General features: G+C 31.5%; 57 protein-coding genes, 2 other RNA genes, 1 riboswitch and 1 other annotated feature (2 of these 61 only partly in view). Of the genes, 10 read left to right on the forward strand and 49 right to left on the reverse strand.

Going from position 1 to position 57671, the window contains the following annotated elements:
- From ACL_RS03825 to trpB, 7 genes are all read right to left on the reverse strand, one after another.
- On the reverse strand, window positions 1-827 hold the 5' end (the start) of the coding sequence (locus tag ACL_RS03825; protein WP_012242717.1) for a leucine-rich repeat domain-containing protein. It extends 862 nt beyond the left edge of the window; 827 of the gene's 1689 nt are visible here — the first part of the coding sequence; it begins with the start codon at window positions 825-827; the stop codon falls past the left edge of the window.
- A 329-nt stretch (window positions 828-1156) separates the two neighbouring features.
- Entirely contained in the window at window positions 1157-1528 is a 372-nt protein-coding gene (locus tag ACL_RS03830; RefSeq protein ID WP_012242718.1) for a hypothetical protein, read from the reverse strand.
- A gap of 585 nt (window positions 1529-2113) precedes the next feature.
- A complete protein-coding gene (locus ACL_RS03840; protein WP_012242719.1) occupies window positions 2114-2827 on the reverse strand; it encodes a hypothetical protein in 714 nt (237 codons plus the stop codon).
- Window positions 2827-3561 carry an ABC transporter permease gene (locus ACL_RS03845; protein WP_012242720.1) on the reverse strand — a complete coding sequence of 245 codons (735 nt, stop codon included), beginning with the start codon at window positions 3559-3561 and terminating at the stop codon, window positions 2827-2829. Before ACL_RS03845 ends, ACL_RS03840 begins: the two co-directional genes overlap by 1 nt.
- A complete protein-coding gene (locus ACL_RS03850) occupies window positions 3554-4411 on the reverse strand; it encodes an ABC transporter ATP-binding protein (protein ID WP_012242721.1) in 858 nt (285 codons plus the stop codon). The genes ACL_RS03845 and ACL_RS03850 overlap by 8 nt, the downstream gene beginning before the upstream one ends.
- Window positions 4404-4967, reverse strand: coding sequence for a TetR/AcrR family transcriptional regulator (locus ACL_RS03855; RefSeq protein WP_041634036.1), 564 nt, complete (start codon window positions 4965-4967; stop codon window positions 4404-4406). The genes ACL_RS03850 and ACL_RS03855 overlap by 8 nt, the downstream gene beginning before the upstream one ends.
- Window positions 4968-5855: 888 nt before the next feature.
- On the reverse strand, window positions 5856-7031 hold the full coding sequence (trpB, locus tag ACL_RS03860) for a tryptophan synthase subunit beta (protein WP_012242723.1): 1176 nt from the start codon (window positions 7029-7031) through the stop codon (window positions 5856-5858).
- 63 nt (window positions 7032-7094) lie between these two features.
- Window positions 7095-7359 (reverse strand) — a binding site (T-box leader).
- Window positions 7360-7684: 325 nt separating this feature from the next.
- Here trpB and ACL_RS03865 point away from each other — a divergent pair.
- On the forward strand, window positions 7685-8098 hold the full coding sequence (locus ACL_RS03865) for an IS1182 family transposase (RefSeq protein ID WP_012242724.1): 414 nt from the start codon (window positions 7685-7687) through the stop codon (window positions 8096-8098).
- Between the two features lie 635 nt (window positions 8099-8733).
- Here the strand turns inward: ACL_RS03865 and merA are convergent.
- From merA to ACL_RS03940, 16 genes are all read right to left on the reverse strand, one after another.
- Window positions 8734-10368 carry a mercury(II) reductase gene (merA, locus tag ACL_RS03870; RefSeq protein ID WP_012242726.1) on the reverse strand — a complete coding sequence of 545 codons (1635 nt, stop codon included), beginning with the start codon at window positions 10366-10368 and terminating at the stop codon, window positions 8734-8736.
- 89 nt (window positions 10369-10457) lie between these two features.
- Window positions 10458-10727 carry a copper ion binding protein gene (locus ACL_RS03875; RefSeq protein ID WP_012242727.1) on the reverse strand — a complete coding sequence of 90 codons (270 nt, stop codon included), beginning with the start codon at window positions 10725-10727 and terminating at the stop codon, window positions 10458-10460.
- 181 nt (window positions 10728-10908) lie between these two features.
- Window positions 10909-12072, reverse strand: a complete 1164-nt coding sequence (locus tag ACL_RS03880; RefSeq protein WP_049751953.1) for an IS3 family transposase — start codon at window positions 12070-12072, stop codon at window positions 10909-10911.
- A gap of 278 nt (window positions 12073-12350) precedes the next feature.
- Window positions 12351-12705, reverse strand: a transfer-messenger RNA (tmRNA) gene (gene ssrA / locus ACL_RS07410).
- A gap of 26 nt (window positions 12706-12731) precedes the next feature.
- Window positions 12732-13505, reverse strand: a complete 774-nt coding sequence (locus tag ACL_RS03885; protein WP_012242729.1) for an ECF transporter S component — start codon at window positions 13503-13505, stop codon at window positions 12732-12734.
- Window positions 13506-13626: 121 nt separating this feature from the next.
- Window positions 13627-14133: a GNAT family N-acetyltransferase gene (locus ACL_RS03890; RefSeq protein ID WP_012242730.1), complete on the reverse strand. Its 507-nt coding sequence runs from the start codon at window positions 14131-14133 to the stop codon at window positions 13627-13629.
- Window positions 14130-14567 (reverse strand): putative immunity protein, encoded by a 438-nt coding sequence (locus tag ACL_RS03895; RefSeq protein ID WP_012242731.1) that lies wholly within the window; start codon window positions 14565-14567, stop codon window positions 14130-14132. The genes ACL_RS03890 and ACL_RS03895 overlap by 4 nt, the downstream gene beginning before the upstream one ends.
- A 47-nt stretch (window positions 14568-14614) precedes the next feature.
- Window positions 14615-15337, reverse strand: a complete 723-nt coding sequence (gene dapB, locus ACL_RS03900; protein WP_012242732.1) for a 4-hydroxy-tetrahydrodipicolinate reductase — start codon at window positions 15335-15337, stop codon at window positions 14615-14617.
- Complete coding sequence (gene dapA, locus ACL_RS03905; RefSeq protein WP_012242733.1) at window positions 15330-16211, reverse strand: 4-hydroxy-tetrahydrodipicolinate synthase; 882 nt, start codon at window positions 16209-16211, stop codon at window positions 15330-15332. The genes dapB and dapA overlap by 8 nt, the downstream gene beginning before the upstream one ends.
- Window positions 16208-17194, reverse strand: a complete 987-nt coding sequence (locus ACL_RS03910; RefSeq protein ID WP_012242734.1) for an aspartate-semialdehyde dehydrogenase — start codon at window positions 17192-17194, stop codon at window positions 16208-16210. Before ACL_RS03910 ends, dapA begins: the two co-directional genes overlap by 4 nt.
- Window positions 17195-17210: 16 nt before the next feature.
- Window positions 17211-18413: an aspartate kinase gene (locus ACL_RS03915; RefSeq protein ID WP_012242735.1), complete on the reverse strand. Its 1203-nt coding sequence runs from the start codon at window positions 18411-18413 to the stop codon at window positions 17211-17213.
- Between the two features lies 1 nt (window position 18414).
- A complete protein-coding gene (gene lysA, locus ACL_RS03920; RefSeq protein ID WP_012242736.1) occupies window positions 18415-19677 on the reverse strand; it encodes a diaminopimelate decarboxylase in 1263 nt (420 codons plus the stop codon).
- An 83-nt stretch (window positions 19678-19760) separates the two neighbouring features.
- Window positions 19761-19909, reverse strand: a riboswitch (Lysine riboswitch).
- 51 nt (window positions 19910-19960) lie between these two features.
- Complete coding sequence (locus ACL_RS03925; protein WP_012242737.1) at window positions 19961-21685, reverse strand: bifunctional metallophosphatase/5'-nucleotidase; 1725 nt, start codon at window positions 21683-21685, stop codon at window positions 19961-19963.
- 119 nt (window positions 21686-21804) lie between these two features.
- On the reverse strand, window positions 21805-23301 hold the full coding sequence (locus ACL_RS03930) for a sensor domain-containing diguanylate cyclase (RefSeq protein WP_041634045.1): 1497 nt from the start codon (window positions 23299-23301) through the stop codon (window positions 21805-21807).
- A 128-nt stretch (window positions 23302-23429) separates the two neighbouring features.
- Window positions 23430-24407, reverse strand: coding sequence for a GMP reductase (locus ACL_RS03935; protein WP_012242739.1), 978 nt, complete (start codon window positions 24405-24407; stop codon window positions 23430-23432).
- Window positions 24408-24474: 67 nt separating this feature from the next.
- On the reverse strand, window positions 24475-25182 hold the full coding sequence (locus ACL_RS03940; RefSeq protein WP_012242740.1) for an acyl-[acyl-carrier-protein] thioesterase: 708 nt from the start codon (window positions 25180-25182) through the stop codon (window positions 24475-24477).
- A gap of 105 nt (window positions 25183-25287) precedes the next feature.
- Between ACL_RS03940 and ACL_RS03945 the strand changes: the two genes are divergently transcribed.
- Both ACL_RS03945 and ACL_RS03950 read left to right on the forward strand, forming a co-directional pair.
- Window positions 25288-25662 carry a hypothetical protein gene (locus tag ACL_RS03945; protein ID WP_012242741.1) on the forward strand — a complete coding sequence of 125 codons (375 nt, stop codon included), beginning with the start codon at window positions 25288-25290 and terminating at the stop codon, window positions 25660-25662.
- Between the two features lie 104 nt (window positions 25663-25766).
- The gene (locus ACL_RS03950) at window positions 25767-26471 is read left to right on the forward strand and encodes a hypothetical protein (RefSeq protein ID WP_012242742.1); all 705 of its coding nucleotides are present in this window, start codon (window positions 25767-25769) and stop codon (window positions 26469-26471) included.
- A gap of 53 nt (window positions 26472-26524) precedes the next feature.
- On the opposite strand, the gene fni is transcribed toward ACL_RS03950, so the two are convergent.
- The 4 genes from fni to mvk are packed head-to-tail and all read right to left on the reverse strand — an operon-like array spanning window position 26525 to window position 30426.
- Entirely contained in the window at window positions 26525-27496 is a 972-nt protein-coding gene (fni, locus tag ACL_RS03955; protein WP_012242743.1) for a type 2 isopentenyl-diphosphate Delta-isomerase, read from the reverse strand.
- Window positions 27489-28529 (reverse strand): phosphomevalonate kinase, encoded by a 1041-nt coding sequence (locus tag ACL_RS03960; RefSeq protein ID WP_012242744.1) that lies wholly within the window; start codon window positions 28527-28529, stop codon window positions 27489-27491. Before ACL_RS03960 ends, fni begins: the two co-directional genes overlap by 8 nt.
- The gene (gene mvaD, locus ACL_RS03965; RefSeq protein WP_012242745.1) at window positions 28526-29473 is read right to left on the reverse strand and encodes a diphosphomevalonate decarboxylase; all 948 of its coding nucleotides are present in this window, start codon (window positions 29471-29473) and stop codon (window positions 28526-28528) included. Before mvaD ends, ACL_RS03960 begins: the two co-directional genes overlap by 4 nt.
- Window positions 29470-30426, reverse strand: a complete 957-nt coding sequence (gene mvk, locus ACL_RS03970) for a mevalonate kinase (protein WP_197711668.1) — start codon at window positions 30424-30426, stop codon at window positions 29470-29472. Before mvk ends, mvaD begins: the two co-directional genes overlap by 4 nt.
- Before the next feature lie 67 nt (window positions 30427-30493).
- Between mvk and ACL_RS03975 the strand changes: the two genes are divergently transcribed.
- The 5 genes from ACL_RS03975 to ACL_RS03990 all read left to right on the forward strand — a co-directional run bounded on the left by ACL_RS03975 (window position 30494) and on the right by ACL_RS03990 (window position 35622).
- On the forward strand, window positions 30494-31000 hold the full coding sequence (locus ACL_RS03975) for a peptidylprolyl isomerase (RefSeq protein WP_012242747.1): 507 nt from the start codon (window positions 30494-30496) through the stop codon (window positions 30998-31000).
- A 13-nt stretch (window positions 31001-31013) separates the two neighbouring features.
- The gene (locus ACL_RS03980; RefSeq protein WP_012242748.1) at window positions 31014-31925 is read left to right on the forward strand and encodes a pseudouridine-5'-phosphate glycosidase; all 912 of its coding nucleotides are present in this window, start codon (window positions 31014-31016) and stop codon (window positions 31923-31925) included.
- 181 nt (window positions 31926-32106) lie between these two features.
- Window positions 32107-34848: a calcium-translocating P-type ATPase, PMCA-type gene (locus tag ACL_RS03985; RefSeq protein WP_041634055.1), complete on the forward strand. Its 2742-nt coding sequence runs from the start codon at window positions 32107-32109 to the stop codon at window positions 34846-34848.
- A gap of 80 nt (window positions 34849-34928) precedes the next feature.
- Entirely contained in the window at window positions 34929-35081 is a 153-nt protein-coding gene (locus ACL_RS07565) for a glycerophosphodiester phosphodiesterase family protein (protein WP_158298326.1), read from the forward strand.
- 49 nt (window positions 35082-35130) lie between these two features.
- Complete coding sequence (locus ACL_RS03990; RefSeq protein ID WP_337998345.1) at window positions 35131-35622, forward strand: glycerophosphodiester phosphodiesterase; 492 nt, start codon at window positions 35131-35133, stop codon at window positions 35620-35622.
- A 49-nt stretch (window positions 35623-35671) separates the two neighbouring features.
- Here the strand turns inward: ACL_RS03990 and rnpB are convergent.
- The 9 genes from rnpB to ACL_RS04030 form a co-directional block, all read right to left on the reverse strand.
- An RNA gene (gene rnpB / locus ACL_RS07415) (RNase P RNA component class B) lies at window positions 35672-36027 on the reverse strand.
- A 69-nt stretch (window positions 36028-36096) separates the two neighbouring features.
- Complete coding sequence (locus tag ACL_RS03995; RefSeq protein ID WP_012242752.1) at window positions 36097-36390, reverse strand: integral membrane protein; 294 nt, start codon at window positions 36388-36390, stop codon at window positions 36097-36099.
- A gap of 145 nt (window positions 36391-36535) precedes the next feature.
- Window positions 36536-38683 carry a polyribonucleotide nucleotidyltransferase gene (locus ACL_RS04000; protein ID WP_012242753.1) on the reverse strand — a complete coding sequence of 716 codons (2148 nt, stop codon included), beginning with the start codon at window positions 38681-38683 and terminating at the stop codon, window positions 36536-36538.
- 149 nt (window positions 38684-38832) lie between these two features.
- Entirely contained in the window at window positions 38833-39102 is a 270-nt protein-coding gene (gene rpsO, locus ACL_RS04005; protein ID WP_012242754.1) for a 30S ribosomal protein S15, read from the reverse strand.
- A gap of 154 nt (window positions 39103-39256) precedes the next feature.
- The gene (locus tag ACL_RS04010) at window positions 39257-39580 is read right to left on the reverse strand and encodes a cyclic-di-AMP receptor (protein ID WP_012242755.1); all 324 of its coding nucleotides are present in this window, start codon (window positions 39578-39580) and stop codon (window positions 39257-39259) included.
- A 39-nt stretch (window positions 39581-39619) separates the two neighbouring features.
- Window positions 39620-40513 carry a bifunctional riboflavin kinase/FAD synthetase gene (locus tag ACL_RS04015; RefSeq protein ID WP_012242756.1) on the reverse strand — a complete coding sequence of 298 codons (894 nt, stop codon included), beginning with the start codon at window positions 40511-40513 and terminating at the stop codon, window positions 39620-39622.
- A 15-nt stretch (window positions 40514-40528) separates the two neighbouring features.
- Window positions 40529-41368: a tRNA pseudouridine(55) synthase TruB gene (gene truB, locus ACL_RS04020; RefSeq protein ID WP_012242757.1), complete on the reverse strand. Its 840-nt coding sequence runs from the start codon at window positions 41366-41368 to the stop codon at window positions 40529-40531.
- A gap of 66 nt (window positions 41369-41434) precedes the next feature.
- A complete protein-coding gene (trxA, locus tag ACL_RS04025; protein ID WP_012242758.1) occupies window positions 41435-41743 on the reverse strand; it encodes a thioredoxin in 309 nt (102 codons plus the stop codon).
- Between the two features lie 77 nt (window positions 41744-41820).
- Window positions 41821-44121: an endonuclease MutS2 gene (locus ACL_RS04030; protein WP_012242759.1), complete on the reverse strand. Its 2301-nt coding sequence runs from the start codon at window positions 44119-44121 to the stop codon at window positions 41821-41823.
- Between the two features lie 59 nt (window positions 44122-44180).
- Here ACL_RS04030 and rnhC point away from each other — a divergent pair, with 59 nt between their 5' ends.
- Entirely contained in the window at window positions 44181-45038 is an 858-nt protein-coding gene (gene rnhC, locus ACL_RS04035) for a ribonuclease HIII (RefSeq protein WP_012242760.1), read from the forward strand.
- Here the strand turns inward: rnhC and ACL_RS04040 are convergent.
- The 13 genes from ACL_RS04040 to ACL_RS04100 form a co-directional block, all read right to left on the reverse strand.
- Window positions 45030-45923, reverse strand: a complete 894-nt coding sequence (locus ACL_RS04040; RefSeq protein WP_012242762.1) for an RluA family pseudouridine synthase — start codon at window positions 45921-45923, stop codon at window positions 45030-45032. The two genes, rnhC and ACL_RS04040, sit on opposite strands and share 9 nt — an antisense overlap.
- Window positions 45913-46410, reverse strand: coding sequence for a signal peptidase II (lspA, locus tag ACL_RS04045; RefSeq protein ID WP_012242763.1), 498 nt, complete (start codon window positions 46408-46410; stop codon window positions 45913-45915). Before lspA ends, ACL_RS04040 begins: the two co-directional genes overlap by 11 nt.
- A 2-nt stretch (window positions 46411-46412) precedes the next feature.
- Window positions 46413-46796: a hypothetical protein gene (locus ACL_RS04050; RefSeq protein WP_012242764.1), complete on the reverse strand. Its 384-nt coding sequence runs from the start codon at window positions 46794-46796 to the stop codon at window positions 46413-46415.
- Window positions 46780-47760: a S16 family serine protease gene (locus ACL_RS04055; protein WP_041634064.1), complete on the reverse strand. Its 981-nt coding sequence runs from the start codon at window positions 47758-47760 to the stop codon at window positions 46780-46782. The genes ACL_RS04050 and ACL_RS04055 overlap by 17 nt, the downstream gene beginning before the upstream one ends.
- Window positions 47744-48220 carry a deoxycytidylate deaminase gene (locus ACL_RS04060; protein WP_012242766.1) on the reverse strand — a complete coding sequence of 159 codons (477 nt, stop codon included), beginning with the start codon at window positions 48218-48220 and terminating at the stop codon, window positions 47744-47746. Before ACL_RS04060 ends, ACL_RS04055 begins: the two co-directional genes overlap by 17 nt.
- Window positions 48217-48714, reverse strand: a complete 498-nt coding sequence (msrA, locus tag ACL_RS04065) for a peptide-methionine (S)-S-oxide reductase MsrA (protein WP_012242767.1) — start codon at window positions 48712-48714, stop codon at window positions 48217-48219. The genes ACL_RS04060 and msrA overlap by 4 nt, the downstream gene beginning before the upstream one ends.
- Window positions 48711-50414: an aspartate--tRNA ligase gene (gene aspS / locus ACL_RS04070; protein ID WP_012242768.1), complete on the reverse strand. Its 1704-nt coding sequence runs from the start codon at window positions 50412-50414 to the stop codon at window positions 48711-48713. The genes msrA and aspS overlap by 4 nt, the downstream gene beginning before the upstream one ends.
- A 2-nt stretch (window positions 50415-50416) precedes the next feature.
- The gene (gene hisS / locus ACL_RS04075; RefSeq protein ID WP_012242769.1) at window positions 50417-51679 is read right to left on the reverse strand and encodes a histidine--tRNA ligase; all 1263 of its coding nucleotides are present in this window, start codon (window positions 51677-51679) and stop codon (window positions 50417-50419) included.
- On the reverse strand, window positions 51676-52224 hold the full coding sequence (locus ACL_RS04080; RefSeq protein WP_012242770.1) for a GNAT family N-acetyltransferase: 549 nt from the start codon (window positions 52222-52224) through the stop codon (window positions 51676-51678). Before ACL_RS04080 ends, hisS begins: the two co-directional genes overlap by 4 nt.
- Before the next feature lie 273 nt (window positions 52225-52497).
- Window positions 52498-53565, reverse strand: coding sequence for an AI-2E family transporter (locus ACL_RS04085; protein WP_012242771.1), 1068 nt, complete (start codon window positions 53563-53565; stop codon window positions 52498-52500).
- Between the two features lie 3 nt (window positions 53566-53568).
- Window positions 53569-54006, reverse strand: coding sequence for a D-aminoacyl-tRNA deacylase (gene dtd, locus ACL_RS04090; protein ID WP_202943274.1), 438 nt, complete (start codon window positions 54004-54006; stop codon window positions 53569-53571).
- A 2-nt stretch (window positions 54007-54008) separates the two neighbouring features.
- Window positions 54009-56183, reverse strand: a complete 2175-nt coding sequence (locus ACL_RS04095; RefSeq protein ID WP_012242773.1) for a RelA/SpoT family protein — start codon at window positions 56181-56183, stop codon at window positions 54009-54011.
- A gap of 19 nt (window positions 56184-56202) precedes the next feature.
- Window positions 56203-56715, reverse strand: coding sequence for an adenine phosphoribosyltransferase (locus tag ACL_RS04100; protein ID WP_012242774.1), 513 nt, complete (start codon window positions 56713-56715; stop codon window positions 56203-56205).
- 196 nt (window positions 56716-56911) lie between these two features.
- Between ACL_RS04100 and ACL_RS04105 the strand changes: the two genes are divergently transcribed.
- Window positions 56912-57671: the 5' portion of a replication-associated recombination protein A gene (locus ACL_RS04105; protein ID WP_012242775.1), read on the forward strand. Its footprint extends 479 nt past the window's final position; 760 of the gene's 1239 nt are visible here — the first part of the coding sequence; the start codon lies at window positions 56912-56914; the stop codon falls past the right edge of the window.

Raw genomic sequence — 57671 nt, forward strand, 5'->3', positions numbered from 1 at the left:
CGAACAGTGGTTAAATTACTATTTTCATAAAACGCTTTTTCTCCAATATCCACTGAATGATTAAAATCAAGAACTTCCAATCCGGAATCCCAAAATGCTGATGGACCAATACTTTCAAGGTTTATCGGAAAGTCAATATGTGTAAGTTTAGGCGTTAATCGAAAAGCTCCCTCTTTTATGGTTAATAAAGAATTTGGAAATTCTACAGATTTAAGTTCTAATGTTTTATAAAATAAATGTTCTGGTATTTCAGTCATACCTTCTTCAAAGATAACATCGGTAATTTTTGTCCCTGAAAATGCCCATGGTTCTATATAGATATTCTTAATATGAATAGAGCCTCTTAAACCTGTGTTACTAAATGCTGATGCACCAATATGGATTAACCCTGATGGTAAAGATACAATCGTCCCGTTTCCCATGAACGCTTCCATAGCTACATGTAAAAGACTTTCAGGTAAACTAATTTCATGAATACCATTGTCTTTAAATGCACTTTTTCCTATATGAGTGATGCCTTCTTCTATGATTAATGTTTCAATCGGTAAAAAGTTTCGTCCAAAAAAAGGTATGGATGGACTATTGATAAACGCATAATCTGATATTTTTGTAACAGGGTGTTCGTCATGCTCACCGGGTATGATAACATTTCTTATAAAATCTCCAGAAAACCCGGTAACCATATAAGTTTGATCTTCTTGCAAAACAAAAGTTAAATACTTATGAGGATCAGTTTCTTTACTATACTTTGGACTACAACCACTTAAAAATAGAACTATAGTTATAGTTAAAAATGAAATTAGAACATACTTAATTGATATTTTCATGTTATGATTTACCCCTTAATTTTAATCGGAACAAGAACATATTTATATATAAATGAATGTAACTTTTTGAATATTGATTTATATGTGATAAATGGTTTATGTAATTGTATTTTCTTATAATTCAGTTATAAAAATCGGTTATTTTCCTATATTATAACATACAAGATAAAAAGCCTTATTACATTTATATCGACATTAGTACTACTACAACTTTTAATTAATTGTTTAACTCAGTAAGTAAAGCGCTATAAAAAAGTCGTTAAATGATAACCAAACAGCTTAGCAACTGCATCTTTATAATTTGTCATTTTTTTACTATAGACTTTTTATTACGTTTTTATAAAATAGGTATGTGCTTCTTTTATGAGTGCGTCTTTAGCAGTATTCACAAACTGAACAATATTGCAAAACTCATAAGTTAAACCATTATTAAAAGTCATGATACCTTCGCACATAGCTCCTTTTCCATGACTTAATGCATTTTTAACTATTAACTCCAATATTTGTGGCTTAGTTGTTAAAGTTTGAGATAACTGTTCTAATTTAACAACATGATTTTCACCCACTATTTTCCATGTGAAATCTTCTCGAACATGAGTCTTAACAGTATCAATGTCTTTCTTTGATAGTGCAATCGTTAAGTCAATAACACGTTCCATTTTTGGTGCATTCCCACAATGATACATTACTTCTAGTTTCATCCTAACTCATCCTTTCTTTATTCAATTATATTCATTTTTTCAGTTAAACATCTAAATTTATATTACCATAGTTAATCCAACTTAAGAATCTACATAATTTGAAGTCTAATCCCTATCAATTTTTGAAACCTTATTAACAGATTTTTCATTAGGTTAATAATTATCTGATCTAAGATCTCCTTTATTTTGTATGGTTATTTATCTAATACCATTTGTATATATTAGTTTATGCTAAGTATATTTTACTTGATTTGGTATTTATAAAATACTATTTTATGCTTTCGTGTTTTTATGAGTAGTTTTTCCAAAATAATTGGAAACTCGTAACTCAAAACCATAAGATTTCAGTACTTTAATAAATAAAAAAGAGATTATCTCCCTACTTTCGTTTTTCATTATGTCGCTATTATTATATCTACACTGTTTTGTTAGTATGGCGGGAAAGAGGGATTTGAACCCACACGACGATCTCTTGTCTTACTAGTTTTCAAGGCTAGACGCTTCAGTACAACTTAGCTACTTCTCCAAAAAAATATTTTAGTACAAAAGAAAAAACATTCTATATATGACAATGTTTTATCTACTTTATAATCCGATTCTTTTTGTATATTTCTTATATAAGAGTGCAATGAATAACAAGTTTACTGAAATCCCTATTGCGAAATAATAGTAAGTATTTAATAAGTATTCACTAGGTATTAACGACATTGATATCATTCTGGCTACCCAAAACCCTGGGACAATTCCTAGTAATAGTTCGGTCCAATTAGTGATGAAAATTGATGCAACAGGGATTAATAATATTAGACCTGATACCTTCATAACAACAAAACCCTCCACTTTATTAGAAGCGAATGCATTAACAAGTAATGCAACAATCGGTGCTTGAAGACTTGATAGGATTGCGATCAAGAATACATCTAATATACTAGCATCAAGAAAGTTTGTAATAAAAATGACCAATAAGGTTGCCGATAGCCCAAATAAGTAACTGATGCCCAACTTAATTAAAATGTAATTGGATACTTTAATTGGTGTAATTCTCAATGAGTAAAGGACTTGGTCATCTTGATCATCTAACAAAGTGAATCCCGTCACTGCCCCATAAATGAAGGCAGTCATCATGATGAATACAAGTACGACGATGTTGGCTGCTAGTTCTGATGCATTATCTTTTATGAATGGAACTAACCAAAGAGAAACTAACACCAATATCAAAGGATATAGCATGAAAAACATATACATTTTATCTCTTAAAATACCTTTTAATTCATGTAATAATATACGTTTAAACATCATTACACCCCACTTTGTTTAACGGCATAGTGTTTGTATTTTGGATATATATAGAAGAAATAACCCAATAGTGTTAGTATAATCAATATTACAAATGATAGAATTGCTTCTAATTTTAAACTAGAAATTAATCCCGATTCAATCATAAATGTTGATGCTTGAGTTGGAGATATTAATAAGATATATTTCCAAAAGTCTGCCTTAAATAAAATACCAAATTGAAATAATGCGGATGGAATCATAAAGATAAAACTATATAACATCACCATCATTAACATGGAGGTAAAATCCTTTGCATGGTATGAAAATACAAATCCCAGTAAACTATGGCTAAAAATTGAAATTAGTAAGCCTAGTATTAGAAATATAACATTTACTTCTATACCTCTAACAAAGTAAAACACTAAAACCACCAAAAGAGATGAAAATAGCATATGAATGGTATTGGCAATCGCTTTGGATAAAATTTGTTCATGATAAGTCGTTGGTGTGACTAAAATTGTTGAGATTGTTTGTTCCGATTTCTCAAAAAACATGATTGAACCAATAAAAAGTACACTCATCATCGTCGCGTCTACCATTAAGATAAAAGGCAACATTTTATTTAAGATGGCGTCATCTTCAATGAAAAATAAAACTAGAAACCATATGAAAGCAACCAAAATACTGATGGTGGTTACTTTATACTTATTGAGTCTAATCAACTCACCTTTGGTTAGAAATAATAATCTACGCATGATTGAGTCCTACACCAGTGACCTTGATGAAAATTTCTTCCAGGGTGGTTTCACCTGTATGAATAGTCTCTATTTTCTTTTCTTTTAAAAGCTTGAAAAAAGTACCATTCTCATTTAATCCATCCATATCAAAGATTTGTGATGCGGTATGATTATTTTCATTATATTCAACTTTAATGGTTCTTTTACCATATTTTATTTTTAAGTTTCTTGGGCTATCTATTTCTTTTATTTGTCCATCCACAATAAACGCAACCCGATCACAGAGTTGATCGATATCAGCCATGATATGTGATGTGACAAAAACAGTCCCACCTTGTTTTTGATATGCTTTAATGAGATTCTTTAAAATCATAGCATTCGCCGGGTCTAAACCATTTGTCGGTTCATCTAGAAATAGCATTTTAGGATTATTTAACATCGCTCTGACGAAATTTAACCTAATTTTCATGCCTTTTGAAAATTCACCAACCATCTTGTTTCGATCTTCCCATAAACCAACACTTTTCATCAAGTCTTCAATATCAGCGTGGTTTTTATATAGTTTTAAGAAAAATTCGATGTTTTCCATTGCGGTTAGTTTTGAAAAGTGAATTGGCATTTCGAACGATACCCCAATATCTTCATAAAATGATTCATTTAATTCACTTAAACTTTTAGAATCATAATAAATACTACCTTGATAGCGATCTAAAAGTTTAATTAAGATCTTTTGTGTTGTGCTCTTCCCTGCGCCAGATGGTCCTAAAAACCCGAAAATTTCACCTTTTTTGATTTCAAAGCTGATACCTTTAATGGTTTCTACATGATTCTTTGGATATGTAAATCTTAAGTCTCTTACACTAAACATGATTTAATATTCCTTTCTTGAATATATCTAATACTGCTTTTATGCTTAGAACCCATTCAGTCTCATCTAATTTGTGGTAAATGAATGAATCAATGGTTACCTTGTTTAAAAAATCCATGATTATCTTAGCAAGGATTTTTGAGTTGATATCAGCCCTAATTAAGCCCTTTTCTTGGTCTTTTAGAATCCAAGACTCATAAATGCCTAAGATTTGCTCAAACCCCTGTTTGACGGCTTCGCTATCTTGATATAAAGGTGATGACATCATAAACTCACCTGCTTTGACAAATTTCGGATAGTCTCTTTTGAAATTAAGACCTGCTAAGTATAATGCTTCTACTCTTTCGATAAATGATTGTGTATGATTTGCGAAGATGTCTTTAAAATAAATCATCTTGATTTGTCCAATATACGTCATGAAATACTGATACATGTCGTCTTTATCCTTAAAATATTGATAAAAAGACCCTCTTGGAATTGAAGCATCTTTGATGATGTTTTGAATGTTGATGTTATCATAAGTTTGCTCTTGATAACTCATCAGTAATGGCTTCAATGTAGTTTCTCTTTTTTAGGTGTTTTGAGATTGTGAAATGTCTGAGTTGGCATAGTTCCTCCTGTTATGACAAGGTTGTCACATTTATAGAATACACTTAACCTTTTTCCTTGTCAAGCAAAAAAACTGATATGTAGTGATAAAAGTTGATGACTTATCTTTTTTCCAAAATATCAATTATACCTTTGTCATCCATAAACGTTTTTATAATCTCTGTTTTTAATTGATTTTGTTATTTTAATATATAAATCATTCATCTTTTAAAAATTCAGATAGTTTTTTAGAACAAATGCCTCCTGTATAAAAGGTTATAATCCGGCAAATACAGAATAAAAAAATCAATAGAACTAATAAAAGATTAATCAAGTTGCTATAGGAACATTACAATGGTTATGATTTATACAATCTATATCCTGAAGTGACTGACAATAAAAAACAAGTGGATTTAGAAGGCAGTAAAAATTTAGATTTCTTAGATAAGCTAATAGAGCAAATTGCAAAGGACACAAGAGATGAAATTTTGATCTTTGGAAGGACAAAGATAATACCATAAACATTTGAAAAATTTTGTTAAGAAATCCTAAATCAAATAGTATTAATAAGTATTTAAGGGTGCGATGTTTTTTACGGGCTACTAAATTCTAAAAATAGTTGACCTAACACATATTAACAAAACAGTGTTGATACAATTGTATCGACCTAATAGAATATGAAAGTAAGAAGAATTTGCCTCCATTCATTTCATTTTACAATGATTTGAATAGAAGCATTCTTTTTTTATTGTGTCCCACTATATTGGGTCAGTTCCATGCGACTAGTAATAGTCGTATTTTTTTATATCTAAAATAAATAAAAAAGAAGTCACCTTAAATGACTTCTTCATATATATCAATCAACGATTTCAAAACCTCTAAACCTAGCAATATGCTTAACATCTTTATCGCCACGACCAGATAAGTTAACAACAATAATCTGATCCTTTGGTAAAGTTTTTGCAAGCGATATTGCATAGGCTAGAGCATGAGAGGATTCTATTGCAGGTATGATACCTTCTATAAGTGTTAAATACTCAAATGCTTGTACAGCTTCTTCATCTGTTGCACCAAAGTAAGTAACACGTTTAATTTCATCTAAATATGCATGTTCTGGACCAACACCAGGGTAGTCAAGTCCGGCAGAAATCGAGTATACTGGTGAAATTTCACCTTTATCATCCAATAAAACTTTAGTCTTCATTCCATGAATAACCCCAGTTTGACCAAGTGTCATCGTAGCAGCATGTAAATTTGTATCTAAACCTTTACCTAACGCTTCAACGCCAATAAGTTTTACAGTAGGATCCGGAATAAAATCAAAGAATGCACCAATTGCATTAGACCCGCCACCAACACAAGCAATGACATAATCTGGTAGTCTATTTTCTAATTTTAGTATTTGTTCTTTAATCTCAATACCAATAACTTTTTGGAAATCACGAACCATCATCGGATATGGATGTGGTCCAACTGCTGAACCAATTAAGTAAAACATTGATTCATGTTCAGTACTCCATTTTATTAAAGCACTATCAACAGCTTCTTTAAGTGTTCTTAATCCTTCTTGAACACTAACTACAGTTGCACCTAAAAGTTGCATCTTATAAACATTAAGTGCTTGTTTTTCAACATCTACTGCACCCATATGAATTTCACATTCTAAACCAAGTAGTGCTGCTACAGTTGCAGTGGCTACACCATGTTGTCCAGCACCTGTTTCTGCAATCAACTTCTTTTTACCCATACGTTTAGCAAGTAACGCTTGCCCAATGACATTATTAATTTTGTGAGAACCTGTATGATTTAAGTCTTCACGTTTTAAATATACTTTTGCACCACCAAGACATTCTGTTAAGCGTTTAGCAAAATACAAATTAGAAGGTCTACCAGCATATGTATTGAGTAAGTCTTTAAATTCTTCAATAAATGCAGGATCATCCTTGAATTTATTATATGCATCCTCTACTTCTTTAATTGCGGTAAGTAAGTACGGTGGTAAGTATGCCCCACCAAATTGTCCAAATTCCATTTTCTTTCTCCTTTAGTATTATTAATATCTAGATAAAATAAAAACCCCTACATGGTTATCCATGTAAGGGACGAATATATCGTGGTGCCACCCTGATTTAGAAATCTAAAAAGATTTCCCTCTTTCACATACGCTAACATTGAAGTTATTAATATGTTAACCCCTATAACGTGGGGTATATCGTCATTCGCTACTTACTTTACGTCATTTCACAAATGCTTCTCAGCAATCCCATTCACAAGGTTTCATTTATACCTACCTTTCACCTTTGGTAAGCTCGCTTATCATAAAGAAATGACTTGTTACTATTTTGCATCTTCGAATTTATCTCATTATAAGACAAATAAATACTAATTGCAACCCTAAAGTTAAAAAAAGAACCAATAAGTATTTATTGATTCTCAGACCGTTGAAAAAGTATTTTACTCAGATGGTTATTGGGTAAAGTACTTTTTTTCTTTCTATTGTATAATATTTGTTTGAAGATTGAGTTTGGTCCTTGCGGCGTCGATTGCTAATAACGGTATGACATTGAGATCACTTAATAGACCTACATCTGTTTTGGAATCTTCCTTTTTAATTTTCCTTGATTAATATTCATAATTACTATATAAAATGTATATAGTAAAACTTATTTATAGGGGTATAAGTATATGTTTATGAATGAAGATAGATTAAAGGATGAATTTATTCTTTCAACTTTAAATGATTTTGTTCCTGAAGAACACTTAGTTAGAAATATAACTAAATGGGTCGATTTTTCTTTTATCTATGACTTAACCAAACCTTATTATTCAGATAAAGGTCGTCCTGCCATCGATCCTCTTGTCCTTTTTAAAATTCCTATTATTAAAAGTTTGTTTGGTATTTCATCTATTCAAAGAACTTGTGAGGAAATTCATGTCAATGTGGCTTATCGTTGGTTTATTAATTTGCCATTCTCTGAAAAAATACCTGACCATTCAACTTACTCTAAAAATTATACGCAGCGCTTTTATCAAACAGATATTTATCATCAAATTTTTACGAACGTTCTGAATCAAATTATCAAACTGCTCTGCTACTAAAAAAGGGATTATCTCCCTATTTTCCTATTCTTTAAAGTCGATACAATTGTATCAACACTGTTATGCTAATATGTGTGATGCTACCTATTTTAATACAAATTAGCACCCCATGAATTTTTTTAGCACCCTTTGCCTAATTTTAGCACCCCTACTGAAAAGTTGCGCACTCCCTATGAAGTATATTATTCAAGTTAAGACATTATTACTTAAAATGCCCACTATATTGATATGAAGCAGCCTTTACGATCATATTTGTAGAGTCTAGAAATTATCAAAGTTCATATTGTAGTAGTTGATTAACAGCACTTTCTACATGAAATCTGAAAATTTCCTTAATATCTTTACCTTCGACTAGCGTTTTTAAGATTTCTAATGTAAAATTATTCATGAGGGATCTCCTTTGTATATTGGTTTTAGACAACTCTATTATACTGAAGTGAGATTCCTTTTTTAATTATATTCAGATTTTCATTTACACAAAATATTTTACACTATGATTTCTAAACTGTACGTCTTTCAAAATAATGATTTTCAGCTATCTTTGCATAACTTAATTCCTTTAATTTAACATCCAGTTTAAAATTAAATTATTTATAAACACGTTATATTGCTTCCAATCCATATTACTTATTGTATCATCCTGCACAACAAGATAATTTTGAAACATCTTTATCAAACGCTAGTGCTGCTAATTTTAACCCCTCGGCCATTGTTAAATATGGAGCAAGACTATCTATAAGATTTTCAATAGTAAGTCCATGTTTTACCGCTAGTAATGCTGCATAAATAACATCTCCTGCATTTTCAGATACAATATGTGCACCTAGTATTCTATGTGTTCTTGTATCTGCAACCAACTTAAATATGCCGGTTGTTTCACGATTTACTATTGCTCTGGGGACTAAATTTAAATTGATTACAGAAGTTTTTACTTCATAGCCTATATTTTTAGCTTCTTTCTCTGTTAATCCAACGGTTGCAATTGCTGGGTTTGTAAAAGTAACTGCAGGTACAGTCGATAAATCGATTTTTTTATTTAATCCGCCTATAGCATTGTCTGCAACAATTCCACCTTCATATGCTGCCACATAGACAAATTGTGGTCCTAAAGTAACATCTCCAGCTGCATAGATTTTATTGTTACTCGTTCTTCCATAATCATCTATTATAATTTCATTGCTTTCTCCTACATTAACGTCTGCAGCACTTAAATTTAAAGTGTCTGTATTAGGTTTTCTTCCTGTTGCAATCAATAATTGTTCTGATTCAATAATCTCATTTTTACCATCAACTGTAATATAAACCTTTTTGATATCACCAATTTGTTCTATTCGTTCGTAAGCTACACCTTTAATAAGTTCTATACCTTGTTCAATCAATGATTTTTCGACAGTATCTGAAATTTCAGGATCATAGTCTTTCAGAAGTTGTTTTCCCCTTTGGATAATCGTGACTTTTGAACCTAAATTATGAAAAAGTTGCCCCAGTTCTAATCCAATATATCCTGATCCAATCACTGTTAATCGTCTTGGTGTTTCTTTTAAATCAAGTAATGTTGTGCTTGTTAAATAATCAACAAATTCAAGTCCATGAATTTTAGGTATATAAGACGATGCTCCAGTAGCAATTAAATAATTTTTTGCAATATATCTATTATCATTAACTTCAATTGTTGTTTTATTAATAAATCTCGCTTCACCTTTAACTAAATCAATACCGTATTCATCGATTAAATTTATATATTTCTGACTACGAAGCTCATTGACTAATTCATCTTTTTGTTTTACTAAAGTTGCTAAATCCACTTTTTGAGCATTTGTTTTTAAGCCAATGAATGGATTAGACTTTGCTGCTTGATTGATTTCTCCTGCTCTAAGAAGCGTTTTTGATGGAATGCAACCTACATTTACACAAGTCCCTCCAACTTCCCCACGTTCAACAATAGCAACTGTTGCACCGTATTCTATTGCTTTAATTGCCGCAGAAAAAGCAGCAGCCCCAGATCCAATTATAATAAGATCATAAATCTTATCCTCACTATCGTTTTTATTAAAGGATACTTCTTCTATCATTCCAGCTTGATACTTAATATTATTTATCGCAATTTTTGAAAGTTCGACATCAGTATCTTTTGGAAGTTCAAATATTGCTTCTCCATTGTGAAAACTTGCTTTAACATTTATTGCACCTATTTTTTCAAGTGCTTCCACTATGTGACCCTCGCAACCTTTACAAGTCATCCCTTGTATTTTCATCTTAAGTTTTTTCATAAGTATTTTTTCTCCATTCTAGGATTTACTCCATATCATATCCATTTAAATTTTAAATTTATTTATTACTTTTATTCTTGTTTAATATATCAAAAATATGTTATATTTTCTTGTTCTTTTCTCAGTTGATGCTCATCTGCCGTTTCTGTTTCTGTTAAAACTTCATAGCCAACAGCTTTTACAGCCTTTTTAACATCTTCGATAGAAACTTTATCCATATCATAATCAAAGGTTAACTTTTCGGTTGTTAAATTGACATTGACATTTGTTATACCATCTAGTTTAGCTGTTGCTTTTTCAACAGATGCTACACAGGATGCACATGTCATACCTTTAACACTTAAATTTTCATGTTTCATCTAATCACCTTATCTTTCTCATACCCCTATGTAGGGGGTATATATATCTTACAATAGTAACTACCAATTTGTCAAGGAGCTGGCATTATAAATATAAAAAAAAGACCTTTATCAGATCTCATCATTTGTAATGCTTTAGTTTTCTTTTCTTGGAGAAGATTCTAATGAACCCTCATATTTATTATATATTATTTAAAGAGCGATTTCTATAATCAATAGGATTCGTTTTTAATTTTAGAACGATTCTAGTGTTGTTATAGTATTCAATGTATTCATCAATACCTTTAATTAATTCATCAGCTGAATTAAATTCATCTTCATGTCCATACCACATTTCATCTTTGATTCTGCCAAAAAAGTTTTCGGTCGGACTATTATCTAAACAGTTTCCTTTTCTACTCATGGATTGAATCATCCCTAATTCAATTAGTCTCTCTTGATATCTCGAATTTTGATATTGTATGCCTTGATCTGATTGGATCATCATACCCTCAATTTGATTTCCATGCTTTTGCTTCAATTGAGTCAGCATATGCATCACTTTATCGACCTTGGCATCTTTGGCTGCTACATAAGACAGAACTTCTCTGGTATTAAAATCAATAACTGGAGATAAATAAACTGCTGCGTTTTTAACTCTAAACATTGTAATGTCTGTACCTGCTTTTTCAAAGGGTCTTGTTGTTATAAATGTTTGTTTCATATGATTAGGCTTTACATATCCTTTATCCCCTTCATATGATGAGTATTTAAGCCATTTCTTGCTTCTAAACTTAAGATATCCTTTGGCTCTCATAATCTCTAAAACTTTATTGTTTCCTATCTTATATCCTAAATTCTTTAATTCAATGTAAATCGCGTTGTAATGCTGTCTTTTTTTATGCTTCTTTAAATATAACTCATCAATTTTATCTTCAATTTCTTGATACTTATTTACCTTGTTTTTAATGACTGATAGATTGTAATCATAAACCGATGGTGCCATATCTATGATTGCTAGAAGATGTTCTAATTTGTGTTTCTTCCTTAACCCTGCAACAATTAAAACTTTATCCTTATTTGTTGCTCCTTCTAGCTTTTGGGTTAAGGACTGAGATTTTTTTAAGTATTTTATCTCTGCACGTAGTCGCTCGTTTTCTTCCTTTAATTTTTTATCTACGATATTTCTTGCTCGCTCATCTTTTAATACATAATTCTTTCTTGGATATGTATCTTGTACGCCTGCTTCACCTTTGTTTTTATAGTTCTTAATCCAGTCTTGTAAAATGGTCGGATCTGTTAATCCAAAATCAAGCGCGACACTTCTGATTGATTCATTACCTTCAAGCACTCTTTTTATCGCCAATAGTTTGGTATCTCAATAGTATATCTTGCCTTCTCGATTCAAAAATACCTCTGAACCGAATTTTTTGTACAAATTGACATTGTACTTAATATTACTGACATCGTAATTATCATATGCTTGTTATATATGTGATAATGATTTACCTTTCAGTAAATGTTCCTCTACCATTTTTAATTTCATTTCCTGCGTGATTCTCATAAAAAAAGTTCCCCTATCTTTAGATTGGTTATATTCATTATAACCTTTCTCCAAGATTTGGAAACTATTTCATTCTAGTATGGTGGAACCGATGGGAGTCGAACCCATGTACGAGACTTTTCTTCTATTATAATCTACATGTTTAGTCAATTTAATAATTTAATACCGCTTAGTAAATTAACAAAATTAGCAAGTACGAGGCTAGTTTCGAATTTTCATGCTATACACCTAGACATATGTATAACCATAACATGCTTTACTGAGGCAAGTCTAAAGTCACATGTAAACTATTAGAGTGCCAAGCAATTTGTCTTAATTAAGCAAATGCTAAAGTTTGTGTTTGGTTTCCGGTTATTATAACCTCGTGTTTTTAAGCGCACTACCGCTACATGCATATAATAGATTCCAGGCCCCGGCAAATCCATAAACGGCCCCATTCCATATCTATTTTACCTTTTTATTTAGAACTTAGCAAGTTTTTGTTGTACTAATGGTACACGTTGTAGTGCTAAATAAATTGGTGTACCAATAAGTGCAGCAATCACTGCTTCTGTTAAACCATTAAATCCTACAATAAATACGATAACATCCATTACTTGATCTGTTTGAAAGACTTCAAAGAATGCATCATATGAAAATAATGCTACTGAAGCCAATACTAAGAATGTATGGATTAAGGTGCCTATAATGAATATTGAAGGTACAACAAGTGATTTAAAATCATGTTTTAAATATAAATAAACATATAGCCCAACAAACACTAGTATGATAGCTCCAGCAATAATATAATTTGCATTATCACTTAAATTACTAAAAACAACAAATGTACCTTCAAAGATTGCAACACCTGTAATTGCGGCAACTAATGCAATAATAATGAAACTTCCAAATTTAGTATTTTTTAAGATTTTAAATAATCTAAATAAGAAGAATACAGCAAATACAAATAAAACTCTTGGTAGTATACTTACTAACGGATTAATAAATGCAATATTAAGCCCTACAGGGTTCATTGCTGCCTGTATTAAACTTACTACACCAAATGCTAATCCCGGTATCCAAAAGTACTTAAAAGATAGCAAAACAGCTGCAATTAAAACTGGGATATGTAGTATTGTGATTGGATTACCTGGAACAATTGTGATGAATCCAATTTGTGGTACCATACCCATTAAAAAAATTAGTGCAACAAAAATAGAAGTTAACACTAATTCGAATGTTTGATTTTTTCTCATATAATTTTCTCCTTTTTAGGCCACTTTGGGTCCCATAAGTTAAAAATATTATACCACACGTAAAATATATACTTCAAGTATATAACCTAGGTATTTAAAATATGTAAAAAAATTTTAAAATTTATAGATCTAGTCTCATTAAATTGTTATCAAAGTACTCATTATCTATATTAGTAGAACGTTTATCCACTGCATATGTGTAGAATCCAAACTTTTCATAAAGTCCGATTGCTTTATGATTATTAGATAATACTTCAAGGTAAATTGTTTCAGTAATACCGGTAGACTTCGCATAATCTATAAGTGTTTTTATTAACATAGAACCAACGCCTTGATTCCAGTAAGCTTTTAAAACAGATATTCCAATACTTGATTTATGCTTTGTTCTATCTTTTGTATGAAGTTGTATGTGAGCAGTAGCTATGATTTTTGAATCATCTTTAACGACATACATTTTTTTGTAAGGTGTCTTACTAAATGAATCTAACACGTTCATTTCTTCTTCTATGCTTAATCCAACACCTTCTGCACCAAATAATAAGAAATTGGTTTCGCTTCCAACTTCTTTTAAGTAGCTTAACATAGCTTGAGCATCTTCTTTTTGAACTAATTCTACTTTAAATGTCATATTGTATCCTCTTGTTGTCTATCAATGAGTGAAATTTGTCTTAACCTTTCACTTACAACTCGATCAGCATCTTTTGTTTGAAATTGTATCATCTTTATCAAATAATCACAACACTTAAGAGCATGTGTCTTAACATGGATTGTAGATACCATATGAGCAAGCGCTCTAATATAGAACTGTTTATCATTTTCTAGTGTTCTAGCTAATTCATGTAACTTAAAAGCATACGCCCTAGCCGTGGTTACATTTGGGATACCCAAAAGTGATTCATCAATTAATGAAAGTGCAGTTTTATTATATAAATCAAACTCATATTTAAAATGCGGTAACATGACATGCTTAATCCAGACTAAAGTAGAGGCTTTAGTCTGGAGGTTAAATTTATCCATAAAATTGTCATAAACATTAAGTTTATATTGATTGAATAATTTCATAATTTAAAATTGTTAATCACCTTGTTTAAATTGATTAAAAAGGTGCGTTAAGCACCTAGCAAATCATCCATACCAAATAATCCACTCTTCTTATCTTTAATGAATTTAGCTGCTTTAATAGCACCTTCAGCAAAAACACTCTTTTCATGAGCAATATGTGTAAATTCTAAAGTCTCACTTAGGTTAGAAAAAATGACAGTATGCTCTCCAACATAGTTTCCTAGTCGAAGGCTATGTACGTGAACTCCATTTTCACTGGATTCACCATGAATAAGTGCTCTTTTTTCAGGTAATGCATCATTGACTGCATCATATAGTTTAAACGCTGTGCCACTTGGACTATCTTTTTTAAAACGGTGATGTTTATCAATCATTTCTATATCATAACTACTATCTATTTGACTGCTTACAACTTTGAGTGCGTTTGTCAGTAAGTGTATACCAACAGAATAGTTTGCAGAATAAAAGATAGGTATATGTTGACTATATGATTTTATTAAAAGAAAATCATCTTCACTATAACCTGTGGTTGCAAGTACTAATGCTTTATGATGTTTTTTGGCAAAGTCTAAAAGTGCAGGTAATATAGTAGGTGTGGAAAAATCAATTAACACATCAAAGCTACCTAAGTCATCTAACTTATCTACTATTTGTTCTGACCTTTTACGATCATAACCACCAATGTATTCAAGTGTTTCATCTAATAATATTTGTTTTTTTAAGACCTGGCCCATTTTACCAAGTGCACCACTAATTGCTATTTTAATCATTATCCACCAACTTATAGTCTCTTAAAACTTTTAACAACATACGGTTATGTTTAGCACCAAGTTTCGTTAAAGGTAATCTTGGTTTACCTACTTCAAATCCTAAATGTTCTAGTGCTCTTTTAACAGGTATAGGATTGGATTCAACAAACATCATATCATGAAGTTTGTTGAATTTTATAAATGCTTCTTTATTATCTATACCAGCTCTAAAGTTTTGAATAAGTAGTGAAGTAGATAATGGAATAATATTTGCAGTAACAGATATGACACCATGACCACCTAAACTTAAAACATCATAGACTTGGTCATCATTGCCACTTAAGACAATAAAATCTTCATGTGTTTGGTCAATAATAGATTTAACTTGTTCTAAGTTACCACTTGCTTCTTTAATACCTATAATATTTTTGACTTTACTTAAGCGTTTAACTGTATCTACTTCTAGGTTCACACCGGTTCTAGATGGTACATTATAAAGCATAATAGGTAAATTAATTGATTTAGCTACAGCCTTATAGTGCGCTAATAACCCATTTTGAGTTGGTTTATTATAGTAAGGTGTAACAATTAATAAAGCATCAGCACCTAATCTTTGTGCAGTTCTTGAAAAAGATATCGTTTGTTTTGTATCATTACTTCCTGTACCTACCATAATAGGTATACGCTTATTAATGTAATTTACTACAAACGAAATAACTTCTTTTTTCTCACTTGAGGTAAGTGTTGGTGATTCAGCTGTAGTACCTAATATCACTAAAAAATCTGTTTCATTCTCAATATGAAAATCTAATAATTTTTGTAGTACTGGGTAGTTAATTTTAGACCCCTTAAATGGAGTAACTAGTGCAACCCCTGAACCTGTAAATTTTTTCATTTTATAAACTCCTTATAGATATACTCACCTATTTGTACTGCATTAAGTGCAGCACCTTTTCTAACATTATCAGCTACTGTCCATAATAGTACTTTGTTTGGATAGTTTAAGTCTGTTCTGATACGACCGATGTGAACTAAATTCGAGCCACTTGCATCTAAAGGTGTTGGATAATCATTGGATGGATATAACTTAACTTCGTCTATTTTTCCGTAAGCATTCTTTAGTTTATCCAAGTCAATATTTTCTTTTGTGGTAGCTTTAATTTGGACACTATGTCCTACTTTTACTGGGACTCTGACTGTTGTTGCAGTTATGTTTATCTTTGAAGCTAATATTTTTTGAGTTTCTAAAATCATCTTCATTTCTTCTTTAGTATAACCATTTTCAAGAAATTGATCTATCTGAGGTATAACATTATTATATATCGTTTTTGGATAAAAATTAGGTTCTAAGCCTTGTGATGTTCTCTCTAAATCCTCTATACCGTTAACCCCTGAACCACTGACTGCTTGATAGGTTGAATAGTCAACATCTACTAAATTAAATAATTGATGTACTGTATGAAGTGCTACAACACTTTGTATGGTAGAGCAATTTGGATTTGCAACTATATAGTCACTAGATTTTAGCACATGACTATTCACCTCAGGTACAACTAATGGGATATGTTCTATCATGCGGTGCGCTGAGGAGTTATCTACAACATATATCTTTTTAGAACTTGCGATTTTAGCGTATTTTAAAGCAAGGTCACTTTCTATTGCAAAAAACACGATATCTAAAGGATCATTAAAACTATCTTCGTTCAGTTCTTTGATAATGATAGTTTGACCTTTAAATGCAACTTCTTTACCCTTAGAACGACTGGATGCGTATACATAAAGCGTATCTACCGGTAAGGATGATTGTTCAAGTATTTCTAGTAGAGTTTGACCAACCAAACCTGTAATACCTACAATACCAACATTAACTTTTTTCATAGATTCCACCTTTTGACTAAACATTGAAGTGTTTAGCTAATACTTCAACGACTTTATTCTTATATTTATTATCAAATGTATAGGAAATAGATATTTCAGATGTTGTAACTAACTTCACTTCTAAATCATTTTCTGCAAATAATTCAAATACTTCTGCAGCAATACCAGATTGGGAGCGCATCGCACTACCTACAATAGATACCTTTACAACTTCATTTACTTTTAATACTTGAATGGTTGGGTTTTTAGCTTCAAATTTATCAAGTACTTCGTTGACTGCATCTAAATCATCAGCATGGGCCGTAAATGCAATATTAATGGTACCACCCACACTAGGGTTTTGGTTAATAACGTCAATATTAACTTCGTTTAGTGCTAAATCTTTAAACAGTTCTGCAGTAATCTTAGTTGAATAAGGTATACGGCGAATTGAAACCATAACTACTTTTTCTGTAACAGCAATACCAGTAATTTTTTTATCTTCCATGTTTTGTTTGTACTCCTTAATGTAAGTCCCTTCTAAAGGGTTTTTAAGTGATGTGACATAGACTGTTACACCATAGTTTTGAGCAATATCAATGCTTCTAGGTTCCATGATATTCGCACCTAAAAATGCCATTTCTTTCATTTCTTCATAATCTATTTGGGTTAATTTTTGAGCATCCGGATAAATCCTAGGATCCACACCATAAATGCCTGAAACATCTGTATAAATTTCACAAATAGCACCAAGTTTAGCTGCTAGAGCAATTGCTGTTGTATCTGATCCACCACGACCTAAAGTAGTGACTTCACCTGCTTCATTAAAACCTTGAAAACCTGCGACAATGACAATATTACCTGCCTGAATATGCGCTTCAACACGTCTTGTATCAATACTTGATATTTTATTTTTAGTATGAGTACCCTTGGTTAAAATCCCTGCTTTTTCTCCAGTTAAAGCAATCGATTTATAACCCATATCATTTAACATAATAGAAAGTAACGCGATTGATACAACCTCACCAGTTGATATGAGTAAATCCACATCACGCTTATTTGGATATTTTGTAATATCTTTGGCCATTTTAATTAAACTATTTGTAGTTTTTCCCATGGCTGATAATACAACAACGAGTTCATTATAGGTGTTTTTCTTTTCAATAATCGTTTGGGCAACTTCTTTCATTAAATCTAGGTTTTGAACACTAGAACCACCAAACTTTAAAACTGCTCTCATATTATACTAATGCCTCATCATGACTTAGAAGGTCCATGAAACTTTCTTTTCTTACAACCACTTTAGATTGACCATCTTTTACAAATATAACCGGTGGGATAGTTAATCTATTATAATGGGATGCCATAGAATAATGATATGCTCCTGTAGTTCTTACAACTAATAAATCATCTGGTTTTGCATCAGGTAGTAAAATATCTTCAATAATGATATCCCCACTTTCACAAGCTTTTCCTGCTACTGTGTAGGTTGTATCATGAACCATATCTTCCTTACCTACTATAAATGCGTCATATTTAGCCTGATAAAGTGCAGTACGCATATGATCATTCATTGCACCATCAATAAACAAGTATTTCTTTTTATTAATGGTTTCTTTAATTTGATTGACTGTATAAAGTGTATAGCCTGCTTCAGCAACAATACTCCTACCTGGTTCAATATAGACGTGTGGTACCGAAATCTCTAAACTGTTTGCTGTTTGATATACAATTTCCAATAGTTCTGGTAATACTTTATTTAAGTCTAATCTAGTGTCTGATTTAATGTATTTCACACCAAATCCACCACCTAAATTGACTGCCTTCAAGTCAATTTGGTAAAGCTCTTTAATTTCTTTATAAAATTTTAATATGGTAATTGCATGATCATAAAATGAATGTTCTTCTAGAATTTGAGAACCAATATGAGAGTGTGTACCTAAAAAATTAATATTTGGGTTGTCATTTAACGACTTAATTGTCTCTTTAGTTCTAGGATCTAATATCGACATACCAAATTTAGAATCTAAGGTTGAAGTTTTAATATATTTATGCGTATGTGCATCAATACCAGGATTAACTCTTAACATGACACTGACTTTATATTTATCATTAACAATCTCGTTTAAAATACTTGCTTCATAATCATTATCAACTATAATTGTACCCACTCTAAAATTAAGTGCCATAAGCAGTTCATCTTTGGTCTTATTATTACCGTGTAACACGATCTTTTCAACAGGAAACCCTGCTTTAAGCGCTGTATATAACTCACCTTGAGATACACAGTCTAAGTGAAGTCCTTCACTCATAATAAGTTGTGCCATAGCTATCGTTAAAAATGCTTTAGAAGCATAGATAACATTACTTGACACTTTAGGATGTCTAAACTTATTTATAAACACCTTACATTGTTTGCGAATAGCTGCTTCATCATAAATATAGAGTGGTGTTTGATACTTACTTTTTAAATCTTCGAAACTGATATGTTGAATTGTTGTCATATTAGGTCTTCCTTTCAATTAAAAATAAAAATCACTAGCAAAAGCTAGTGATTTAATAAATTAACTAAAACTTCTGCCTATTCCCTTAATAATGCGCAATTCTTTATAACTTTAGGCGAGTTATAAGAAACAGTTGTAAATTTATTCAATTTACACCCAGCAAATGTTTATGCTTCGGCGAATGACACCTTTCCGTGATGTACTATTTGTATTCGCAGCCTCATTATTCGAGATTGATTTAATTTTGTCTACATTATAACATGTAATAAAAATAAATGTTGAATTATATATGAATTTGTGAAGAATATGTAATTAAGTGAGCAAACAAACTTACATTTTGATTAAACATAATAGGCAGTGTAGATGTCCATGTTTCATATACGCTACTTTGATTTTCTACAGTTTCTACAAATAGATCAAGTACAGTCACACCAGTAAATACAGCTGGTTTATCACGTAAGAACCATTTTGAACCAAATATATAGTCATTTAATGCTAATTTATAAGTACTTTGCATTTGGATATCATTCATAGATAAACCCGTTCTAAAATATGCATTTTCACCACCGATTGCATCCCATAGTTCTTCACCTGTAACATCGATTAAAACAACTGTATTATCAAACGGTGATATGGCATGAAGTTTTGCATAACTTAGGCTTTCACCATTACTAATGCTATCTCTTGTGCCACCGGTATTATGAAGCCCAACATCTGCACCAAACTTTGATTGCATGAGTTTCCCAATATAATTTGATAATGAACTTCTTTCTATATTTTCACCAGAAATCATGATTGGGTCATATAGTCCTGAAATTTCATTATAGAAGTTATCAATTTTAAATTTAATACTTGACTGTTCCACATTTAGTCTTTCTTCAGTGAACTGAGTTAAGTTTGCTTGAGTGAAGTTATAAACTCCTTGTTTTGAGTCATAATTCAGTGTAACGTGTCCTACATGTGATCCGTTTGCACCGGATTGCATAACAGGTACGTTATTAATTGTTCTTGTATAGTATCTATGGGTATGACCATTAAAGATAGCATCTACTTTATAGTCACCTTTGAGATTTGCAATAGAATTATTAAATCCATCATCATCCGCATGATTAATTACAACGACAATATCTGCATCATCTTCTGTTCTTGCTTTATGAGCAAAATACATGACTCGTTCTACAGGATCAATAAACTTGTAGTCTTTAATTCTTGCATATGCAATAGAAGATTCTAAACCAAAGCCCACTGTACCAATCACTGCAACATTAATACCTGATTTTTCTATGATAGTATAAGGTTCGAAACCCTCTACCATCTCATTGGATGATTTTTCATAAACGTTTGCACCAAGTAATGGAAAATTAGCTTGTAAATCGTTTTGGCCATTAAAATACTGTGTTAATACATCAACACCCCAATCGAATTCATGGTTACCTGCAACAAATGCGTCTAACTCCATATCATTTAACAGTTCTATTGTTGAAGCACCATCATACCAATTGCTGATTAATTGTCCTTGTAAAATATCTCCACCCGCTAAAAATAAGGTGGTATCTGGATTGTTATTTTTTTCATCCATAATTAAATTACCGATGCGGCTTAACCCAATTTGTTCTTCATTATTTAAAACAGCCCCATGAAAATCGTTTATATAAAAAATGTTTAAATCTAAATTTACAGTTGTTGATGTTGAAACCACACGGACATCCACTGTAATTGCTTTATGATAATCTTCATAGTCTAGTTCGAATGTAACTTGGTATTCACCTTCAACTTCATAATTAACCAAACTGTCATCATAAGTCACAAAATGAATAAAAGTGATGTTATTTATGTCTTTAGCTGTTACATATTCTAAATAAATTGGTCGTTCTTCACCAATAACATATTCAATATCATCAGCCACTTCAAAAATAATTGTATCCTCACCTGGTGAATCTCCAAGTGTTTGGCAACTAATTAATATAAGTACTAAACTTAATACAATGAAACTCATTATTTTTTTCATAAATGTCTACTTTCTTCATAATATCGTAAGCATATTATTATAACACTGATTTTGTGTATTTTAAAGTGAAAAAAAGATGCAAATCGTCTTAAGATTTGCATCTTTATGTTTGTATTGCATTAATTATTTAGACCCCTTGACTTGACCATACGTTTTATACGATACATTTCAGTATCCGCTTGTCTTAAAAGATCATTAAGTGTTAATCCGTGGAGTGGATATTCAGATAAACCGATAGAAGCTTTAAGGTTAAACACTTTATTATCCAAGTATATTTGACTTTCTATGGCATCTATTATGTTATCGATTTTATGTTCTAGTGTATGTGAATTATTTTCTAAACTTAGAATAATGATAAACTCATCTCCAGCATAGCGTGCAACAAAATCTTCTTCGTGTATAGTTTTTAATAATCTTTTAGCCAGTTGATGTAACACCTCATCACCAACTGTATGACCATGGTTATCATTAATATGTTTAAAATTATCTAAATCTATACACATAAGTGCGAACCGTTTATTATCTGTAATTTTACTATCAATTAATCTAGACAAGTAACGTCTATTAGGTAATGTCGTTAAATCATCATAATATGCATAATCTGTTAGTTGTTCATTCATTTGATGTAGATTAGATATATCCGTAAATGTAATAATAGAATGTTTTTGATCGACATAATTAATAACTGATATAGAAGTAAGTGTTCGTATGATACTTCCATCTGATTTAAGTATACTGTATTCCACATTATGATACGGGTTATTTGACTGCATCATGTGTTTGAACTCAGATAAATGACAAATTTCTTTAAACATTTTAAGATCACAAACCTGACTGCCAAGTAGTTCTTCTACCTTATAACCTAAAAAATCAGTAAACCGTGTATTGACATCTACTACTTTTTTATCTTCATCAAGCATCAACATTGAAACTGGTGAATGATGAAAACCACTGTTAATTTTCTTTATTTCAACACGTGCTCGAGTATAAATTAGATTAGATACAATAAACGTTAAGAGTATCTGTAGTAAGAAGGTAAAGATTACTGTGATTGCTTGATTATCTTTAAGTTCTAGATATGTAATTAGATCTTGAAGTGTCATCCACGAGTGTAGTACTCTAAATAAGTAAAGTCCACTAAATAGTGTCATTGTTAATGTAAGTAAATGTGTTTTATCCTCAATAGCATCTCTTCTTAAATATACAGTAATAACCGCTCTAGCATACATATAGATTAAGACTGTATACAAGGTTACTATCTGAAAATTCAACTTTTCATCTATGTATAAAAAATAATTATAGATGATAAAAGATACAGGTAAGATGACGTATAGATCGATTGGTTTTACATCTGATTTAGAAAATTTACTTATTGACCTACTAAAGACAAAAACACCACTTAATATCACAATACCAATCATTGGGGTCAAATAAAATCTTAAAGTTTCATTTAGAAACCATATTAATGCAAAACGTACTGAAATAAGGACTTGACCATAGATAAAATGCCTCATCCCTCTATAAGGAATTCTTAATTTTGTATAAGAAAAATATAGACTTGCAGTAATTAAAAGCGACATTAAAAACGCAATCCAAATAATTAAATTAAAAACCATACTATCTCCCCTAGATGATTTCATGTAACTATATTATATCAACATTATGAAAAAAGTGCGTAAAATGATATAAAAAGTGTACAAAAAAAGCAGTTTTTATTCAAAACTGCTTCATTAAGGTCTTTTAGTTAAATCCAATCTCCATTAAAAATAGAGTTTTTAACAATTACATAGTCCACTTTTGTAATTGCCTCAATATCTTTACCACCTGCATAGGATATAGATGATTGTAAATCTTCTGTCATTTCTTTTAAGGTATCTTCAATTTTACCTTTGTAAGAAATTAAGATGCGCTTACCTTCAACATTGGTCTTTTCACCCTTTTGATACTCTGATGCGGAACCAAAATATTCTTTAAGTACTTGACCATCTGCTTCAATTGTTTGTCCAGGTGATTCTTCATGTCCTGCAAATAAAAAGCCAATCATAATCATGGATGCACCAAATCTAATAGATTTTGCAATGTCACCATGGGTACGAATGCCACCATCTGCGATCATTGGTTTTCTAGCAACTTTACTGCAACGAGAAAGTGCTGCGAGTTGCCATCCACCTGTACCAAAACCGGTTTTGATTTTAGTGATACAAACCTTACCTGGACCAACCCCTACTTTTGTAGCATCTGCGCCTGCATTTTCAAGCTCTCTTACAGCTTCAGGAGTTGCAACATTACCCGCAATTAAAAATGATGTAGGTAAATGTTTTTTAATATGAGTAATCATGTCAATGACTAGTTGACTATGACCATGAGCTATATCTATTGTAATATAGTCAGGAACTAAATTAAGTCTTGAAAGTTCTTCAACAAAATCATATTCTTGTGGTTTCACACCAACAGAAATTGATGTATATAAGTTAAGTTCTTTCATCTTTATCATAAAAGGTATACGTGATGCTTCATCAAATCGATGCATGATATAAAAATAATCATGACTTGCTAACCAGATTGCTAACTTTTCATCAATAATGGTTGCCATGTTTGCTGGAACCACCGGAAGATTAAATCTTCTAGGTCCAAATTGAACAGATGTATCACATTCACTTCTAGATTTTACAATACTTTTAGAAGGAATAAGTTGAATATCTTCGTAGTCAAAAACTTTCATAAATACGCTCCTTAAATTTTATTGCCAACTCATATTATCATATTTTTAGGACAAACGCCTAATTTAGTTATTTAAATTCAATTATTGAATAAAGTGTTTCTGACTCATCAAAGAACTGTACTAAGAACCCTTCTTCAGTTTGATATAGTTTTAAAACCATTTTTTGAAATAATTGAAAATCTTTTTTATACTCACAAACTAAAGTGCTAAATTGAAAATCTAGAGGAAGCATGTTATATGCAAAATCAACGTATACTGCATTATTTAGATGTTGATAGTAATCTAGATGAGATGGTAATACTACTTGATCAAAGGACTTAATAAAGACTAATTTTCTATTTAAACTAATCTTTCTGCCCATATAAGTCATCTCATGTTTTTTTCTATTACCAAGTGTTCTTAATACTTCATTACTTAATCTATGTGGTGCTTTACTGTCCATGTGTATAAATGAACCTAAACAATACGATTCTACTAATAAGTTACCCATAAGATCATGTATTAAAGTATTACGATATCCTAAAAATTGTTTTGTTTCATAAGGATATGTTGTAAGTTCTAACATATCTTTATATTTTGGCCAATATTTAATATGTACATAACGAAAATTTAAGACAATTGCAAATTTCTGTTCTCTACTTTCTTTTGCAAGTGCACTTAATGATTCAATATGTGCACCTTCCACATCTTGAATCATATCAATAAGATCTGTGATTCTAACCCTATTGTTGTAACCAATTTCAGATGCTTGTATGATTCTTGTTTCTTTATACATATTTATTCATCCTCTCTATTAATTTTGATGCTTTAAACTACAATCATTATACTATTTATATGATACAATAATTATAGTATAAATTTAGAATTAAATGGTGGAATTATGAAACTTTTACTTAAACTTATTTTGAATCGCTTTATGCTTTCAATATTAATCATCTTCTTTTTTGCTTTAGACTATAAATTTGTAAGATTAAATCCTGTGGAACTTTATACAGTTAAACGACCACCTGAGACTACTCTAGCTGATAGTTACTATGTTATAGAATTTGGTGAGACTGATATATTTATTGAAATCACCTACTTAGATGGTAAAATTCACTTAGTACCTAAAAGTGAATTATCTAATCCTTTAACTGAAGAAAATAAACCATTAATTGCTTGGTATTACTACGCTTTAGGTCTTGCTCTTGCAAATACTATTCCATTTGGATGGTTTACTAAATCAAAAAAAGTATCTAAAAAACATAAAAAATAGTTTATAAAGAGTGTTATTATGCATTTATGACACTTTTTTATTTGGTTTTTATTAAAATAATAATAGACAAATGTATAAAAATACATTAAAGGAGGATTTATAGTATGAAGGCATTATTAACGGCCTTAAAGAGTTTTGCAGTTTCAATTGGTGGTTTAATCGTAGTCATTTTTGCAGTCTTCTGGCATGCAGACATTCTAAATATTATAGAAAATATCGGAACATTTAACTTAGTAACATTCGGTGTTTATCTTGGTATTATGATTTTAATGTTTGCTGTCATTTGGGCACAATCAAAATCTAATGCACTCTTATCACATGGTATTTTATTCTTTCTATTTGCATCATCACTTAGTGGTTTTTTAGGCGATTTATTCAGTAATAATCCATCAAATGCATTTAGTGGAGATCAAATTGTAAGTGTACTTATTATGTTATATACACTGGGTGTAGTTGTTGCCTATTTACTTTATGACAGACCAAAACCTGCTAAAGTTAATGAGCTTATCACACTACCGATGATTATCTTCTTTGCAGCATATTATGTTGTATTTGGATTTAGTTCAACTCTGTTGGTATTCCTAATTGTACTTGTAGCATTTTTATTAGGTTCTGGTACAGTGGGTATTGCATACGCAATGTATGCAATCACTTCATCCATTTTCTTAAGATTAAACAGCATATTTACATCATTTTCAAATAATTTAGATCAATCTGTTAATGTTTGGTTTACTACTATGTTATTAATTGCAGCATTTGTATTCCTTATCATGAGTTTAGTTAAGAAGATACAAGCAAACGAAGCTTAATTAAAGTCAATTCTTAAAGAAAACCATCACTTTTAAAGGTGATGGTTTTTCATTTACACTATGTTGTATGTGACTTGTTTTAAATCTTTAAGACTAGAAACGCCAAGAATCAACATGATTTTTTTAAGATCTTCAATGAATTCCTCGACCTTTTTAACTGCGGCAGCAAATTCTAAATCCGTTAAGTCTAAGAACCATTTAGATAGTCCACAAGCTTTAGCACCCAAGATGAGCGATTTAATAACATCTAGTGGATGACGTATACCACCTGATGCATATATTTCTAAATCTTTTTCATTTTTAAGATTGATTAAGGCTTGAGCAGTATCAATTGAAAAATCATTTAAGTAACTATAGTCCTTAGCACTTCTAGTGGATTCGATATCAATAAATGATGTACCACCACTACCTGAAACATCAATATATTTTACACCTAGTGTTTTTATCTTTTGGATTGTCTTTAGCGATAAACCTAGTCCAACTTGTTTAACAATAACCGGTTTATTCAAATGCTTAACGACAGATTCAATGTGGTTAGACCACAATCTAAAATCTCTGTCACCTTCATTCATAACCAGTTCTTGAATCACATTTAAGTGAATTGATAAAGCATTAGCTTGGATTGTAGAAACTGCTACTTGTGCTTGTTCTAGTGTCATATTAGGGTTTATATTACCGACTATAATGCCTTTATGATTATTTCTTATCACTTTAAATGAATCAATTGAAGATGGATCTTTAAACATAATCGATTGACTTCCAGTCACCATCGGTAAATTAAAATGATCTGCAATCTTTGATAAAAATTCATTAATCTTATGTGCTTTTTCACTACCGCCAGTCATTGCATTAATATAGAACGGATACGGAACCTTCATACCTAAAAATTCTGTAGATAAATCAATATCGTCCATAGATAAATCAGGTAAATCTGTACCCTCTAAAAGTATCTTATCAAACATATTTGATTTTTTCTTGAATGACTTTGCAATATTAATATGATCGTCTTTTCTATTTTTACTCATCGTAATCCCATACCTTTATGTCAAGTGCAATTAATCCATTTTTAATCCATGCATCTTGAAGCGTTCTTTTATCTGTTTCATTTTTTGTAAGTGCTATACCACAGTCTCCATACCCTGCACCACTAGTTTTAGCTGAATAGCCATAATCACTAGCAATTTGAATCATCTTTTTAAATGGTTCTGATTCAATAATAATACCTGCATTTTCTTCTAATTCATTCAGTTTTTGACGGTATAAATCAATCATGTACTTTATTGTATAATAATCTGACCTTATAAACGCTTCTTTAAATTGATTGACAATGATTTTAGTTTTTGTTAAAAAGTTTGCATACCAATTACTCCCACTAAAATTTGTCATTTTATCAGTGTATGCTTTGGTAGATTGTGATACACCTGAAAAGCAGACAGCCAACTTGATAGATCCTTTTCGTAGTTTTTCTATTTTAAGCAGTGGCCAAGTCATCTCCATGACTTCTGAAATATGACCTTTTCTATTTAATATCCAAATAAGATCATATCTTTGGTAAAATACCCAACCACCATAAATGGATGCAGCTAATTCTCCACCAGATGTAATATCAGAAATTTCTATTTGAGCTAGTACACTTAATTTAAATAAGTCCAATTTTGAGATTTCAATACCATGGAAATTTAAAATACCCTTAATAACAGCGACTATAACGGCACCTGATGAACCTAAACCATATTTAATGTTATCCTTGCTTGTAAGTTCGGAAAACAGTTGAATACTATAACTTTTAGGTGTGATATGTTTATATTTCATATATTTATGAGCAATGTAAACAGCGGCTTTTGCATGTGTTAATGTATCATAAACAAAGACAGGCAATTGATCTGATAACATCCATCTAAAATGCCCCATTTCAGATGAAAATTGGTAATCAGAATCTTCTTTAACCCGAACGTGTATAAACTTATCAACAGCTACTATCACTGCTTCATTACCAGGTTTAATAACTGAATATTCCCCAATAATGAATAGTTTTCCAGGTATTTTTAGTGATATCATAAGGAACTTACCCCCATTCCTGTATAACTTACTATAACCTTAGATAATTTTTCATATCTAGCTTTTATGGTTTCTACATACTCTTTTTTTGTTAAAATTTTTACATTTGCACCTGCATCCATTGTGTAGTATACAGGTATACCTTCATTACGTATTTTTTCAGTTAAATCCATGACTTTAAATGATTGATCTGTTAGATAAGAAACACCAGTTTCTTGGATAATATAATGCATTAAACTTGCGTGAGATTCTGCAATAGACCCCATCTTGTCAAAATCATTTTCTATTATGGCTTCTTTCATATCATTTAATGCATCTTGTGTGCTTAATATCCATAACTCTTTTAAGTCTGGATATTCGTTTAATCTGTTCATTGCATCGGTACTATTAACTTTTTTAGGAGTTTCATCAATTAAGCATACAATTACTGCTAAATCATCCATGTGAGTTAAATGTTCTGCATAAGAAGACATATGATCATGGCCTTCATGCCATAAAACTAGACCACCATAGATAGAACGTGATGCAGAGCCACTGCCTAATCTTGCGAGTGATGAAAGTTCTTTAGAATCTAAATTTAGTCCATATGCTTTAGTTGCAGCATATGCAAGTGCTGCAAATGCTGATGAAGAGGATGCTAATCCTGCTTTTTTAGGTACAAAGTTATAAGAGGTTATCTTTGCATAAAAAGGAATACTATATAACTTTCTTAATTTATCCATATATTTAGTGACTCTTAAATACTCTCCACCAGTTATGATTTCATCATCTATGAGTAAAATATCCGCTGTAAGTGTTGGATCATATGTAACTGTGGTTTTTGTATAAAAGGCATCTAAAGTTAGACTTATAGAGGATGTTAGTGGTAAATTCCATTCTATGTCCTTTTTTCCCCAGTATTTAATAAGTGCTATATTTACGTTTGCTATTGCTGTGTGTGTCATAATACGATTTCCTTTAAGTCATAAAGCCAAGTGTTTACTGCCCCTGCATTCTTTAGTGCATCTGCAATACGTATACCTTGATCTTCATTTTGTGCGAGTGCAATCATGCAACCACCCTTACCACCACCGGTAAGTTTAGCACCTAAAGCACCGTTTAATAGTGATACTTCTACTAATTTTTCAAGTAAGTCATCTGATACTTTAATACTTCTAAGCAACTGATGAGCCTCAGTCATAGCAAGACCAAGTCGAATAATTTCATTAGTCTCTAAATATGTTCTAACTTCATTTGTAAGTTCTTCTAATCTATCCATAATTGGAGATACAATCGTTGGGTTATCCGTCCATAGTTGTTTTACTTCTTGTACTGCTTCTTTAGTTAAACCTTTTTTACCGGTATCAGCAACTACTATAACTGCATCCATTTTTAGTGGAATTAACGTCTTACCTAAATCCTTTTGATAAAATACAGCTTGTCCAAATGCAATCGTAATCGCGTCTAATCCAGATGGATTAACGTGATGTATTTGTTCGGCTACATCGACAAAATAATTTAGACGTTCTTGGCTTAATTCTACTTTGAAAGCATCAAAAAGCGATCTAACAATCGCTATCGAAACAGATGCGGATGAACCTAAACCACGTTGTGGTGGTAATGAGGATTCAATTTGAATATGTATACCATGAAATGGTTGTTTTAAATATACTAAGACAATATATATAAGTTGTTTTATACCGTAAAGTGTGTCCGGAGCATCATCTAAATAACCTTTATGATAAAAAGAATCGATTGTAATTTTATCATTTGTTTTAAAGACTTTTGAGCTAATTTGTGCTTGTTTAAAGGGTAGTGCAATTGCGGGTTTTCCATAAACTACTGAGTGTTCACCCATTAATATGATCTTTCCGCTTGCGACACCATGTCCAAAATCTATCATAAATTTATCGCTCACTTTCTATCTCCATTATATCATGATATGATAAAATGAAATTAATAATATTTGAAAGGACTCAAAAAATATGTCAGAAATTCTATTATCAATGGAGATTGAAGAATTTGGTACTTTAAAGGTAGAACTCTATCCAAATATCGCACCAAACACAGTCTCTAATTTTATGAACTATGTGAATAAAAACTTCTATGATGGTCTAATTTTCCATCGTATCATCAAAGGTTTTATGATTCAAGGAGGCGCAAATCCTAAAGCTAGAGAAATGCCAATTAAAGGTGAATTTGCATCTAACGGATTTAAAAATGATTTAAAACATGCGAGAGGTGTTTTATCTATGGCAAGAACAATGGATAAAAACTCTGCAACTTCACAATTCTTTATAATGCACCAAGATTCACCACACTTAGATGGTCAATATGCATCATTTGGTAAAGTTATTGAAGGGATTGAAATTGTTGATAAAATCGCTTCAGTTAAAACAGATGGTTATGATCAACCTTTAAAGGATGTCAAGATTAAACATATTACTGTATTAAAAAATGAGGCAAATTTAGAACCTGTAAAATACGTATAAAGAAGGTAAATTTATGAACCAATTCATTGATATTCATCCAAAAGTGTTAGATGCCCTAAGATCAGGTAAGCCTGTTGTTGCGTTAGAATCTACGATTATTGCACATGGTATGCCTTATCCTAAAAATGTAGAAACGGCACTCAATGTTGAAAAAATAGTTGAACAAAATGGTGCTATACCTGCGACAATTGCGATTATAGATGGTCGTATTAAAGTGGGCTTAAATCCAAATGAACTTACATCGTTAGGAAAACTTTCTAATGTACTCAAAGTATCCAAACGCGATATACCTTATTGTGTTATTAAAAAATACAGTGGTGCTACTACCGTTTCAGCCACCATCCTTATTGCTGATATGGTAGGTATCAAAGTATTTGCAACAGGTGGTATCGGTGGTGTACATAAGGATGCTGCTGCTACATTTGATATTTCAAGAGATCTTGAAGAAATTTCTGAAAAACAGGTCGCAGTTGTCTCAGCTGGGGCTAAAGCCATACTAGACTTAGATCTTACACTAGAATATCTTGAGACCAAGGGTGTTGAAGTAATCGGATATAAAACAAGTGAATTTCCTGCATTCTTTTCAAATGCATCTGGTTTAAATACTACTTTTCAATTAGATGAGGCAAGTCAAATTGCACAACTCATGTATACAAAATGGAATATGGGTTTAAGTGGTGGTATCGTCGTTGCAAATCCAATACCTCAAAATTACGCAATAGATAAAGACAGTTTAGATAAAGCAATTTCAAGTGCTATATTATCAGCTAAAGATAATAAAATTACTGGTAAAGAATTAACACCATACTTGCTTAAAATGCTACATAGTAACAAGGATATAACAAGTCTTGAATCTAATATTGGTCTTATCTACAATAATGCGAAAATTGCAGCATTGATTGCTGTTGAATTTTCTAAACTTTAGGTTTGAATTATTACCCACTATGTGATAAAATATTCACTGAGAAGGGGAGTAGTTCCCAAAAATTAATCGTCAATACGGCTAGTATCAGCCCGGTTAATTTTCAAGTAAAACTTGTAAACGAGACCTTCAAGACCAGTTTCTGGTTTTGATGGTCTTTATTTATATAGAAAGGAAAGAAAATATGAAAGAAAAAACCGTATTTCAAATGAATGTTGAAGAGGTGCTTGAAAAGCATCAGACATCATTAAAAGGCTTAAGTTCCGCTGAAGCTAAAAAAAGATTAGAGGAAAATGGTCCAAATGCACTAGCCGAGGGGAAAAAACGTAGTTTATTTGCTAGACTTTTAGATCAGTTTAAAGATTTCATGGTTATAGTACTAATCCTTGCTGCTGTTGTTGCATTCGCTGGTGCTATTATTCAAAATAAACCTGAAGAATTAACAGAAGGTCTGCTTATCATAGCAATCGTTATTATTAATGCTATTTTAGGTGTTGCACAAGAATCTAAAGCTGAACAGGCTTTAGAATCTATTAAGAAAATGTCTAACCCACACACGACTGTCTTACGAGATGGTCAAGAAATCATCATCGATGTAGCTGATGTTGTAGTTGGTGACATTGTTGTATTACATGCAGGTGATTATATCCCAGCAGATATTAGAATTATTGAATCCATCAACCTAAAAACAGATGAATCTGCATTAACAGGTGAACCAATTCCAGTTGAGAAAAACATTGATTCAATTTCTCAAGATGAGGTTGCATTAGGTGATAGATTTAACATCGGTTACATGAGTACAGTTGTCACTTATGGTCGTGGTTTAGCAGTTGTTACATCTACTGGTATGCAAACTGAGATTGGTAAAATTGCTACAATGTTATCTACAACCGAAACAGAATTAACACCACTTCAAAAAACTATTTCTAAACTTGGTAAAACACTAGCTATTATTGCTTTATTTGTTGTTACAATCATCTTTATTATCCAAATATTAAGAGGTTGGTTTACTGTTGGTGTAGAAAATATTGCTTGGATTGAAATATTTATGTCATCCATTGCTTTAGCAGTTGCAGCTATCCCAGAAGGTTTACCAGCAATTATTACCATTGTTCTAGCAATCGGTATGCAAAACTTAGTTAAACAACGTGCTATCATGCGTACCCTACCTGCAGTTGAAACATTAGGTTCTACTTCGATTATTTGTTCTGATAAGACTGGTACATTAACTCAAAACGTCATGACGATTACTGAAACTTATCTATATGATAGTACAACTAAAGTCACAGACATTGTAAATCCTACTAAAGAACTAAAAATGTTAATTGATTATGGTGTCCTATGTAATGATACTAAAGTTCAATTATCTGATGAAAAAAAGTATATCAAGATTGGTGATCCAACAGAAATTGCATTAACCGATTTATCTATAGCAACACATGATAACCCAATCAAAGTACTTGAAACATATCCGAGAGTACATGAACTTCCATTTGACTCTGAACGTAAGTTAATGACTACTGTCCATGAAATTGATGGTAAATACGTATCTATTACAAAAGGTGCTCCAGATGTTTTATTTGCTAAGGCTACTCATGTGAATAACCATGGTTCCATCGAAAAAGTTACACCTGCAATCATTGATACATTTACTCAACAAAATCAAGACTTCGCAGACCAAGCATTACGTGTATTAGCTATTGCTTATAAAGTATATGAACAAAAACCTGAAGTCTTACAATTAACGCATGATGATTTAGAAAATGATTTAACTATTCTAGGTTTAGTCGGTATGATTGACCCAGCAAGACCTGAAGTTAAAGATGCAATTATTGAAACTAAAAATGCTGGTATTATAACTATCATGATTACTGGTGATCATAAGAATACAGCGGTTGCTATTGCAACTGATCTAGGGATTCTAGAACAAGGTCACTTAGCAATCACAGGTAAAGAACTAGACCGTATGTCTGATGAAGAATTCCTCGAAAAACTTCCTCAAATTAGAGTATATGCACGTGTTTCTCCTGAAAATAAAGTACGTATCGTTACAGCTTGGAAAACAACAGGTAAGATTGTTGCCATGACTGGTGACGGTGTCAATGACGCGCCAAGTATCAAACGCGCTGATATTGGTATTGCAATGGGTATTACTGGTACAGAAGTTGCTAAAGGTGCCGCAGACATGATTTTAACTGATGATAATTTTGCTACTATCGTTTCAGCAGTCAAAGAAGGTCGTACAATTCTTTCCAACATTAAAAAAGCAATTCACTTCTTACTATCTTGTAACATTGGTGAAATCATTACTATCTTCTTAGGCGTTACAATAGGTATTCTATTATTCCCAAATGAACCACAATTACAAATATTAACAGCTGCCCAAATCTTATGGGTTAACTTGGTAACTGACTCATTTATGGCGATTGCACTTGGTTTAGAACCTAAAGAACCAGATGTCATGAACCAACCACCAAGAGATAATTCAAAAGGTGTATTTGCAGATGGATTAGGTAAAAAAGTTGCTTGGCAAGGTGTTTTAATTGGTTTCATCACATTCTTAGCATTCTATATTGGTTATTTAATTGGTGATGAAGGCAATAAACTACAACATGCACAAACTATTGGGTTCATGGTCTTAGCAATTTCACAATTATTCCATGCGTTTAATGTTAGAAGTGAAAAACACTCTACATTCAAACTACAACCAAATAAATTCTTAATCTATGCATTCTTTGGATGTCTAGTATTACAATTGACCACTGTATTTGTTCCATTTATTGCAAACAATATCTTTGGTGTAGATGATGTATTACATTGGCAATGGTTAGATTGGTTAGTTGTAGTAGGTTTATCAGTTACTCCATTAGTTGTTGTTGAACTTGTTAAATTCATACAAAATAGATGCTCAAATAAATTAGCTTAACAAAGTTTAAGGTTACCATAAAGTAAAGTGGTAACCTTATTTTTTATGTTTTATTGATAAATATGTCGTATAATATAGTTATGAAAACAATGATAAAAAAATACCCAAACACCAAATTTATTGCACATAGAGGACTTCCCTCAAAAGTATTAGAAAATACCCTAGAAGGTTTTAAAAAGGCTGCAAAGCTACCTTTTTTTGGCATTGAAACTGATATTCATCTGAACCCTTGATCAGGTAGCTATCATACATCATGATGATAATCTAATAAGACTTGCAAATATCGATTTAAACATCAATGAGACAAGTTATGAGGTGCTTAGTACTCTTAAACTTAAAGACACATATAAAATACCTTTACTTGATGCATACATTGATATTTGTAAAACCTATCACAAAGAAGCAATCATCGAGCTAAAACCAAAATTTAGCTTAGATCAAATTAAATTCTTTATTGAAAAGATTGAAGCACATGATTATTTAGACCATGTCATTTTTATTTCTTTTCATCGAGAAAACCTAGTTCAATTAAAATCCATATTAAAAATATGTAATATTCAAATATTAACAGATACATTTGATGAAGACATATTTAATTTTTTAATTAAGCATAGATTTGATTTATCTATACATCATAGTCAGGTAACCAAAGACTTAATTAATTTACTACATAAAAATGATATAAAAATTAGTACATGGACAGTAAATGATAAGGTTTTAATGGAAAGTTTAGCAAAATTAGGTATTGACTATATTACAACAGACGGTATATAAAAATAAAACCCACTTATAAAATAGTGGGTTTTATTTTGCATATGAATTAGTGCATAAGCCATGTTCTGTAAAGAATTTCTTCTTTTGTGACTATTAATCTCAAGACATAAATCTTGCACGATGTTGTATTACTACACATCATGTGCCCCTACCTAATTTGGGTTGCTAGCTTGAGGGGTTTACCGCGTTTCACCCTATTTATTTCTAAATAGATTCGTCTCTGTGGCACTTTAATTTAAGTTATAACGTAGTGAAACACTTTAGCTATAACTAGTTTGCCGTTATGTTTATTAAACATACCTAAGGTTATGGTTTCCCTTAGCACAAACACTACACACCCATAAGGTGTGTGCTAGCATGGACTTTCCTAACGAATCATAAAGATTCGCTCAGTCACCTTCCTAACTCCATAATGCATAGACATTTTATATGCTTTTAGATTAAATGTCAAACAATTCATTGTATTATCATAATTTACTTAACTTTATGTCTAAAGAAGAGAATTATAGATGAAATTAGTGTACCAATAAAGACAAATAAAGTAAAACCAGAGATGAGTAAATAGCCTAGTGCAGCCCATCCAGTATCATCATTGGCTGTAATACCTAGAATCAAAAATGCTACAGATATAGCTAAAACTATACCTGGTATGATAAAGACCAACCATTTATTCTTTTTTGAAAGTACACCACTTAACCAGAAGTTAATCAAACCACTTGCAAGAAAAATGAAAAACATATTTAAGTATAACTGTAGATTATCATCCATAACAACACCACCTTTTTTAAAGAATAATTTATTATAATAGATTTTTTTGTTTAAACGCTTACTTTTACTCAATAATAAAAAAATCCTAGCCTATATCGTATGAGTATATATGGCTAGGATTTATATTTAATATCAAACTATTATCTTATAAAGCATCTTTTCTTGATAAGTCAACACGTCCACGTTCATCAATCTTAACAACTTTAACTAAGATTTGATCACCAACTTTAACTTTACCATCTAAAGATTCTGTTCTTTCTTTTTCCCATTTAGAAATGTGGACTAATCCTTCAGTTCCTGGGAAGATTTCAGCAAATACACCTTGAATTTTCTTACCATCTTTATCCATTAATAAGCGTGTTACTTTAGCTTCATATAGTTCGCCAACTTTAGCTTCTCTTACTAAACTTTCGATGTAAGCAGCAGTTTTGTTTAACCATGCAGAGTCAGTATGCATAATGAATACTCTACCATCTTGTTCAATATCAATTTTAACGTTGTTATGATCTTCAATGATTTGAGTAATGATCTTACCACCAGCACCGATAACGTCTCTAATCTTATCTGGATTAATACGAATCATCTTAACTTTAGGTGCGAATGCACTTAATTCAGTTCTTGTTTCACTAATTACAGTGTTCATGTGTGAAAGAATATGAAGTCTACCCTTACGAGCTTGTTCTAATGCTTCTTTCATAATCTCAGTTGTAATACCTTGAATTTTGATATCCATTTGAAGTGCAGTAATACCATCTTTAGTACCTGCAACTTTAAAGTCCATATCGCCTTCATGGTCTTCCATACCTTGAATATCACTTAAAATTGAGTAATGTTCACCGTCCATGATTAAGCCCATTGCGATACCTGCAACTGGCGCTTTAATTGGAACACCAGCAGCCATTAAAGCCATAGAGCCTACACAAATTGTAGCTTGAGAACTTGAACCGTTAGATTCAGTAATTTCAGATACTACACGGATTGCATATGGGAATTCATCTTCAGAAGGTAATACTTGTAATAAAGCACGTTCTCCTAAAGCACCGTGACCAATTTCACGACGTCCAGGTGCACCATAACGACCTGTTTCACCTACTGAAAATGGTGGGAAGTTATAATGTAACATGAAGCGTTTTGTAACTGTTTCTTGTTCTAAACCATCAATAATTTGATTTTCATTTAATGAACCTAATGTGACTATACCTAAAGCTTGAGTTTGACCTCTTGTAAATAGTGCAGAACCATGAGTTCTTGGTAATAAATCAACTGAGGATGCAAGTGGTCTAATTTCATCTAAACCACGGCCATCAGGTCTTACTTTATCTTCAGTAATAAGGCGTCTAACTTCTTTAGTTACAATTCTGTCTAAAGAAACTTTAACTTGATTCATTAATTCTTTCTTTTGATCAGCATCTAGCACTTCTTTACCATCTACTGTCATCCAGAAATTTCTTTGTTCAAAGTGCGCTACTACTTCGTCTTTGATTGCATCAATTACATCATAACGTTCTTGTTTGTCAACAAGTGAAACAGCTTTAACTAATTCTTTACCTTTGTAAGCAAATACTTCATCAAAGATTGCTTGATTAAGACTTAGTAATTCAGGTTCTACTTTTTCAACTCCAAAAGCTTTTTTAATTGTTTCTTGGAAAGCACATAATTCTTTGATTGCTTCATGACCAAATAAAATAGCTTCTAACATAACTTCTTCAGATACTTGTTTAGCGCCTGCTTCAACCATGTTAATTGCATCTTTTGTACCTGCAACGATTAAATCGATGTCTGATACATTTAATTGTTCTGAAGATGGATTTAATACGAATTGTCCATCAATACGACCAACATGTGCACCAGCGATTGGTCCCATGAATGGAATATTTGAAATTTCAAGTGCAATCGATGAACCGAGCATTGCAGCCATTTGGCTTGATGCTTCAGGATCTGATGATAACACTGTATTCACAACTTGAACTTCATTTCTATAACCATCGTCAAATAATGGACGTAATGGTCTATCAATTAATCTTGATGTCAATGTTTCAACTTCTGATGGTCTACCTTCTCTTCTGAAGAATCCACCAGGAATTTTACCTGCAGCATATTGTTTTTCTGCATAAATTACCATAAGTGGGAAAAAGTCAGTTTGACCCACTTTCGCTTTAGCAACAGCAGTTGATAATACAACAGTGTCACCATAATAAATCATTGCAGCGCCATTTGCTTGTTTAGCAATTTCGCCGACTTCAACTCTTAGTGGTTTCCCAGCAAGTGTTGTTTCAAATACTTGTTTAGACATATAAAATCTCCTTCATTTTATATTGAAATTATTTTCATTTTTTTCAATTCATTTAATTATAACATTAATCACTATAAATACACCACATATATCGATGAATATGGTATTTTAGATCCATAAAAATAAAAAAAACTCAAAATGAGTTTTTCTTATCTTCTTAAACCAAGTTCATTAATTAAAGCAGCATATCTTTGAGCATCTTGTTCTCTTAAGTACTTAAGTAAATTACGTCTACGACCAATTTTCATGAATAAACCACGTTTTGAATGGAAATCATGAATATGAGTTTGTAAATGTTCATTTAGCTCATTGATTTCGTGAGTTAAGATTGCAACTTGTACTTCTGGTGAACCAGTGTCGCCAGCGAATCTTGCAAATTTCTCAACGATTGCTTTTTTACTGTCTTTTGTCAGTGCCATAATGTTTCCTCCTATGTCTCGTATAGCTAAAGATTTTGTTTTGGCTAACAATGTCCTTGCTATCGACCTAATGAATCATACCATAATAAAATTATAATTGCAACATTTTTTTATTTTTTTATGATAAAATGCATTAATTTTGGAATAAATTACATTATAATTTAATAAATTGGTCCACATTTAAAATGAACACAGTCGCTCCACCAACGGATACTTCGATTGGTAAAGTACTAAATGATCCGAATTCATTAACGATAGCATTTGGTACAATTTTACTGCGAGTCTTAGAGTATTTTTCAATAATGTCTAATACTTCAGGTACCTTTTCATCATTAACACCAATTAAGAATGTTGCATTTCCTTCACGAAGGAATCCACCCTTAGTTGACAATCTAGTTGCGAATATTCTCTCTTTAACTAAACCTTTTTGAACTCTGTTTGCATCATCATTGGACACAACAGCTATAACCATTTTCATAGATGATACCTCCTCTATTAATCATATTTTATCATATTTTTATTTTTTTAATAAGTTGTAAGTTTGTTCTACATCTTTTTTGATTTGTTCTAACATCGCTTCTACTTTATCATATTTGATTTCATCTCTTAAATAATATTCAAATGAAACAGTAATTTCTTTTTCATATAAATTACCATCATAATCCATGATAAACACTTCTAATCTTCTTGTTGTTGAGTAGTTGATTGTTGGGTTATGACCTAAATTGGCGCATCCTAAATAGGTTTTATCACCTATTTCTACTATTACAGCATATACACCTATCTTAGGTAAAAAATGATTCTTATAGTCTATATTAGCGGTTGGATACCCTATCATTTTACCAACCTTATCACCATGAATGACCTCACCATGGATGCTATAACTTTTATTAAGTAGTTTTCTAGCAAGTTTCATATCACCTTGCTCGAGTAATAACTTAATATAGGTTGTAGAAACACGTGTATCCTTATAAAGTAAATCTTCTACAACAAGTACTTCAAAATGTTGTTTTAAATCATCAACACTTCCAGATCCTTTATGACCAAACTTGAAATCACGACCGACAACAATACGTTTGACTTGAAGTGACTTTAACCATTCTATAAATTCTAGCTTTTCTAATTTTGAGAATGCTTTTGTAAATTCAACAACCATAAATATATCAACATGCATCATTTTAAGTGCACGTTCTTTATCAGATATATCCATTAGAATGGGTAGTTCTTTATTGGTAATTACACTCATTGGATGAGGGAAAAATGTCATGACAGCACTTTTAGTGTCACTAAATTTTTTCACCTTTTCAATAAGATTTTGATGTCCTATATGTAGCCCATCAAAATTACCAATGGTTAATGTAATGGGTTCATTATTTTTTATGGATTCATATGTAGTGTGTATTGTTTTCATCTCATGCACTTCCTTTTAAAATAGATATTTCAATTTATACTGTTGATTATCAGGTACGTAGTATGCAATGTAGTTACCCATTTCATCTTGTACAATAAATGGTTCATTTAAGGTGGTTTGACGTTCATCTAATACAACACCATTTTTAACAAGTTTAATTAAGTAGTCATTTAAGACTATTTTCTTAACACCTTCAAACAATAAAGCGTGATCAATTAAGTCAGGTAGTTCCGTATCTTCAACTGTCTTTGACATATTTTGGCTATATGCATCAATGTTTGTTCTATTTAAGACCGACAGTGCACCAAAGGTATTTAATCCTAATCCGATATCTCTTGCGATACTTCGAATGTATGTACCCTTAGATACATGTGTAGAAAAATCTATTGTTTGTTTATTTATTTGATAAGTAAAATTATAAATACTTACTTCTCTAGCAGGAAGATCTAGTGGCTTACCACTTCTTGCAGCCTCATAGGCTTTAACACCAGCTTTCTTGATTGCTGAATAGCTAGGAGGTATTTGCTTATAAGTAGGCACTATACGGTTTAAAATAGCTTTTAAATCATCTTCTGTAAATGATACAGGTGCTTCATTTATGACTTCGCCTGTGGTGTCATCTGTATCATATGATTTACCAAGTACAATGGTACCATCATATTGCTTATCAAGCTCATCAAATAGAAAGGCTAACTTTGTTGCTTTACCGACTAAAATAATTAATAAACCGGTAGCAAAAGGATCTAGTGTTCCTGTATGTCCTACTTTTTTAATATTAAATTTCTTTCTAATTTGATAAACAATATCATGGCTGGTTAGCCCAGCTTTTTTATTGACTAAAAATATACCGTTCATATACATCCTACTTTTTATATATTTATTATAACACAAGAAAAAAGGCTTTATTACAAGCCTTACTTCTTATTTATGTTCTTCTATCCAAGATAGAATTTTTTCTCTTGGTTGATAACCTGATGCTCTAGATACTTCTTTACCATCTTTAAATAATACAAGTGTCGGTACAGCGCGAATACCATTATCAATTGCTTCTTTTCTGTATTCGTCGATATCTAGTTTAATCAATTGTGCTCCAACGTTTTCAGTGCTAATTTGTTCTAAAACAGGCATTAACATTTTACAAGGTCCACACCATGTAGCAAAAAAGTCTACTAAAACAAGGCCATCTTTACTCACTAGACCTTTAAAATCTTCACCTTTATATTGTTGCATTTAAAATGCCTCCTAATTTTGATTGTAATTATATTATAACTTCTTTAGGTTAAATAATCAAAGAATATGGCTAAGGGTTAAAGTGTTATCACAGTAACACCATTTAAACCTTCGCCTTCTTGCCCATATCTATGGGATTTTATGTATCTAGACTTCTTAATATAGTCATAAACGGCTTTTCTAACTGCACCAGTACCAAAACCATGAATCACTCTAATATAAGGTGTATTGGACAATAATGCATCATCTATCGCCTTATCCATAAGTTCTTTAACTTCTTCAAAGCGTACACCTCTTAAATCAAGTTCAAAAGTAGGTGCTTTAGAAGGGTTTGATCCACTATATTTTGTTTGGACTTTTTCTTGTTTCTTAGGTTTAACAACCATCTTTGATAGTTCATGACGTTTAAAGGGTAATTCAAATAAGCCAACAGATACGACATACTCATCTTTGTTGATTTTGGTGATGACACCATCTTGGCCATAATTAGTCACTAAGACATGATCACCTATCTTAAGTGGTTCAAGCTTAACCTTAGTTTCTTTTTTAACTGTTTTGTTTAAGTCACCTTTAAGTTTAGCCGCATCTGGTGTTGATAATTTATCTACTTTAGATAATTTATCAATGACTTCTAAGGCTTCTTGTTTTAATTTGTCATATTCTTTAGTTGCTTTAAATTTAATATCTTGAAGCATTTGATCGCGCTCTTTTTCAAACGTTCTAATCTTATCTTGATACATCTTAATTTCTTTATCAAGTGCCTCTGACTTTTCTTCAAGTACTTCTTTTTCTTGTTCCAATAAAGCTTGTTCTTTATTTAGTTTTTCAATATTTTTACCAAGGTTCGTTTGTCTACCACTTAACAGTGTTTCAGCTTCATTAATAATTCGTTTAGGTAAGCCTAATCTATCGGCAATTTTTAATGCATGTGATGAACCTGCAATACCTAAGTGTATTTTATATAAAGGTTTTAAACTCACCTCATCAAAAGCAACACTTGCAGTATAAATATCATCGTGTTCATATGCATAAAGTTTTAACTCAGAATAATGGGTTGTAAGTATAATACGGTTGTCTTTATTTGATTTGAGGTCGTCAATGATCGCAATAGCCAGTGATACCCCTTCAATTGGGTCTGTACCACTACCTAACTCATCTAGTAAAATAAGTGCTCTTCCTTTTAACTTATCAAACATATTTTTGATTTTTGTTAAATGAGATGAAAAGGTTGATAAGGATTGTTGAATAGATTGTTCATCACCAATATCTGCAAATATTTGATCAAAGACACTCATCTGACTGTTTTTGTTTAATGGTACTAAAATACCTGATTGCATCATTAAAGTAAATAACCCTAAGGTTTTTAGTGCTACTGTTTTACCTCCAGTATTTGGACCAGTAATCATTAATACATTACGATCATTACTAATACTAATTTCAATAGGTACAACAGTTTCTTTAGCAATTAATGGATGTCTAGCATCGATTAAGTGAATGTTCCCATCACTATTTAGATTTGGTAGGGTTGCATCAATTTCTATCGCATAAAGGGTTTTTGCGTGTAATACATCTAGTTCTACCAAGATATCTAAATGACTTATAAATTCAGTGCTAAATGGTTTTAACTTTTTAGTTAACGCGATAGATATTTGAATTATTTCTTGTTCTTCAAGACTCTTTAAATATTCAATATCTTGTGTAACTTGTCTAATATCTTCTGGTTCGATATACACTGTTTGTTTAGAGGCAGATACATCATGTATCACACCCTTAACTTTATTTTTATAACCCTCTTTAATTGGAATAGCGTAACGTCCATTACGCATTACAATAATAGACTCGTTTAAATAACTTTGATAACGTGTTAGGACTTCACCTAATAATTTATCAAGTTGTCTTTCTTTAGACTTTAAGTCATGTCTAATGGACTTTAGCGTACTTGAAGCATTATCATAAATAGTTTCATCATCTTTAATGATTTCATCTATATGTTGAAGTTGTGATTTTGAATGTTTAAAAGTCTTTATCCATTCTAGATGTTTGATATGGATTGGATCAATGGATTTAAAATAGTTTTCTAAAGATTTTTCCATGTGAATAAAGCGTCTAATCATAAGAAAATCAGCTATGCTTAAGAAATCTAGTTTATCTAAATTCGTAATTAACAGATAAATATCAAAACCTTTTACAAATGGTAATCGACCATAAGTATGAATCATTTGTTTCAACTCAAAGGATTTGTGTAAATTTAAAGAGACTTCATCTATTTGATTATAAGGTAAAGTATCCTTGATAGCGGTTACTGCGGCCTTTGAATAGGCGTAGTCTTGTATTTTGTCTAATATTAAATTAAATTCTAATGCTTTTGTCGAATACATTTAAAAACTCCTTATTTCACACTTTTTATGGTATAATATGACTCAGTAGGTGAAGATTATTGAGAAATTATACAATTAGCTTATCTAGCGACCAGCTAGTTTTGCTTAAACAATTTTATAGCAATTATTTATTAAAAGTGGAGCAGCCATATGTTTTTTTTGTTGCTCATCATAATGATACACGTATTAGTGCATTTAAATCAGGTAAAGTTGTACTTCAAGGTGAAGAAATTAATCCTGAATTAGTAGCAATTAAATCTTTTTTAAATATAACTAATTATGCTGCAATCGGTTCTGATGAAGTTGGTACAGGTGATGCTTTAGGTCCAGTGGTTGTATGTAGTGCATATGCCTCTATTGAAGATATCGAATTCCTAGAAAAACTAGGTGTTAAAGATTCTAAATCTATGACTAATAAAGAAATCGTTAAACTAGGTCCTGTCATTGCAAATCGATTAACACACTCTATTGTGATATTAACCCCCGAGAAGTTTAATGAACAAACTCAGAAGGGTTTGAACTTAAACAAAATTAAAGCGCTCTTACATAATCATATGATTATTAAGACAACTTCAAAAGTTGAAGCTGCAGTGCCTGTAATTTTAGATCAATTTTGTTTACCAACACATTACTTTAACTACCTAAAGGATGAAAAGTTAGTGTACCGTGATGTTGAGTTTTACACCAAAGCAGAGTCTGTACATTTAAGTGTAGCTGCTGCTTCAATTATTGCACGTTATGCATTCTTAGTTAAAATGCATCAATACTCCAAGAAATTAAATATGAAATTAAAACTTGGTGCTAGTAAAGAAGTCGATGTTCAAATTAAAGAAATATATGACACGCATGGTTTAGATGGGCTAAATAAAATAGCCAAGATGAACTTTAAGAATGTCACAAAACAAAATTTAACCTAAGGTAACTAGATAACTTTCAAATTCAGGTGGTAATGGTGCTTCAAGCATCATTACTTTTTTTGTTATTGGATGCACAAATTCTAATCTAAATGCATGTAATAACTGACCATCTTTTAATATTTTAGCTTTTGTACCATATAACGGATCTCCAGTAACTGGATGTTTAATATATGCTAAATGAACACGTATTTGATGTGTTCTACCTGTTTCTAATTTACAATGAAGTAATGTATGATCTCTAAATGTTCTCATCACTTCAAAGTGTGTAATTGCTGGTTTACCTGTTGCTACAACAGCCATTTTTGTACGAATTTTGGGATGTCTTGCAATTGGTGCATCAATCACACCTTTATTATGATCTAAAACACCTTCAACAAGTGCAATATATTCACGTTTGATGTCATGTGATTTTAAATCTTGGGCTAATATTTTGTGTGCTTCGTTAGTTTTAGCAACCAATATAAGGCCTGATGTATCTTTATCAATGCGATGTAGGATACCTGGTCTTAAAGGGTCATCATTGTGTGTAGATAGTGTATCTGTGTGGTGTAACAAACCAGACACTAAGGTTGTTTCACTAAAGGTTTCAGAAGGGTGAACCACCAATCCTTTAGGTTTATTAATAACCATAATATCATCATCTTCATAAACGATATTTAAATCGATATTTTTAGGTTTTAGTGGATTTGTTTCTTCTTTAGCCTCAAGGTTTAGAGTAATTTCATCACTATTTTTCAGCTTATAACCAGCTTTAGTAGTTAAACCATTAACCATGACAAGACCATCTTTGATAAGTGTAGTAATTTGACTTCTATTAAGCTCAGTTGATGCTACTAAGAAGTGGTCAAGACGACTATCTGTTTGTTCTGTAATTTTAAATTTCATTTTGTGTATCCTTCTTTATCTTTTTCTGTCTTAGTGTGTCTAGTATTAATATATCAATCAGTAGTAAAACAACACCAGCATTTAATAGTACGTCTGCAAAATTGAATATTGTTCCACCCACAATTGGAAGAAATGGCATTTGAACATAGTCAATGACATAACCAAATAATACGCGGTCGATTGCATTGCCTAATGTACCACTAATCAGTAATATAAAAGCAATCGTATAAACTTTCTTTGTTTTCCAATCTGATTTTGAGAAAAAATATCCAAATAATACTAAAGCAAACAAGGTAATGATGAAAAATAAAAATTGTTGTCCTTGAAGTAACCCAAAGGAGGCTCCAGTATTTTGTACATAGCCTACATATAGCGTATTATCTATTACAGATACAATACTTCCAGCTGCATACATATTTGAAAATATTTGTTTAAGTATGACATCTACTAAGATAAGTACTGCCATAATGATATACGATAAAATCATGTTTAAGCTCCTTGTAAAAATATTAATACAAAAATAACACCCACAACCACAAGTAATGCACTCATGATGCTACCTTCGACAATAACTAATGATTTTGTATTCAATGATTTGATTTTTAGTTCAAACAACCCATGTATATAATACATTAAATATTCATAGATGAACACAGCAATTACAGATAATATGAATAATAAAATAATTAATAGCAATTGTAATTCAACAAACATAAATAATTGGACGCATATGAGGTAAACCGGTAAAAGCAATAAGGTAGTTATGATTAAACTACCTAAAACGCTTAAAAATGTTGACTTGATTGTTGTAAGATCATCTAATCGGTATCTAACTACCTTAGATTGATTCCATAATTTAGTTAAGTATTTCATTGGTTATAACCTCGATTGCTTCTTCAATTGTGGCTACTGGATAGATATTAATTAAGTGTGATAAGTTCTTCACTTCATCGTAATGCACTGCAGGTACTAGGAAGTGTTTGATACCTTCTTTTTGTGCACCATATATTTTTTGAACTAATCCACCAATAGGACCGATTTCATGATTATATCTAATTGTTCCAGTTCCAACAATATCCACATTAATCGCATCATAATCGATTAAAGCAAAATAAATACTTAAGGTATACATCATACCCGCAGATGGACCAGTTAGATTGGTGTCCATGCCAGGCAGACTATACTGTGGTGATGCTTGATTAATTTGATATTTTGGATAAAACCTAAATATCGCATCGTTTGTTTTATTAATTGTAATCTCTAAATGTTTATCATCTCTAAGCACATCGAGTTTAAAGTCACCTTCATTAAGAATAAAATACATCCCCATTGTTTCATAATCAGTAAAGTTATTATCATCAATATCTGTGATGATATCACCAATTTTTAATGTATTGTATTCAGGCGATCTAAAGTCAATTATCATACCAATTAAATCGTAATCAATAGTTATACTAGCGTTAGTCTCATGTGCTAATGTGTATGCAGTAATTAAAGATTGCTCAAATGATGCTTCTTTTTGAATGATGCCTCGAAGATGATTCTCATAAGGAGATAGTACTGATTCAGCATATTGTAGTGGTTCTACTTCAAACTGAGGGTTCATCTCATAAAGCATACGAGCAAATCCGGTAATCCTTGACATGGTTAAAACAGACACCGACTTTAAATGTGGTGTTTGATTTTTGCCTTCAATGCTAACCATGGTATTTGTTGAACGTGACTTATTTGGTGCTGTCACACTATAATTAGTTGGTATAACTAAGGCAATCATTAAGTAAATATATGCAAATATGACACTGTGAAATAGTGTTTTTAATTTACTTGTCTGTTTCAAGTACGATTGTCTCCAATTGAATTTGTCTTGCTTTGATACCTGCTTTTTTCATCATTGTTGTTGATGCAATATGACTTTCTTTACCTTTATCCTTATCTGACATGTAAACAATTTCTTTAACACCTGCTTGTACAAGTAGTTTCATACATTCATTACATGGAAATAACGTGACATATAGGGTTGCATCTTTAAGACTAGTTGTTGCATTTAAAATTGCATTAGCCTCTGCATGCACGACATATGCATATTTTGATTTTGAGTAGTCCTCATTTTTTTGCCAAAAATCTTCATCATCTGATAAACCCATTGGTAAGCCATTATATCCGATTGCAACAATACGTCTATCCGGATTAATAATACAAGCACCTACTTGAGTATTTGGATCTTTTGATCTTAGAGCGGATAGTTTTGCAACACCCATAAAATATTGGTCCCAGGAGATGTAGTTTTGATTTTTCATTTGACTTCATCTGCCTTTGCTAGTCCTAAATCAATATGGCAATAACCCGTTGGATTTTTTTCTAGGTAATCTTGATGATAGTCTTCAGCTAAGAAAAATTGAGTTAATGGTTCTACTTGAACCACAATTTTTTCTTTATATTTTTGTTGCTCTTTTACGATATAAGCATCAGCAGTTGCTTTAGTTTCTAAATCTTCATAGTAAATGCCACTACGGTATTGAATACCAACATCATTACCTTGTCGGTTTAATGATGTTGGTTCCACAATTCTAAAAAAGTGCTCTAGTAATTGATCTAGTGAAATACCTTTTGGGTCATATGTAATTTTCACAGCTTCTGCATGGGTTGCAACACCATTACATACTTCTGTGTATGTTGGATTTTCTTTATTCCCATTTGCATAGCCTGATTTTGTATCTACGACACCTTTAAGTTGTCTAAAATAAGCATCAACACCCCAAAAACATCCACCTGCTAAAATTAATGTTTTCATTTAATCACCTTCAAACCTAAGTCTTCTAATTGAAGTTTATCAATTGGACTTGGAGATTCCATCATAATATCTCTTGCAGATTGTGTCTTAGGAAACGCAATAACGTCTCTAATATTATCTGTCTTAGTTGCAAGCATTACAATTCTATCTAATCCAAATGCAATACCACCATGTGGCGGTGTTCCATATTTTAATGCATCAATGAAAAATCCAAATTTATTTCTGATTTCTTCTTGCGTAAATCCTAATTTTTCAAACATTTCATTTTGAACTTCTTGGTTATAAATACGCATGGATCCACCACCAACTTCATAACCATTCCATACAAGGTCATAAGCTTTAGCTAATGTATCTTTTGGATTGTTTCTGAAATCTTCTAAATCTTTAGGTGCTGTAAACGGATGGTGTCTAGCATATAATCTTTGATCTTCTTCACTATATTCAAATAGCGGGAAGTCAACAATCCATACTAAACTTTCTAAAGTTTCATCGATATAACCTAAATCTTTAGCTAATTCTTTTCTTAAGGCACCACATGCATTGGTTGCACCTTCATAAGTACCTGGCACAATAAATAATGTGTAACCATCAGCAACTACATTTTCATCAAAGAATTTAGACACTGAACCACTTAATTGACCACCTTCATGTTTCACATATGCTAGTGTATCTCCATGGTTTTTCTTAACAATTTCTGTTAATTTATCGAAGTATTTACGTGTAAATAATGCATTATTTGGTAAGGTAAAGCCTCTTAAAGACGCTTTAGACTCAAATAATGGTACATGATAAGTGCTTAGTTTATCAGTTAAGTCTTCAATTTTTAATTCATATCTTAAGTCTGGTTTATCAGATCCGTACATATCAAAAGCATCTTGATATGTTAGTCGTGCTATTGGCAGTTTTAGTTCTTTACCTAAGATGTCTTTAAACATATTTGACATCATTTCTTCACCAAGCTTCATAATATCTTCTTGAGTAATAAATGATGCTTCAATGTCAATTTGAGTAAACTCTAATTGACGGTCAGCTCTTAAGTCTTCATCTCTAAAACATCTAGCAAATTGGAAGTATTTTTCAAAGCCAGATACCATATATAATTGTTTAAACATTTGAGGAGATTGTGCAAGTGCATAACCTTCACCATGATAAAGTCTTGAAGGTACAATAAACTCCTTAGCACCTTCTGGTGTTGTTTTCACTAAGTATGGTGTTTCTAATTCTAAAAAGTTATTATTAAGTAAAGAATTTCTAATACTTTGAGTGATTTTACTTCTTTGTAATAAATAGTTTTTAGATGTTGGTTTTCTTAAATCTAAATAGCGATATTTTAATCGAACTTCTTCAGAGATATTATCTTGTTCTGAAATAGTAATCGGTGTTGTCATTGCTGTATTTAAAATATTGAGTTCAGTAACGTCAATTTCAATATCACCTGTTGTCATGAATTTATTTTTAGATTCACGTTCAATAACAATACCTTTAACTTCAACGACATATTCTGATCTTACTTGACTTGCACGCTCATAGAGTGCAGTATTTGGTCTTACAACTAATTGAGTAATACCATATTGGTCTCTTAGGTCCATAAAGATAAGTCCGCCTAAGTTTCTAACCTTAGAAACCCATCCTTTTAAAAAGACGGTTTCATTTAAATTTTTAATTGTTAATTCATTATTATGATGGCTATATGTACTCATAATTATAATAGCTCCTTTAGTGTATCAAGTAAGGTATCCATGGATACTTCGACTTGTTCTTCTGTTTTGGTGTTTTTTAATTGTACTACATTGTTATTTAATTCATTTTCACCAATAATGATGATGAATTTAGAATCATATCTTAAAGCTTCTTTAAGTTGAGGTTTAAATCCTCTATTTAAGTGATCGATATCAGATAAAATGTTTTCACTTCTTAAAATGTGTTGTAACTGGATTGCCTTTTTTCTACTTTGTTGATCAAATGTAATGAAATAGACATCCAATTGTTTAGGACTAGTCAGTGTAATACCTTCTTGTTCTAGTGCACTAAGTAATCTTTCCATACCAAAGGCATAACCAATACCTGGTGTATCTGGTCCACCTAATTCTTTAACTAGGTTTTGGTATCTACCACCACCACCTAAGGCATTTTGGGCACCAAATCCTTTAATTGTTGCATGAATTTCAAATACTGTATGTGCATAGTAATCTAGTCCACGGACTAATTTTCTATCAATTTCGTATGGGATATTCATAAGGTTTAGTAATTCAAGTACTGAATCAAAATGTTGCTTTGATGTTTCATTTAAGTAATCTAATGGTAATGGAGCATTTTTAATGAGTTCAATGTCTGCTGTATCCTTAGAATCCAGTATACGTAGCGGATTATGAGTTAGTCTATCTTGAGAATCCTTAGATAATTTATCCTTTACAGGTGTTAAAAAATCAATAAGTGCTTGGCGGTAGTTTGCTTTTGAAGCATCATCACCTAAACTGTTAAGTTTAACACTTACTTGTTTTAAACCTAAACGATAAATTGTTTCATAAGCTAGTTCAATGACTTCTGCATCAATACTTGGTTCATTTGAACCTAAGACTTCACAACCAAACTGCATAAATTGTCTAAAGCGACCTTTTTGAGGACGTTCATATCTAAAATTAGGTCCCATATAATAAAGTTTAGTCACACCAGCTTGAGCATAAAGTTTATTTTCAACATAACTACGAATCACACCTGCTGTACCTTCTGGTCTTAAAGTTAAATCACGATCTGATTTATCTTTAAAGTTATAAGTTTCTTTGATAACCATATCAGACAATTCAGTTTCACGGTGAATTACATTAGAATATTCCATCATCGGTGTTCTAATTTCACCATAGTTATATGTTTTAAATAGTTTCCTGACATAGGATTCTAAAGCAACCCAATTTTCTGCTTCAGTAGGTAATACATCGTATGTACCCTTAACTTTTATATAGTTCATTTTTTAAATGTCTCCTTTGTTAAGTAATACCATTTTGATGGTTCATTTAAACCTGTAAAACGGTTGTAGTATTTCTTATGATCTTCATATTCAAATATGAAGTTGTTTTTTTCTATGACACGCATACTTTGAAGATTTTCATTTGCATGGCCAATTATTATCTTGTTAAACCCATGGTAATAAAAACCTACTTCTAGTATCTTTTGTAGCGACTTAGACATAATGCCTTTATTCCAATAAGCCTTATTCAGACAAAAACCTACTTCAACAACACCCTCAGATATCATTGTATGAAAGTCTATTGTTCCAATCATTTTATCGTTTTTCAAATCTACGATTGCATAACCTACAGGTAATCCTCTTTCGGGTCTTTTCAAAAAGAATTCTCTAATTGAGCCGTAAGCTTCTGTCACATCACTGTATGGTCCCCAACTTAAAAACTTAACCGTTTCTAGGTCTTTTCCATACTCAAACATGTCTTTAGCATCTTTGAGTTCTACATCTCTTAACATGTAATTATCAAAATATATGATTGGTTGTTTCATAGTTTCTTTCTCCTTTTAACAAAAAACGCCCTTAAAAAATTCTAAGGACGAATGATATAATTCGCGGTGCCACCTTAGTTCCAGATAAACTGGCCCTCATAATGTGTTTTTAGTCTCTAAAGTTGTCCCATGACTTCTATCTCATGTGATTCTTTCACCTGTTTGTGAATCACTCGCTTGTATTTTAAAGATATAAACATCACTTTTTCTTTGTCTTCGACCTATTTAATTTGTAATATATTTTATCATTTTATGATATATTTAGCAATCTATTTATAGATGTTCATTAATTTTCTTAATACTACTTTTGATATTATCTTTATAATATTGCATCGTTACTTCTAATACAACTTGGAACGGTACTGATAGTATGGCACCGATGATGCCAAAGAAAGCTTGACCTAATAAAACAAATGCAATGGTTGATATTGGGTTTAAGTTGAGTTTTGTTTGATAAATTTTAGGATTAATCACATACGCATCAAGTTGAGGGAATATCAACATAAATATACCAATGGCAATCATGCCATATGCAGCACTTGGTACAGTCATAACAATAACAGCTGTAAATAAGATAGAGAAATATCCACCAAAATAAGGTATTAAAGATAACACTGCCGCTACAAGTGGTACAAATACTAAAAACTCAGGGAAGAATATGGATAATATGAGCATTAATGTACCATATTCAAGCGCTTGGATCGCTGCAATAATGATTTCAGCAACTAAATAATTCGTTAATTCATTATCTAAAGTACGAACAAAACTTACAGTCTTAGGCTTCACAGTTATAGTTAAATATTCTTTAATACGTTGACGTATTCTAGGGAAATTAAGTAAGAAGATAATACCTACGACAATCACTACAGCACCACTAATAATTGTGTTCCAAACTTGACCCACCGTACCACCGCTTGCTGTAAAGAAATTCGTAATTTCAATAATAATTTCATCAACTAAGCCAATGATATAACTTGACATGGAGGTTGTATCTACATTTAGAATATCACCGATTTCAATCATAATATTTTCAATACCGACTGAAATATTACCAATACTGTCAACTGCTGGTTTTAAAACTCCCCAGATTAAATATACAAAGAATATAGTGACTATTGTATATACAATTAAGATACCAAGCCATCTAGGTATTTTATATTTTTGTAATAAATTGATCAACGGATTTAAGATATATGCAAGTGTAAATGCAATAATTAATGGAAGTAAGGCACTAAAGGCTTGCCCTAAATAACCTGAGATGTTTGGCAAAACAAAAATAGCAAGTATGATTATTAAGAGTAATAATAGTATATTTACTAATTTAAAGTTTACCTTTTTCATGTTTTAATCCCCTATTTCATACATTAAATTAAATGGACCTATATAAGTTGCATCAATGACCATGTGTGCACCAAATACACCCGTTTGAACCTTGTAACCTAGTTTTCTTAATTTCTCTACAAAAGATTCATAAAGTACTTCAGCTAATTCAGGTTTTGCTGCTTTAGTAAAACTCGGACGATTATTGTTTGTGACATCACCATATAAAGTAAACTGTGAGACCACTAATATTTCTTGTTTATCTTTGTCAAGTTTCAAGTTTAGTTTATCATTTTCATCATGATAAATACGTAAATTTGATAACTTTGTTAAACATTTATCCACTAAAGCTTCTGTATCGGTGTCTTTGACACCAAAATAGACGACATAACCCTCTTTAATTGAAGAAATTAATTTGTCTTCTACCGTCAGTGTTGCTTTAGATACTTTTGTAACTAACATTCTCATATAATTTCACGCTCTACATAATATACTTGAGGTACTTTTTGAATGTTTAGGATTAATAAATCAAGTTCTCTTTTTTCTTTTAAAGTCACTTTTAATTTAATAATGCTTTCAAGTTCATGACTAGTAATTGCAGAAACTTCAGCAATTGCTATACCACTTGAATTTGCAGTCTGAATAATTTCAGTTAATAAACCATTTCTCGTTGTACCTTTAATTTTGATCCAAGTTGCATATTTTCTATTAATATTTGTACCCCAATATGCTGGAATTAATCGGTTTTTATCATATTGTTGTAAGTTGATACAGTGTTGTGCATGGACAACAATACCGCTACCCTTTGTAACATAACCAGAGATAGAATCACCCGGGATTGGTGTACAACAGTTAGCAAGTTTTATTTGTGGTGTTGTTAAACCTTCTATAATTACACCCGTATCTGATGTTGCTGTTAATTGTCTTTGTGTACGTTCTATTTGACGCTGAATCAATTGTTCTTTTGATATTTCAGGCATCAATTTATTAAGAACTGTTTTTGTAGATACATTACCTTTACCAATTTCAAGGTATAAATCTTGTAAATTGGTAATGGATATTTTCTCAAAGTTTTGACGTACCCATTCATCAGTAATTACATCTTCTTTTTTATTCATTAACAACTCTTTATCAAGTAGTTCTTTACCATTTGCTAATGTGTATTCATAATTACTCTTATTAATGAAACCTTTAATCTTATGTCTAGCATGTGCCGATTTGGCTATTTTAAGCCAATCTTCACTTGGTCCAGATGAATTTTTGTTTGTCTTAATTGCAACAACATCACCTGTTTGAAGTTCATAGTCTAGTGTTACAATACGGTTATTTACTGTTGCACCAACCATTTTATGACCTACATCAGTGTGGATTTTATAAGCAAAGTCAATCGGTGTTCCACCACTAGGGATTTCAACGACTTCACCTTTAGGTGTAAAGACATAGACGTTTGCAGAAAATATATCAGTTTTAACAGTTTCAACAAACTCTTCTGAGTTTTCACCTTGATCATCTTTATCCTCAGTCATACGCAATAGATCGGCATACCATTTAAGGCGTGACATCATTTCAAATTGTTCTTTTTCTTTGGAATAAACCTTATTTTCTTTATATGCCCAGTGAGCAGCAATACCATCTTCAGCTACTTTATCCATCTCTTTTGTACGTATTTGAACCTCAAATAACGTACCATCTGAATGAAGTACGGTTGTATGAAGTGATTGATAAAGGTTTGGTTTAGGTACAGCAATATAATCTTTAAATCTTTTAGGGATTGGTGTAAAGTGAGCATGGATAATACCTAAGGATTGGTAACATGTCTCAACTTTATCAACGATAATTCGAACTGCTAAAAGATCATAAATATCTTCAAAATCTCTCATATCTTTAGTCATCTTTTTATAGATGGAATAGATATTTTTAATTCTACCTTTAATTTCAAAATTAGTTAAATCAGATTCTTTAAATAATTCTTTAATGTAGTCAATGACGTTATTAATATTACTTTCACGTTCTACTTTTTTAGCTTTGACTAAATTAGATACCTTATAGTACATCGCAGGATGTACATAACGTAATGCCCTATCTTCTAATTCTGCTTTCCATCTAAAAAGACCGAGTCTGTGAGCAATCGGTGCATATATATCTAAAGTTTCTTTTGAAATAGCTATTTGTCTATCCGGAGCCATAGAATCCAGTGTTCTCATATTTTGAAGTCTATCCGCGATTTTTATTAAGATGACTCGGATATCTTTAGCCATAGCTAAAAGCATTTTTTGTTGATTATCTGTTTGTAATGAATTTTTGAATTGAAGTTTACTTAACTTAGTAACAGCATCTACTAGTGATGCAACATCTTTACCAAAGTCTTTTTCAATACCTTCAAGTGTATAATCAGTATCTTCTACCGTATCATGTAGTAGTGCTGCTACTAATGTTTGTGGACCAGCTTCTAGTTCTGCTAAAATTCTAGCTACTGCAGTAGGGTGGGTAATATAAGGTTCCCCACTCTTACGCATTTGACCTAAATGTTTCTCTTTAGCTACAATATAAGCTTTTGTGATTAAATTGATATTTGATTCACTTTTAATATAGTGTGAGATATCCTTGATTAATGCTTTATATAGTGCATCGTTCATCATATAATCACATCCTTTTCATTTAGTAGTTAATAAGTGTCTTTACATCGTAATTTTTAAGTAATTTTCTTCCTTCTAAATCATCCAACTCGATTAAGAACGCAAGACCTACAACAATACCACCTAATTTTTCAACCAATTCTACTGTTGCTTGCATTGTACCACCTGTTGCCAATAAATCGTCAATAATAACAACTCTTTGTCCAGGTTTTACTGCATCTTCATGTAAAGATAATGAGTTAGAGCCATATTCTAAATCGTAACTCACTGTAACTGATGCTCTAGGTAATTTACCAGGTTTTCTAACTGGTGCAAATCCAACACCTAAATTAACTGCTACAGGACAACCAAAAATAAATCCTCTTGCTTCAGGACCTACGATTAAATCTGCTTTTTTTGATCTTGCAAACTCGGTAAATTGATCAGATGCATACTTAAATGCTTTACCATCTAACATCAGAGGTGTAATATCTCTAAATAGGATACCTTCTTTAGGAAAATCTTTTACTGCTGCAATATGTGCTTTTAAATCCATCATTATACATCCCTTTTTAAATTGTTAGACTAAACTAAAATTAATCTACATAATATTATATGTTATTTAGCGCTATTTTACAAGATTTTAAGACCATTGGTCACAGTATTTAACCTATATGTGATAACCCTCACGAAATTACATAACAACTATTTTCAAGTACCAAACATGATATAATAAATCAGGAGGATCAATCATGGAACCACTAGCAAGTCGCATGCGACCTAAAAATTTTGATGAAGTATATGGACAAGACCATTTACTAAGTAAACATGGCGTATTAACCAAAATGATAGAAAAGAAAAAGTACTTATCTTTTATCTTATATGGGCCACCAGGTACAGGTAAAACGACAATCGCAAAACTCTTTTCTGACAAATCCATGTTAGACACTTATTTTTTTAATGCTTCAACTGACAACAAAGCTAAATTAAAAGATATTTTAGACATGACAGCATATCATGATGTACTTATTATTGTGGATGAGATTCATCGTATGAAAACAGACATTCAAGACTACCTTTTACCATTTTTAGAAAGCGGTAAGGCCATTATGATTGGTTTAACAACACTTAACCCATATCAAAGTATTAATATGGCGATTCGTAGTCGTTGTCATTTATATGAAATTAAAGCACTTAGTGATAAAGATATTGAAGCAGCTATACTCAATGCAATTCAATATTTAGATCATGATATACACCTGACAGATGATGCACTTGCAGCAATCATTAGAGCATCTAATTCTGAAATTCGTTCAGCTCTTAATTTACTTGAAAGTGCCTCATTAGTGGTTGATGACGGACAAAAAATTACTTCTAACATCATAAGAAAACTTGCTGGTAAACCTCAACTATCCTTAGATGATCATGAAAACCACTATTTTGAAATGCTAAGTGCACTTCAAAAATCTATTCGAGGTTCTGATGTAGATGCCTCAATTCACTATCTTGCAA

This window comes from Acholeplasma laidlawii PG-8A (assembly GCF_000018785.1).
GTDB lineage: Bacteria > Bacillota_I > Bacilli_A > Acholeplasmatales > Acholeplasmataceae > Acholeplasma > Acholeplasma laidlawii.

Excerpts from the sequence above, each read along its gene's own strand:
- ACL_RS03875 (WP_012242727.1), bottom strand. The coding sequence starts at position 10,727 with ATGAAACATGAAAATTTAAGTGTTAAAGGTATGACATGTGCATCCTGT.
- ACL_RS03865 (WP_012242724.1), top strand. The coding sequence starts at position 7,685 with ATGTTTATGAATGAAGATAGATTAAAGGATGAATTTATTCTTTCAACT.
- ACL_RS03910 (WP_012242734.1), bottom strand. The coding sequence starts at position 17,194 with ATGAAAAAAGTTAATGTTGGTATTGTAGGTATTACAGGTTTGGTTGGT.
- ACL_RS03885 (WP_012242729.1), bottom strand. The coding sequence starts at position 13,505 with ATGAGAAAAAATCAAACATTCGAATTAGTGTTAACTTCTATTTTTGTT.
- rpsO (WP_012242754.1), bottom strand. The coding sequence starts at position 39,102 with ATGGCACTGACAAAAGACAGTAAAAAAGCAATCGTTGAGAAATTTGCA.
- fni (WP_012242743.1), bottom strand. The coding sequence starts at position 27,496 with ATGAGTAAAAATAGAAAAGACGATCATATTAATATTGCAAAGTCATTC.
- truB (WP_012242757.1), bottom strand. The coding sequence starts at position 41,368 with ATGAACGGTATATTTTTAGTCAATAAAAAAGCTGGGCTAACCAGCCAT.
- hisS (WP_012242769.1), bottom strand. The coding sequence starts at position 51,679 with ATGAACTATATAAAAGTTAAGGGTACATACGATGTATTACCTACTGAA.
- ACL_RS04010 (WP_012242755.1), bottom strand. The coding sequence starts at position 39,580 with ATGAAAATGGTTATAGCTGTTGTGTCCAATGATGATGCAAACAGAGTT.
- ACL_RS03960 (WP_012242744.1), bottom strand. The coding sequence starts at position 28,529 with ATGATATCACTAAAAATACCTGGAAAACTATTCATTATTGGGGAATAT.
- ACL_RS03830 (WP_012242718.1), bottom strand. The coding sequence starts at position 1,528 with ATGAAACTAGAAGTAATGTATCATTGTGGGAATGCACCAAAAATGGAA.
- ACL_RS03980 (WP_012242748.1), top strand. The coding sequence starts at position 31,014 with ATGAACCAATTCATTGATATTCATCCAAAAGTGTTAGATGCCCTAAGA.
- ACL_RS04080 (WP_012242770.1), bottom strand. The coding sequence starts at position 52,224 with ATGAAACAACCAATCATATATTTTGATAATTACATGTTAAGAGATGTA.
- dapB (WP_012242732.1), bottom strand. The coding sequence starts at position 15,337 with ATGATTAAAATAGCAATTAGTGGTGCACTTGGTAAAATGGGCCAGGTC.
- ACL_RS03840 (WP_012242719.1), bottom strand. The coding sequence starts at position 2,827 with ATGATGTTTAAACGTATATTATTACATGAATTAAAAGGTATTTTAAGA.
- ACL_RS03895 (WP_012242731.1), bottom strand. The coding sequence starts at position 14,567 with ATGAAATTATTCAATCAATATAAACTTAATGTTTATGACAATTTTATG.
- mvaD (WP_012242745.1), bottom strand. The coding sequence starts at position 29,473 with ATGACACACACAGCAATAGCAAACGTAAATATAGCACTTATTAAATAC.
- ACL_RS03845 (WP_012242720.1), bottom strand. The coding sequence starts at position 3,561 with ATGCGTAGATTATTATTTCTAACCAAAGGTGAGTTGATTAGACTCAAT.
- ACL_RS03975 (WP_012242747.1), top strand. The coding sequence starts at position 30,494 with ATGTCAGAAATTCTATTATCAATGGAGATTGAAGAATTTGGTACTTTA.
- aspS (WP_012242768.1), bottom strand. The coding sequence starts at position 50,414 with ATGAGTACATATAGCCATCATAATAATGAATTAACAATTAAAAATTTA.
- ACL_RS03890 (WP_012242730.1), bottom strand. The coding sequence starts at position 14,133 with ATGACATTTAAAGTAGAATTAGTTCAAAAAGAAGATGCTCAAGCTATG.
- merA (WP_012242726.1), bottom strand. The coding sequence starts at position 10,368 with ATGAAAAAACTTAAGATGAAAATACAAGGGATGACTTGTAAAGGTTGC.
- dapA (WP_012242733.1), bottom strand. The coding sequence starts at position 16,211 with ATGAAAAAATTTACAGGTTCAGGGGTTGCACTAGTTACTCCATTTAAG.
- trpB (WP_012242723.1), bottom strand. The coding sequence starts at position 7,031 with ATGGAATTTGGACAATTTGGTGGGGCATACTTACCACCGTACTTACTT.
- ACL_RS04085 (WP_012242771.1), bottom strand. The coding sequence starts at position 53,565 with ATGAAAAAGGTAAACTTTAAATTAGTAAATATACTATTATTACTCTTA.
- ACL_RS03950 (WP_012242742.1), top strand. The coding sequence starts at position 25,767 with ATGAAGGCATTATTAACGGCCTTAAAGAGTTTTGCAGTTTCAATTGGT.
- ACL_RS04000 (WP_012242753.1), bottom strand. The coding sequence starts at position 38,683 with ATGTCTAAACAAGTATTTGAAACAACACTTGCTGGGAAACCACTAAGA.
- ACL_RS03930 (WP_041634045.1), bottom strand. The coding sequence starts at position 23,301 with ATGGTTTTTAATTTAATTATTTGGATTGCGTTTTTAATGTCGCTTTTA.
- ACL_RS07565 (WP_158298326.1), top strand. The coding sequence starts at position 34,929 with ATGAAAACAATGATAAAAAAATACCCAAACACCAAATTTATTGCACAT.
- ACL_RS04030 (WP_012242759.1), bottom strand. The coding sequence starts at position 44,121 with ATGTATTCGACAAAAGCATTAGAATTTAATTTAATATTAGACAAAATA.
- trxA (WP_012242758.1), bottom strand. The coding sequence starts at position 41,743 with ATGCAACAATATAAAGGTGAAGATTTTAAAGGTCTAGTGAGTAAAGAT.
- ACL_RS04095 (WP_012242773.1), bottom strand. The coding sequence starts at position 56,183 with ATGATGAACGATGCACTATATAAAGCATTAATCAAGGATATCTCACAC.
- dtd (WP_202943274.1), bottom strand. The coding sequence starts at position 54,006 with ATGTTAGTTACAAAAGTATCTAAAGCAACACTGACGGTAGAAGACAAA.
- ACL_RS03985 (WP_041634055.1), top strand. The coding sequence starts at position 32,107 with ATGAAAGAAAAAACCGTATTTCAAATGAATGTTGAAGAGGTGCTTGAA.
- ACL_RS03915 (WP_012242735.1), bottom strand. The coding sequence starts at position 18,413 with ATGAGAGCAGTTTTAAAGTTTGGTGGTTCTAGTGTTCAAAACCTAGAT.
- lspA (WP_012242763.1), bottom strand. The coding sequence starts at position 46,410 with ATGATTTTATCGTATATCATTATGGCAGTACTTATCTTAGTAGATGTC.
- ACL_RS04015 (WP_012242756.1), bottom strand. The coding sequence starts at position 40,513 with ATGAAAACAATACACACTACATATGAATCCATAAAAAATAATGAACCC.
- ACL_RS03995 (WP_012242752.1), bottom strand. The coding sequence starts at position 36,390 with ATGGATGATAATCTACAGTTATACTTAAATATGTTTTTCATTTTTCTT.
- ACL_RS04050 (WP_012242764.1), bottom strand. The coding sequence starts at position 46,796 with ATGAAATACTTAACTAAATTATGGAATCAATCTAAGGTAGTTAGATAC.
- ACL_RS03850 (WP_012242721.1), bottom strand. The coding sequence starts at position 4,411 with ATGTTTAGTGTAAGAGACTTAAGATTTACATATCCAAAGAATCATGTA.
- ACL_RS03925 (WP_012242737.1), bottom strand. The coding sequence starts at position 21,685 with ATGAAAAAAATAATGAGTTTCATTGTATTAAGTTTAGTACTTATATTA.
- msrA (WP_012242767.1), bottom strand. The coding sequence starts at position 48,714 with ATGAAAACATTAATTTTAGCAGGTGGATGTTTTTGGGGTGTTGATGCT.
- ACL_RS03945 (WP_012242741.1), top strand. The coding sequence starts at position 25,288 with ATGAAACTTTTACTTAAACTTATTTTGAATCGCTTTATGCTTTCAATA.
- ACL_RS04100 (WP_012242774.1), bottom strand. The coding sequence starts at position 56,715 with ATGGATTTAAAAGCACATATTGCAGCAGTAAAAGATTTTCCTAAAGAA.
- ACL_RS04040 (WP_012242762.1), bottom strand. The coding sequence starts at position 45,923 with ATGAAATTTAAAATTACAGAACAAACAGATAGTCGTCTTGACCACTTC.
- ACL_RS04060 (WP_012242766.1), bottom strand. The coding sequence starts at position 48,220 with ATGAAAAATCAAAACTACATCTCCTGGGACCAATATTTTATGGGTGTT.
- lysA (WP_012242736.1), bottom strand. The coding sequence starts at position 19,677 with ATGACAACAATTCAACATATCAGTTTCGAAGATTTAAAAAGTAAGTAT.
- ACL_RS03940 (WP_012242740.1), bottom strand. The coding sequence starts at position 25,182 with ATGTATAAAGAAACAAGAATCATACAAGCATCTGAAATTGGTTACAAC.
- ACL_RS03935 (WP_012242739.1), bottom strand. The coding sequence starts at position 24,407 with ATGAAAGTTTTTGACTACGAAGATATTCAACTTATTCCTTCTAAAAGT.